Raw genomic sequence first — 56,489 nt, 5'->3', positions numbered from 1 at the left:
ATAACCGAACACAAAGAACAGCGGCGCGGCGATCACAACGGCGTACCAGGGCGACAGAAGCAGCGCGTGATAAAGGCCGAACGCGAGATAGGCGCCGAGCACGATGAAGGAGCCGTGGATCAAATTGATGACGTTGAGCACGCCCCAGACCAGCGAAAAGCCGATCGCGATGCAGGCATAGAGGCAACCGAGCACCAGCGCGTTGATCAGGATCTGGACGGCTTGCATGGGGGTTACCTGGATGCACTCATTGAACGTCGGCTATCGCATTCCGTCATTCCGCGCTGGTGCATCAGCACCAGAGCGGAATCTCGAAATTCGGGATTCACGTTCGCGCGCCCCGGAATAACCGCTTCACTAATTCACCCCCACCTTCAGCTCGCCCTGCTTGATGGCATCGGGGAACATGCACGATGGGCTTGCCGCCCTGGATCTGGAAGACCGGCGGATCGAGCGAGTTGATCTGGCCGGTGGGGCCGAATCTGACCGGGCCGAAGAAGGTGACGACGTCGAGCTTTGCGAGCTCGTCCCGCACCTTGTCGCGGTCGAGCGTGCCGGCCTTCTCGATTGCCATCTGGAACAGCGCACCGCACAGCGCGGCCGAAGCCTGGCCGTAATCTGGCTCGCTGCCGTATTTGGCCTTGAACAGCTTCACGAAATTCGCCGTCGAGCCGAAAATGTCCTCGCCCTCATAATGCTCGGCCGGATGCCACCAGGAGGCGCTGGTGATGTTCTCCGCGCTCTGGCCGCCGCCGTCGATGAACTCCTGATAGGCGGGACCTGCGATCATCGTCACCACCGGCGCCTTGATCTCCTGGTCCACCATCTGCTTGCGGGCCAGCAGCAGGTCGTTGATGTAGCCGGTGATGAAGATCCACTGCGGCGACAGCGACTTGATTGCCGACAGCGCCGCTGAATGGTCGATCGTGCCGATGGCGTATTTCTCGAAATAGACCACCTCGAGGCCGGCTGCCTTCGCCGACTTCTCCATCTCCTGCGCGATCGCCAGGGGAAACAGGTCATTGCGGGCGAGGATCGCGACCTTCTTCACCTCCGGGACCTTGACCTGGATGATCTTCGTCAGCGGCATGGTCAGCGTGTCGTTCGGGGTGAAGGTGCCGAACAGATATTTGTAGCCCTGATCATAGACCTGCACCGACGATGCGGTGGCCGCTAGCGTCGGCACCTTGTATTTCTCCGACACCGTGCTCGCGGCCTTCGCCGCGCCGGAGCCGAAGGCGCCGAAGAGAAAATTGACATTGTCCTGGGTGATCATCTGCTCGGTCGCCTGCACGGCGCGCGGCGTGCTCGACTGATAGTCGACATAGACGATCTCGACCTTGTACTTCTTACCGCCGACCGAGATGCCGCCGGCCTTGTTGGCCTCCTCGGCCCAGAGATTATAGCCCTGCTGCTGCTTGACCGCCTCCGGCGCGAGCGGACCGGTGATCGGCAGCGGCGCACCGAATCGGATGACGTCCTCGGCGGCAGCCCGTGACAGCGGGGCCGCGGCGGCTAGACTCATCGCCAAGACAGGCAGAAGACGGGTGCAACGGGCGAAGAAGGTTCTGTTCATTATCGACAAGATTTCCCCCGGAATAGCGGCAACACGGCAAATGATGGCAAATCAATCATTCGAATAAAAGCATTGAAATTAGAGTGCTGAGGTCGAAAAATTCGAATACTAGCCAGTCGCTGCCGCGACCTTGAGCAGACGCACCGTCGGGCGCAGAGATGATCGAATCCAACGCCATCCGCTATTTCCGCACCGTCACCGAACGCGGGTCGATCAAGAAGGCGGCCGCCTCCTTGCGGATCGCGCCGAGCGCGATCAGCCGGCAGATGCAGGCGATCGAGGAGGAACTCTCGGTCAAGCTGTTCGAGCGCGGCGCGCGTGGCATGGTGCTGACGGGCGCCGGCCACCTGCTCTATCGCTATGCGGTCGACAACCGTCATCAGCTCGACACCATCCGCGTCAAAGTGCAGGAATTCGACGCGCTGCGCCGCGGCCAGGTCAAGATCGCAACCGTCGAAGGCATGCTGGCGAATTTCCTGTCCAATTTCGTCATCGATCTCGCCTCCGATTATCCGGGCATCTCGGTCTCCATCACGATGCTGGGTTCGCGCGACGTGGCGGAGATGGTGGGGCGCAATGGGGTCGATTTCGGTCTCGTGTTCGGCCGCGCGCCGCGGCGCGACCTGATCGAGCTGGCGCGGATGCGGCAATCGCTGTGCCTGATCGTCTCGCCGCGCCATCCCTTCGCCTCGCGCGACCATTGCTCGGTCAAGGATCTCGCCGGCCTGCGCGTGGTGGTGCCCGACCCTTCCTTCGGCATCCGCCAGGAGATCGACCGCGCCTGCGCGCAAGGCAAGATCAAGCTCGAGATCTGCAACGAGACCAATTCGCTGGCGTTCGCGCAGACGCTCGCCGCGCGCACCGATCTTGCCACCTTTTTGCCGCGCGACACCGCCATGCCCGGCATCGAGGCGGGACTTCTGGTCGCCATCCCGCTGCGCGACAAGCGGCTGGAGGCAACGCAAGTGACGCTGGTGCAATTGGCGATGCGCAACAGCTCGCCGTCCTGCCGGCTGGTCGCCGATCTGCTGGTCGGGCGGATGAAGGCGGTCAGGGAATGAGCGGAGTCCGGCGAGTAGGACGAATGCTTAGATTGTTGGCCGATGATTTGACCGGCGCGCTCGATTCTGCCGCGGAATTCACCGGGCTGTTCGGCCCGATCGAGGTCGTCTGGCCGGAGGCCTCCGTGCCGAACGGCCGCGGTAGCCTGTCGATCGACAGCGGCACGCGCGAATGGGACGACGCGCAGGCCTTTGCCAAGGTGGCGAGACTTGCGCCGCTTCTGCAGGACGCGGACATCGCGTTCAAGATAAGTGGCCGGCCAGAATGTCGGCCTCACTGACCCGGTCGTTGGAGAAAAAACGATAGGCAGCCTTGGTGTTGGCCCAGTCCTGGCACACCAGCGGAATGCTTTCGTCCATGGCGCTCCCGATCTGCGCCACTAGTTTGTGGAGCCGCTTGTTCAGGCGCTCGTCGGCAAGGCTACAGCCTGCGAGCTCGCGATCAAACCATGCGCCTGCTTCTCCGTCCATTGGCACCGCCCCCTGCGAATCGGTGCCAGATAAGGAATCACGGTCGATTCCTGCGATGCAACGGTTAATGCGTCCCTCAGCCTACTCGCTGCAGCGCCCGGGCGAAGCCGATCTGTTGCCCGTGCCGTACTATCACGTGGTGTTCACGCTGCCTGCGGCCATCGCCGACATCGCCTACCAGAACAAGTCTGTCCTCTACGATCTGTTGTTCAAGTTCGGCCGAGACCATGCTGACGATCGCCGCCGATCCCAAGCATCTGGGGGCCCGTTTCGGCATCACCGCCGTGCTGCACACCTGGGGCTCGGCCATGACCCATCACCCGCACGTGCACATGATCGTGCCGGGCGGCGGCATCTCGCCCGACGAACAAGCGTCGGGTGTCATGCCGGCCGGGTTCTTCCTGTCGGTGCGCGTGCTCTCGCGCCTGTTCCGGCGGCTGTTCCTCGAGACGCTCTCGGCTGCCTACGCGGCCGGTCGTCTCAGCTTCTTCGGCGACCACGCCCATCTCGCCGAGGCGCCATACTTCGCAGCCTTCCTAGCGCCGGTGTAAGACCGAGTGGGTCGTCTATGCAAAGCGGCCGTTCGGCGGCCCTGAGGCAGTGCTGGCCTACTGTCGCGCTACACCCACCGCGTCGCCATCGCCAACAGCCGATTGATCGCCTGCAACGAGCAGGGCGGCACACCAGCGCTGCGGTCGATCAGGACAAGCCACCCTGTCCATGCTGCGGCGGCCGCATGATCATCATCGAGGTCTTCGCGCGCGGTGCGACCCCATGGCACCGTCCGACAGGTCCGACGAGCGTCATCAGGATCGAGACCTCATGACCGCATCGCAAGCCTGCAAATCCGTCCGTCGCACCCGCTGGCTCTCGACCGGCCACGGCAGAGCGCGCCCAGCTATCCAGATATCGTCGCAAATCGTCGGACAACTTATGGAGTTCGACGCCATCCGCCGTGCATTCGTCAACCGCTTCACCGTCGTATAACTCGTTGCAGCGGCTCGATCCAAATCAGCCCTGCGGCTCTCAAATCCCCATAGCGCCTGCCGCACCGCCTCCCGTTCCCTTAACCGCGGTTTCCTCCCTTAGAGGCTTTCGGACGCCGGCCGCCGAATGCGTGGCGCCGCTCGCCCCATAGCATCTCACACTACACTTTCGGACCCATGCCCCGCAGCAACGGCCGCCGGCCCTTCCCATCAACGACTAGAATAACTCTAGTTTAGAACGAGTCTTTTTGCGGGTCCGGCGGTGAGCAATTACGAAGCCGTTAGAGTCCCCATCATTGGCGGAGGAGCATCGATGCGAGCGCGAATTGCCTCTGGGTGGCGTCCCGCCGCCGTCTTCGGTGCATTCGCATTACTCTGCCTCGGCGGCGCTGCGCGCGCCGAGGACGCCGAGTCCTGGAAGGAAATCGAGACCAAATACATTTTCGGCTTCACCACCGGCTCCGGCATCGGCATCGAGGGCGAGAAGGAGTTTACCGTCGATAGCATCGGCCGGTTTGGCAAACGTGATGGCCACTATGCCGCGACCGAGACCAAATACGAGTACGAGTTCACGCCCTCCCAGTTCGTCAAGATCGAGTTTGGCGCGCTCGGCTTGACACACAACATCGGTGGCGTAACCGATCTCGATAACCGCAACGCCGCGGCGTTTGCCGGCGGTTTCGCTGAGTTTCGCTATCTCGCGCTCGAGCGCACGTCGAACAATCCGTTTTCCGTCACGCTCGCTTTCGAGCCGAATGTGCGGCTGATCGACGAGACCAGCGGCGAGCATGTGCACAATTACAAGTTCGAAACGACCGTCAACGCCGACGTCGAGCTCCTGCGCAACCGCCTCTATGCGGGGTTCGATTTGCTGTACGAGCCGGAGGTCACCTTGACAGCGACGGGTGATACCATCCGCGAAGCGACCCTTGACTTGGGCGTATGAGCGGCACCACGCCCGGCTCTTGACGGCGGCTTCGAAGTTGCGTGCCAGCTTGTCGTATCTGGTAGCGATACGGCGCCAATCCTTGAGCGTGCAGAACATGCGCTCGATCAGGTTCCGCAGCTTATAAGCCTCGGTGTCGAACGGATGCGTTCGCTTTCGCGTTGGATTGTTCGGGATGACCGGGATGGTCCCACGTTGGCGTAGGAAGAGCCGAAAGCCGTCGCTGTCGTAGGCGGCATCGGTGACGCATAAGCGCGCGGCTGGCAGGCCGGAAAGAAGAGGCAGAACGAGGCTAAGATCGCCGCGTTGTCCGGGCGTTATCTCGACGGCGAGCGGCCGGCACAGGCTGTCGACAACGGCGTGGATTTTGGTCGTGCGCCCGCCGCGCGAGCGCCCGATCGCCTGTTCCTGCGCCCCCCTTTCCCGCCCGAAGCCGAGCGATGAGCCTTTGCCGTGGTGCTGTCGATCATGTGAACGTCATTGGGGCTTGCCGTGACCAAGGCGCGAAACAGCTTCTGCCAGATGCCGCGCGCGGACCATCGATGAAAGCGGTTATAGATGGTCGTCGGCGGGCCGTAGCAGGACGGGCAATCCTGCCAGCGGCAGCCGGCCCTCAGCACATCTATGATCCAGCTGATGACGCGGCGATCAGTCGCGTTCGCGAGACGGTGGCCTTCGGCGAGATATTTCTCCGCGCTGATGATGCGGAAAACTCCAGCCACGGATCTTGCAGACATGCCGAGCCAGTCAGAGTTTGAACGCGTAATAGCGATCGCGCTTGGCTTCATTTTCCTTCTTCTTGATCTCGACGATCTCGATAGTGTTGTCGGCGAGGATGCGCTCGACGTCCGGGAAGTAGATGAGGACGGCGCCGTCGCTCATTTGGAATTCCATCCGCATGGGTTGCGTCATGAACGTGCGGACGTCCCAGCCGACCTCGCAGACCCACAGGAAGTGGCGCTCGGGGATGCCCGCCCAAGGCAGCGGAATGCCGGCCTTGAGCGAAGGGAAGTCGCCGGTCGGAATTCTTCAGCACCGCCTGGATGACGGTCCTGACGGGGCCGCCGCCTTTGGCGCGCACGATCCGGACGAACTCGAGCTTCGGCCTCTTCTTGCTCACCGACGAAGTTTGTATTCCATGAGCAAGAGGTCGCCGACGTCACCTTTCGTGCGATGATCGAAACCGGGCGCGTCGTTCTGCATATGGAGAGTTCTAGCGGACGCGAGTCCAGTGTGGACCTGATTGGGCAGACATTCGCTCTGCCTTGTCTCTACTATTCCGAAGCAGGGTGGCAGCGCCGCAGAAACCATTCAGGCCCGCCGGGCTGGGCCGTTTGCCACGATACAGCGCGTGAGCCCCGGATGTTTATCGGACACCTTCACGGCGATGACGTGCGGCTTCTGGCGCACGAGTTCGGACGGCACCGCGGAGATTTCCTAGGCCATCAGGTTGCGTTCAAGGATTCGGTCGCTGGCCAGACTCTGAAGCAGATAATGCTCCACGATCCGATCCGCGCGGCGCTCTTCCGGGAGGCCGACGCATCGCTGGACAATTGGGCCGAGCAGGTCGTTTCCGAGGAGCCGGCGCGACCCTGCCGACTGGCGATATGAGGTTATTTACTGCACGATCGCCTGACGAGGCAGCGTGAGTACGGTCAGGATCTCCTCGTCCGGCAACAGGAACGACTGCTCCTCCACCTTGTGCCGATCGCATCCCCTGAAGTCGAACCAGGCGTCTGCCGGGTTCTTACGAGGAAACCTCTGCTCGGCAGCGCCCCGGAGCAGCATGTCGGCCGCGAAGGTTTGATCGTCCAATTGCCGGACAGGTCGCCACCACGGTGCAATCATCGGCGCACGGCGCACCAGACGCTGACCAGCGCCCACGAATTTTATGCCGACATCAAGCGGCAAGCCGGCGCCTTCGGTCGCAGCCCCGATGAGATCAGGATCCTACCCGGCATCAGCCCGTTCATCGGCAGCACGCAAGCCGAGGCCGATCGGCTGCAGGAGGAATTCAACGATCTCATCCAGCCGGAATATTCACTGACCCAGCTCCGGCAGATGATCGGTCTCGATCTTAGCGGCTTCGACCTGACGGCCCTTTTCCGCGGCATCTCATCGACACCAGCGGCGGACGTGGTGTAGCCAGCCGGTTCAAGCTCGTCGTCGACATCGTCGACCGGGAGAAGCCCACGATCCGTCAACTGGTGCAGCGCCTGGCAGGTGCGCGCGGTCATTGGGTCATTGCTGGAACTCCTGAGAAGATCGCCGACAACATCCAGACCTGGTTCGAGAACGGCGCGGCCGACGGTTTTAACGTGATGCCGCCATGGTTGCCGGGCGGCTTCGACATCTTCGCCGAGCAAGTCGTTCCGATCCTGCGCAAGCGTGGCCTGTTCCGAGACGACTACACCGGTAAGACGCTGCGCGAGCATTACGGGCTGAAGCGGCCCGCCAGCGTCTTCGCTCATCCGGCTCAGGCGATTGCATAAGCGCCATCGGCGCCCCACGACAATGACAGAGAAAATGATGAAGAAATTCTGGCTGCTGCTATCCTGCCTTATCCTTACCATTTCCGTCGCTGGCAGCGCCTTGGCCCAGCAACCCACCAAGGCTGAACTCAAAGTCGGTTTGGTTTCGGGCCCTTATATCAACGAGTTCAAGGCCGGCGTCGAACCGGAGCTCAAGAAGAAGGGCTCTGCCATCCGGTATTTCGAATTCTCGACCGGACTGGAAGCCACCAACGCCGTGTTCAAGGGCGACATCGACGCAAGCGTCATGCAGCACACGATATTCCTCGATTCCTACAACGAACGGCAGAAGACTGATCTGACCGGTATCGTCCACGTGCCAATCCCGCCCATGGGACTCTATTCGAAGAAACATGCGCTGGGGACGCCCATCAAGCCCGGCGCGACGCTTGCCGTGCCGAACGACCCCGTCAACCTGCAACGCGCGCTGTGGATCCTGCGCGATCTCGGGCTGGTCGAAATCCGTGACAGCAAGCCAGTCGACGTAACCGAACTCGACGTCATCAAGAGCAACCGTCTGCGGCCGGGCGACTCGATCCTGCCGGCGCGCTGCACGGCCCCGAAAAGCTCATCAATTTGCCGATGACCTATCTGTCGATCATCATCTATCCGCGGGTCTGATCCGTCATCCGCGCGCAGGCGTCGCGTCCGCGATCTTGCGCGCGAGCGCGAGCAGCATCTCGTCTCGGCCGCGCGGAGCGATCACGGACAGGCCCAGCGGGCAGCCGTTCAGCGCGGCTAACGGCACCGAGATCTGGGGCAATCCGGCGTGACCGGCGGCACAGAGCAGTTCGAGTGCGCGGGCACGGAAGGCCTCGAGCTCGGCGAACGGCGTGTTCAGCAATGGCGCAATGCCTGGCGCGGTGGGCAGCACGAGAAGATTGCTGGCCCCGAGAATCTCGTCCATGCGGCGACGCACGGCACCACGCAGATCGCGGGCGGCCGAGACCTCGGCGCGGTCCAGCTCGGCCGCAGCCGCGAAGCGTTCCTTCACGCCGGGGCCGAAGCTCGGATTGGTTGTCCGGATCCAGTCGCCATGCGCGGCCCACGCCTCGTCGGACTGGATCAGGCGGAACGCATTGCGCCAGGACGGCAGCGCGGCCCCGACGACCTCGATCTCGTCGAGCGGACCGTAGATGCCGGCGACCTTCGCGACCGCCGATTCCAACGCCTCGGTCACCTCCGCACCGGCCGCCCCGAACAGATCGCGGGCCAGCAGGACCTTGCCCGGCGCGCTGTCGTCCGCCTGCGTACCGAACAGAACGAGTCCCACCTGCTCGAACAGCACCGGATTCCGCGCGAACCAGCCGACCGTGTCGTAGGACGGAGCGAGCGGCACGGCTCCGCTGAGCGGAATGCGACCATGCGTGGTGCGAAGGCCGATGACGCCGCAATAGCTCGCCGGAAGCCGCACCGAGCCGCCGGTATCCGAGCCGATGGCGAAGTCGACGAGTCCGCCCGCCGCGGCGGCCGCGGAGCCCGACGACGAGCCGCCCGGGATGCGGCCCGGCGAGGCCGGATTGGTGGGCGTGCCGTAATGATGGTTCTCGCCGTTCAGGCTTCAGGCGAGCTCGTCGGTGTGGGTCTTGCCGACGAGACGCGCACCCGCCGCGAGCAGCCTGTCCAAGACCGGCGTGCTCTCGCGCGGAACGGGATGCGAGGCCAACCAGTCCGGGCTGCCGGCCGCCGTGGGAACGTCGGCAACGTCGAAGAAATCCTTGATCGCGAAGGTGGTTCCGCTCAAGGGCCCGTCACCGGTTGGGGCGCGCTCGAAATGACCGTGAGATACGAAGGCGTTGAGCGTGTCGTTCGCCGGCATCGCGACTTCTCCTGATATCGACAAGCGACAGATCGCCACCATCCCGGCATCGGGCTGGTGGCGAACCGCCCGCTGTTCTCAAGCTGGCCCGTGAAGCATCGGCGCGGGTCGCGTCACCGTGCGACGGCCGGCCTTCACCGCGAACATGGGCTGTGCCAGCTCCGCGACGGCCTGAGCCCTGCTTTCGCAATCCAGTACGACGAGGTCCGCGCTGTTGCCAACAGCAATTCCGTAGTCCCTGAGATTCATCAGCTTGGCCGATGACGCGCTCACCATGTCGAGACAGGCGGCCATGCCCGACGGCGAGCCCACCTGCGCGATGTTGGCGTAGAGATTGGCGATGCGGATGGTCGAGCAGTCGCCGAACGGCGTGAACGGATTGAGCACGTTGTTGGTGGAGAGCGACGTGGTCACGCCGGCGTGCATCAGTTTGTGCGCCGGCGTCACGCCGCGGGGCACGTTGTGATCGACGTCGCGGCCGATCAGGAACAGGTCGGTGGACGGCAACACCGTGAGCGCCACGCCTGCGCCGGCCAGGCGCGCGCCGAGCTCCATCAGGCGGCTTTCCGGAACGGCGGACAGTTTGGTGACGTGCCCGATCGCCACGCGCCCTTCCCATCCCGTCGCGTCCGCCTGCCGGCAGACCTCCAGGAGATCGAGGTGCGAGGCGTCGAGGCCGAAGTCGAGATGGAAGTCGATGTCGACGTCGAAGCGTTGCGCGAGCGCGAAGATTCGCGCGATCTGGCCGTGGCTGTCCTTGTCCATATAGGGCGCGCCACCCACCACGTCGGCTCCCTTCTCGAGGGCCGCCACCATGACTTCCTCACATCCCGGATCGTCGAGTAGGCCTTCCTGCGGAAACACGCACAATCTGAGATCGATCGCCCAGGCGTATTTTCGCTTCACGTCGAGCAGCGCTTCCAGCGAGGTGAGACCGATGCGCGGATCCACCTCGACATGCGTACGCATGCGTTGCGTGCCCTGCAGGATCGCCTTCTCGATGGTACGCGAGGCACGTGCATGGACGTCCTCGACGGTAAAACCCTTTTTCGCCACGGCCACCGCCGCAATGGCTTCGTCGAGCGTTCCTTTCTCGCATTTGCAGCGGCCGAGCAGGCACGACTTGTCGAGATGGATATGGGTCTCGCACAGGCCCGACAGCGCGAGGCGGCCACCAAGATCCTCGGACGGGCCATCCGCGTCCAGCTTCACCTCGATCGCAGCAAAGCGGCCCTTGCTGATGCCGATATCCACAAGCTCCGTCTCGCGCCCTGCGATGCGGGCGTTGCGGAAGATCTGATCGAAACTCATTGCCTTCTCCTTAAGGGATTACCGGGCGGCTTTGGCGCCCAGATAAGCGGCTTCAAGGTCGGCATCGCCGCTGAGCTCGGCGGCGGTGCCGTGCTTCACGACGCGACCGGATTCGAGCACATAGCCGCGATCGGCCACGGTCAGCGCGAGCGTTGCCAGCTGATCCACCAGCAGAATGGTGACGCCCGCATCGCGCAATTCGACGAGCACGTCGAACGTCTCGGCGATCATTGCCGGCGCAAGACCAAGCGAGGGCTCATCCAGCAGCAGGATGTCCGGCTTTGCCATCAGGCCGCGGGCGATCGCGAGCATCTGCTGCTCGCCTCCGGACAGCAGGCCGGCGCGGCTCGCGATGCGATCGATCAGGCGCGGAAAGCGCGCCAGAAGCGCATCGAGCTCCTTCTGCAGCGTCTCGGCACTGGGCCGGTCCGGCCGCGCCGTGGCGCCGAGCAGGATGTTGTCGCGCACCGTCAGCTCGGGAAAGACCTGGCGCCCTTCCGGCACCAGCGCGAGTCCCAGATGCGCAATGCGATGCGTCGGCAGATGCGCGACCTGCACGTTCTTCAGGACGATGTCACCGGACACCGGCCGCAGCAGGCCGGACAGCGCCTTCATCGCTGTCGACTTGCCGGCACCGTTGGCGCCGAGCAGCGCCACCAGTTCGCCGGGGCACACCTCCAGCTCAACGTCGGTGAGCACCGGCGCAGCGCCGTAGCCGGCGGTCAGGCGCAAGGCCGATAGCACGGCATCGCGGGGACCTTTCAAGGGAGCCGACCGGCCACGCGCGCGGCTCTGCGCGCCACCGAGATAGGCGGCGATCACGGCCGGATTGTCGCGGACCTGCGATGGCGTTCCTGCGGCGATCGGCTTGCCGGCATCGAGCACGACGATATGGTCCGAGATGCCCATGACCATCGTCATGTCGTGCTCGACCAGGATCACCGCGATGCCGAGATCCGCGATACGTCGCAGGAGACGCCCGAGCGCGTCCTTGTCCGCGCGCATCAGGCCAGCCGCCGGCTCGTCCAGCAGCAGCACGCGGGGCCGGGTGGCGAGCGCGCGCGCGATTTCGACCAAGCGACGATCGACATGCGGCAGATCGTTGGCCCGGACGGTCCAACCGCCTGCATAGCCGACAAAGGCCAGCAGCGCCTCGGCGCTGTCGGCGTCGGCTCCGCCAAGCCGCACGTTGTCCATCACCGACAGCGAACCGAACAGTTGGGTCGTCTGGTAGGTGCGGGCGACGCCGGATCGTGCCACGCGGTAGGCCGCGGCGCCCGCGAGATCGTCGCCCTCCCCGAGCCGGATCGTCCCCGTATCGGGCGCGTAGAAGCCGCTGATTATGTTGAGCACGGTGCTCTTACCGGCGCCGTTCGGGCCGATCAGCGAGGTGACCGCGCCGGGGATCGCCTGGAACGTCACGTTCGCGGCGGCTATCACGCCACCGAAAGCGATGCCGATATTGTCGACCCGCAGCGGCAGGGCCCGCGACGGACGCAGCTGGGTATCCAGCTGCGCCTGCTGGTCCGTCTCAGGCACGCGCACCGGCCGTGCAACGGGCCGGCGAAACCGCGCGAACAGACCGACCACACCGTCAGGCGCCAGCCAGAGCACCCCGAGCAGCAGCAGGCCGAAAATCAGCAGCCGATACTCCGCGAAATCCGACAGCATCTCCGGCAGCCAGACCACCACGGCGGCGCCGAGCACCGGACCGAATAGCGATCCGGCGCCTCCGAGCACGACACCGAACAGAAACAGGATCGATTGGAAGAAAGGAAACGAGCCGGGGCTTATGAACGACAGCAGTGGCGCGAAGATCGCACCGGCCATGCCTGTGAGCGCCGCGGAAAACGCAAAGGCGAGAGCCTTCACGCTCACCGGGTTGAGCCCGATCGACTGGGCGGCCACCTCGCTGTCGCGGACGGCCCGCATCGATGCACCCAGGCTGCTGCGCGACAGCAGCCAGAAGCCGAGGAGAGACAGGGCGGCGGCCGCCGTCGACAGCAGCGCCATCTCCCGCTCGGCGAAACTGAAACCGCCGAGGCTCGGCGCCAGAATGCCTATCAGGCCGTTGGCGCCGCCGGTGACATCGCGCCATTCGATCAGGCCATGCTCGACGATGAAGGCGAAGGCGATCGTCACCATCGCGAGATAGGGACCGCTGACTCGCAAGGCCGGGAGCGCCAGCAGAGCTCCGAGCGCGCCGGTGACCAGGATCGCCAGCGGCAGCGCAGCGAAGAAGTTGACGCCCTTCAACGCCAGGACGCCCGAGACATAGGCGCCGATGGCATAGAAGCCGACATGTCCGAGCGACACCTGCCCGGTCAACCCGAACAGGATGTTGAGCCCCACCATCACGACCACGTTGAGGCCGATCAGGGCGATCACGAACAGGGTGTAGCTTTCGGCGCGGAAGGCAAACGCAGCGACCAGTGCCGCACCGATCGCAATGCCAGCGGGTATGCGCGCCATCTTACACCTTCTTCACGGCAGCACGGCCAAACAGACCATTGGGCAGCAGTGCGAGCGCGACAATGACCGCAGAGAACACCAGGATCTGGGTATATGACGAGCCCAGCAGCGACGTGACCAGCGCCTCGACAAGTCCGTAGACAAAGCCGGCGGCCATGACGCCGAGCGCAGATCCGATGCCGCCGAGAATGGCAACGGCGAACGCCTTGATGCCGAACACCAGCCCCATGTCCGACGACACCGAGAACAGCGGGGCAATCAGCATGCCGGCCACTGCGGCCAACACCGCCGATGCCGCGAAGGACACCGCGATCGTGCGCGTGACGTCGATGCCCATGAGCCGGGCCGCGGTGGGATTTTGCACCACGGCCAGCAGCCGCTTGCCGCGCGTGGTGCGGTTGAGCAGGATCTGCAGCCCCACGGCCATGGCAACGCCGACCACCGGAATGATCAGCTGTAGTGGATAGATGCCAGCGCCGAAGACATGGATGGGCGACGTCGCAAGCGAGGACGGCAGCGAGCGCGGCTCCTTGCCGAACAGGAACATCGCGGCATTGTCCAGGATGATGCCGCCCGCCACCGTGGCCATCAGCCAGGCATTGGAGCCGCGCACCGCGAAGGGACGCACAAGCAGCCGCTCGACCACCAAGCCGAACAGGGCCGCCAGGACGAGCGTCGCCGCCACCGCCGGACCCAGCGGCCATCCAAGCGTGATCCACAACGTGTAGAGCAGCACTGCGCCCAGCATCACCGCCGAACCCTGCGAGAAGTTCACGGTGCTGGAGACGGCATAGGTGACATGATAGCCAAGCGCGATCAGGCCGTACATGGCGCCAAGCGACAGGCCTGAAACGATGGCTGAGACGATCAGCATGATCTATCCTGCTTGTTCGAAGAGAGCGGCGCCGGTCACGCTCGCCATCGGCGCCGGCGCCAACTCTCGCTCGAGGAGGCCGCATTGCTCCGAATGACGAGGGGCGCGGACGGGACAAGCGCCCTGCCCGCCGATCAGTTCACAGGCACGATCTCGGCGCCCTGGAAGTGCGTGAAGATGTAGTCGTCCTTGCCGAGCGCGTCCTGATTCTCGGGCGAGAACGGCTTGTTGTAGCGCTTGATCAGACCGTCATAGCTGCCGATGTCGTAGAAGCCCTTGCGGACGGCCGGACCGTCCGTCGTGCCGGCCTTGGCGATGGCCAGCGCTACCATGTGCATGGCATCGTAGGCGTTGGCGATACCGACCGCCGGCGTGACGTCGGCGAGCGACGATATCTGCGGGTATTTGGACTTCAGCGCCGCCAGCACCGCTTCGCCCTTCGGCGACAGCTTCCCGGAGAACGAGAAGGTCTGCACCATATCCACCTTCTCGGCGCTCGGGCCGCCGAGCTCTGTGAAGCGACCACCCGCCGGCCCCCAATGCGACACCACCGGGACGTTCCAGCCCATGCGATCCAACGACTTCACGACCTGGGCGGCGGGCTGCACGTTGGCGACGAGAAAGATCGTGTCCGCGCCAGCGTCCTTGAGGCGGGTGAGCTGGGGCACCATGTCGACGTCAGCATTATCGAATTTCTCGGCGCCGGCCAACGTGAGCTTGTGGGCCTCCGATGCGTCCTTGAGGCCCTTCTCGTTGGACTCGCCCCAGGGATTGTTGATGAGCATCAGCCCCGGCTTGGCCGTCTTATATTTCTTGATGGCATAATCGAGCATGGCCCCGTCGACCAGCTGGTCGACCGCGGAGACGCGGAAGACGTAGTTCTCCGCCGCGCCGTTGCGGGTAATGCCGGTGCCGGCCGCCCAGACACTGATGAAGGGCACCTTGGCCTGGTTGGCGAACGGCACGATCGCAAGCGAGACGGGGGTGTCGATGCCGCCGAAGAAGGCCACGACCTTCTCCTTTTGCACCAGCTCGCGGGCGGCGAGCACGCCCTTGGCCGGATTGCTCTCGTCGTCGCGGCGCACGAGCTCGATCTTCTTGCCGAGCACGCCGCCCGCCGCATTGATTTCGCCAATGGCCACTTCCAGCCCGCGCGTGACTGCCTCGCCCGACTTGGCCGACTGGCCGGACAGCGCAGCGACCAGTCCGACCTTGATGGTGTCCTCCGCTCGCAACGGTGCGGCCATCAGCAGCGCGGCGCCGAGCGTGGCGGCCGCAACACGCCGCGCAAACGATCGGACAGGCGCGGTCGCGCCCACCTGATTGCGGGCCTGGGGGATCGACGTGGGCTTAGCCATCTGCGTAACTCCTGTTGCCGATGTTGGATGTCCGTCGATTCCCTTTCAGCAATTGGTGTGCCAGCGCGGCATCACGGTGAGTCCAGCCGAAACCCTCACCGGGCACGGGTTCTAGACGGCTAGGACGCAGGTCGCGGGATGCCGAGAGCCCAAAGCTTAGGCAGAATGTGTGCGAAACCTCATCATTTTTGTATACACTTTGTCCATGAAGTTAGACTGCCCGGACCGCAGCTCGCCAACGCTCCGGGCCCGGTCGGCGTCGATCCAGTAGGCCACGGTTTCACGTGTCCGGCATGGAAGGTGCATGGTCGATCAAATCCACTGTCGAGGTCTATCGGATACAATCAAACGTCCGCTTCTGACTGCGCTCTTACGGCCGGACCAGCGTGGATGGAGAGACGGATGAAGCAACGCGGCGGGCGAGTCGAAGCCATCTATGCGGGCCTGCGCCTTGCGATCCTGGAGCAGGTGCTCGAGCCCGGCACCAAGCTGCCGGAGGATACGATCGGTGAACAGTTCGGCGCCAGTCGAACTGTGGTCCGCCGCGCCCTGGAACTGCTCGCGAGCGAAGAGCTGATCGAATTCCGCCTCAACCGGGGGGCAGCCGTCTGCAAGCCGACGCTCGAAGAGGCCCGCGATCTGTTCAGCGTCCGGCAAGAGATCGAACAGCTGGTGGTCCGGCGGCTGTGCGGCCGCCTGACCCGCGCACAGCTCAAGCGACTTCATGCGCAGATCGACCTGGAGGACGCCGCACACAAGAACGGCCACAACGCCTACATCAGGCACGCTGCGGAGTTTCACCTCGCGCTGGCCGAGATGACCGGCTCCCAGCTGCTTGCGCGCTACATGCGCCAATTGGTGGGACGCAGCGCGCTCGTTCTCGGACTGTACGGACGACCGCGCTGGACCGACTGCTCGGTGCAGGAACATCGCGATCTCGTCGCCAGCCTCGCCGACGGAAATATCGCGCTGGTCGAGAAGCTGATGCACCACCATCTCGAGGCGGTGTTGACGCGGGCAATCGAGACCGCCGGCAAGGACAAGACTGGCGGCTTACGGGATCTGTTGGCGCCCTATGCCGAAGCAGCCAAGGCCACTTGACTCCCTCTCCAGCTGCGGGCCATGGGAGCTGATGCACGTGGATTCTGTGGATGCGTCGAAGCTGCGACGGGCTATCGCGCTTATTAGTCCGCGATGGCATGCGTAAGCAGCTCCGAAGACACGCGCCCGTATGCCCGCGCCTTCAGCCAAGCAGTTTCGCGAATACTTCGACTTTTGGCGTTTCCTTCAAGAGAAGCTGGTTTCGTTGCTTGACGCGTTCAGTAAAAGTCGGCGTGATTTTCTAACGTTTCCGGACAACATCAACCCCATAGAACTTGTTTTCGACCCGATGTCTGACGTGGCTGCAAAGCTGTACAAAAGGTACATCACGGCCGAAACTCAACTCGATCCAGAAAAGTAGGCTGGCTGGTCAAAGAGCTAAGCCCGCGATCTCATGACGGACCGGCCCAGCTTCTCCCATACTCAAAGCGCCTGCTGCCCCGAAAGATCACGAGACAATCGAGATCGGCTGCCATTTCATGCGCGATACTTACTCGCATCAAGAAGATAACGGTGAACTACGGCTCTAAAGGACTAACCAGCTCTACATCGTTGTAGGTATCGACGCCGACCACTCTGACAACGACACCTTTGGTCGAGAACACTAGATCACCGTACACGACGGATAAGCTATCAGCCGTGATATCGATCGTCTGATTATTACGCCGCGTCACTTTCCACGTGTGTTGAAGCACGCGTTTCATCGTTTTGGTTGCCTTTGTTGCCTTAGCCACGCCTACCGCTCTCCATGTGCCATTAACGTCATATGACGTTCTCCATCGAACAGCAACAGCACGCCCGCAAGTTATTCATCGAGGAATGCCGCCAGAAAGCCCTGGGTGCCGCTCGCTAAAAAAGACGCGGATCTAGAAGCTCACATCAACGCGATCGATGCGTCCTCCGACTACCAGACGAAACACAATCGAGAGAAACGTAAAGAGCTGCAAGCGGCAAAGGCGATGAGCGCAATCGGCGTCCAACGCAAGACGAACTCGATCGGATCATCTTGGCATTAGAATCGAACACCCGGCAGCAAATCCCGGTTGGCCGTGTCATCCGATTTGCGATCGCAACGGCTATGCGATAAGATGAAATTGCGAGAGTTGAATGGTGCGATTTCGACGCTCGCGGGCGGATGCTACTGATTCGCAATCGGAAGGATCCTAGAAAAAAGAAAGGTAACGACCAGCGAATTCCTCTGCTGGATGTGTCAGGCTATGACGCATGCAAGATCATCGAGGAGCAAGGACGGTTCTCGAATATTCGCGAAGGCAGGATTTTTCCCTACAGCGGACGATCCGTAGGAACAGCATTTCGTCGCCAGTGCCAGAAATTGAAGATCGATGATCTGCATTTTCACAATTTGCGTCACGAAGCGACGAGCCGCCTTTTTGAGACAGGCCTCTCCATCGAACAGGTCGCGCTCGTCACCGGGCACAAGGATTGGAAAATGCTGCGCCGCTATACGCACCTAAGGCCGGAAACACTCCATTCAATCCGTGCCGTGCGGAGTGCCTGACAGGCAGCATCGAACCGGGATACGGCGGAATCAAAAGCTGCGTCGTCCGCTATACAAATCAACGCGCATTCTGAAAAACAGCGAAAAATCGACCCTAAAGACTCCAACAGGTTACACTCCGATTCAGAATACGAAACCGTCAAACGGGGCCTCTCGGACCGTCAGGAGATGTCCGGTCCGCCTCCAACAGCAGCGGTCGCTATCGGTCAACCCGCCGGTCCGAAATGGGCCCAACGCACAAAGTCGCTGCGCTCCAGCCCGCTGCGTGGGAGCAGGAGCCGAGAGGCTCGTAACCGGTCGAGAGAGAGCAGCGACAGCACGGTGGAGAAGCTCGTCACTTGAATCGAAGAGTCGTCAATCTGCCTTGGGACCGAGCGCGCTGTGAGCGAGACAATCGCCGTCGTTCCGCTGCAATGAGGACCTGATCGAGGACTGGCGTGCGGCAGATGGCATTCTTCGGCGAACTGAAAAGATTGCCGCACGGCAATCAGGGTGACAATGCTTCCCAGCCAGATTGTCGCGCTATAAAAGATGTCCTCTCGCAGTCGGGGCTTGATTGGTCACCGGCCGTTGCCGGCGTCCAAAAACCTACGCAGGACCAGACATGTGACCAGTCAGGGGCCAGCCCAAGTTGGGACGTTTAACCAACCCAACCCTTTGCTGCCATGCACCGGTTTACAAGCCCTACTCTGTTGGAAACGAAGGGGTCTGACTCGGAAAGTCATCTCCGTTCCTGAGATCATCGACGCGTGAGGGGTCGTTCGCCGCTACAGATTCAATCAAGGAGGGTCGGAGGGATTTCAGGGCGAGGAACGGGCGGCTGTGACATAGGGCCGTCGGGTGCTCCCGGCGTCCAGCGTGCTACCCATAATCGACCGCATGCGCTTAGGCCAGGAGCAACGTGATGGAGAGCAGGAGCATGATTCGAATTTTTTGCATCGCGCTCCGGGACTCCTACATGTCGCAATATTGATCCTAAACCTACTATAACCCTCGCCAGCGCAAACCGATCGGCCTGAAGGCTCTATGAGGGCGTAAGCTAGCTGGAACTCGGCATGGAGCCAAAAGCCTCGAAGTACGGCGATCAGCATCACTGATGAAACAGACTTGGCGCTCGATTGGCGGGCACGACAGGGGAGAAAGTCAAGAACAAGATCAATGACTTATGCGTCCTTACCGGCTATTCAGGCGCACTGATCGCAAACGGGAATTTCCAGCGGCGCCCGCCCCCATCCGAGAGTTACGCACGCTAGGAACGAAGGTCGATCATGGACCCTCGCACTAGGCTTGCCGCGGTTGGCCAATTCCGATCTAATCGTTTGCGGCGCACGACGAGCGCCCTTTGACACGGTCCGAGGCCGCAGCGTGTTTCCAGGCAAAGGCTGCCATCCCGCATTCGCGAAGGGACGGTCGTGCTTGGCCTATTCAAGCGTCGCTCCTTCAACCCTATGGAGGACCTGATGCTGCTGGACGCCTACCGGATCACCTCTGAGCCCTACTATCAGCCGCAGGGCGCCGAAATCAGCACCTTCACGGCCGCCTATCACGAGCGTCTGCCTGTGATGCTGAAGGGACCGACCGGCTGCGGAAAGACCCGTTTCGTCGAGCACATGGCCTGGCGGCTCGGCAAGCCCTTGATCACGGTCGCGGCGCATGAGGATATGACCGCCGCCGACCTTGCCGGACGCTATCTGCTGGAGCCGGTCGGGACGATCTGGCACGATGGCCCGCTGACGCAGGCGGTGCGCCATGGCGCGATCTGCTATCTCGACGAGATCGTCGAAGCGCGGCAGGACACCACCGTCGTGATCCATCCGCTGACCGATGCGCGCCGCATCCTGCCGTTGGAAAAGCATAACGAAATCGTGCCCGCCCATGCCGATTTCCAGCTCACGATCTCCTACAATCCCGGCTACCAGAGCGCGGTGAAGGATCTGAAGGAGTCCACCAAGCAGCGCTTCGTCGCGATCGATTTCGGCTATCCGCAACCGGCGACCGAAAGCGCCATCATCATCAGGGAAAGTGGTGCGGACAGCGATCTGGCGGCCGTCCTGGTCGCGATCGCCCAGCGCTCGCGCAATCTGCAGGGACACGGGCTCGACGAAGGCGCATCGACCCGGATGCTGATCCACACTGGACGCATGGTGCGCGCAGGGCTTCCGCTTGAGACCGCCGTGCAGTCAGCCATCGTGCTGCCGATTACGGACAATCCCGACATCCGCGCAGCGCTGTCCGACGCTATCGCGGCCTGTCTGCCGTGAGCGCGGCGAAACCACCGGTCGCGTTTCGGGGGCTGTCCGAGCCGGAGGGCGATACGCGCCGGTTGCACCTTCTGATGCGTCAGCGGGACAATCTATGGCCACTGTTTGTGAACACGTGGGATACGCTGTCGCGCCACTTCGATGCAGCGGAGTGCGAGGCCTGGGCCGGCGCGGTGCTCGCGCTTGCCAATGTCAATGCCGGTCCCTCCTGCCTGATCGCCTATTGGGAGGCCTGCAGCAACGCAGCGTCGACGAGTGAGATCGCACCGCTTCTCGGAGCGGCGCAAGCGACCACGGAAATCTGCCGCCAGGCCGGCGCACAGGCCGCCAGCGCGTCGTTGAAGGCGCTCGGTCCGGCGCGCCGCTTCCTCGGCCATGGCGCAGCATTGTCGCGCTGGTGGCGTGCGATGGAGACCCTGGCGCGGCAGGCGCCGGAATCGGTCGCGCCGACCGCGGGCAGCATGGGCGACATTCTCGCTCCCGGAACCGTCCAGGACTTTGAGAATTTCATCGCCGCCGGCCTGCGCGCAGGCGCGGGCGACCACAAGCGGCGGCTCGCATTCTTCTCGCTGCAGGATGAGCTCGCGCGACGCACGATCGCGCGCAATCCCGCTGACATCTGCTTCCCCGATGTGGAGGCCGGGCTGAAGGCGTTCACGACGGCGCTATGGGGCAAGGCACCGCGGTTGCGCAGAATGGCGGGCGGCGGCAACGACAAGCCGCAGCGGCGCAGTTCGATCGCCGGTCCGCTGATCCGGCTGCCGGAGGTCTATCGCGGCGTACAAGGCGATGCGGGCCGCGCGCTGTTTCGGGCCGCAGCCGCCCATGCGCAGGCGCATCTCGTGCTGGGACACGCCCGCTTCACGATCGGGACGCTTAAGCCGCTGCAGGTCGCCCTGGTCAACCTGATCGAAGATGCACGGGTCGAGACGCTGGCGATGCGCGGCCTGCCCGGCCTGCGCCGGCTCTGGGCGCCCTACCATATCGCCGCGCCGGGCGGCGTTGCGACCGCGCCGGTTCTGTTGGCGCGACTGGCGCGTGCCCTGTTCGATCCAACCTGCAACGATGATGATGGCTTCGTCGCCAAGGGCCGCGCGTTGTTCGCAGCCGCCCTGCCGCGCATTGAAGACAGCGCGATCAGCCGTGAGATCGGCATGCTGCTCGGCAACGACCTAGGCCAGATGCGGGTGCAGTTCAACGCCAAGACCTATGTTGTCGAGCCGATGTATCGCGATGACGGGCTGGGCCTGTGGGATTTCGGCGACAATGCGCCACCCTCAGACGAGGTGCTGGAGCTGTTCGTCGATGCCATGCGCATCGATCGACAGGAAAACGCCGACAGCGACAGGCAGCAAGGTGATCCTGACACGGCCGAACCCGAGCCTGGCCGCGGCAGGCCGGCCGCCCCAGACGAACGCGGTACCATCATCGCACGCTATCCAGAGTGGGATCGCACACATGGCGTCGAGCGGCCGGACTGGACGGTCGTGCGCGAGGTCGCAGCCCCGCCTGCCGATGCGAGGGCTGTCGACGAGGCGCTCGATCGTTCCAGCGCCCTGCGGCATCGCGTGCAGCAGCTGGTGCGTGGCGTCCGCATCGGCCGTGCGGTGAGACTGAAGCGGCAGCATGATGGCTATGATCTCGACGTCGACGCGATGCTGGATGCCGGCATCGCGCTGCGCAGCGGCCAGGAGCCCGATCCGCGCGTGTTTCGCTCGTCGAAACCAGTGCATCGCGACTTGTCCGCCTTGCTGCTGATCGACACCTCGGAGTCCACTCGCGACCGCCTGCCGTCGGGCGCGACGATCCTCGACGTCGAGCGGCTGGCGGTCGCGCTGCTCTCCGAGGCCATGGATCAGCTCGGCGATCCCTTCGGCCTGCTCGCCTTCGCCTCCGACGGCCGCGACGACGTGCGGATCACAACCGTCAAGCATTTCGACGAGCCCTACGACCGTGATTGCCGGGCGCGGCTGGCCGGGCTCGTCTCCGGCCTCTCTACCCGCCTCGGTACCGCACTCCGTCACGCCGGCCACGTGATGGCAACAACCACGACCAGCCGCAAGCTGCTGATCGTGCTCACTGACGGCGAGCCGTCCGACATCGATGTCGCCGATCCGCTCGATCTGGTCGAAGACGCCAGGCGCGCGGCGATCAATCTGCACATGAACGGCATCGACGCCTATGGCGTGGTGCTCGGCAATGCCGGAGCAGCGGCCGCAGCCCGCATCTTCGGACGCGGCAACACCATGCTGGTGCACCAGATCAATGATCTGCCGACGCGCTTGTCGGAGCTGTATTTCAGGCTGGCACGGCGCTGAGCCGTTCGTGCCGCAACCAGTTAGTTGTCATCGCCAGGCTTGACCGGGCGATCCGGTAAACGCCGGCATGTCGATTTTCACGACTTCCGCGGCGTACCGGATGCCCCGCTTGAAGCGGGGCATGACAGCGGTGAGCTGGCACGAGCGTGGGCTGGCGCGGCGCTGATTATTTCCGGCGACGCGCCAGCGCGACACCGAGCGCGGCGGCGGCCGCGACGTGAAAGGCGGCATCCATCGCGCGCGCCAAGGTCCCGCCATCGGGCGCGAGAATGCGCAAGATCAGCCCGGCGCCGTTCGGCGCCACCGAGCAACCGCCGAGCGCACCGTTGCGATCGGCCGCCTGCTCCAGCTCCTGACGTGCCGGCCATCTCGCCTGCGGCGCGATCAGCAGCAGGTTCGCGGCCGCGGCCCAGGGACCAAGCGCGCCATTGTGCAGCTCATTGCCGTCGATCGCGCCGAGATCCTTCAGCAGCAGACGGCCGTCCGGCCGCGACACGGCGAGCCGTCCCTCGAACCGCTCGAATGGACGTGCCTTGAATGGTCGCACCCCGGCCTCTCGATCAGATTTTCGGGGATCATGGACCGCAAAGCCATCGGCCAAGCACAGCACAGCGTCGTCAGCGACGACGGCGTCCGTTTCCAAGGTGAGATCAGCATCGGGAAACAGCACGTAGGCATCGCTCGTGAGGGCACAAAAGCCGCCAGGCTCGACGTACACGCGCTGCCGCTGCGTCGCACCGCTGTTGCGGCCAGCATGCACGACGGTCGCGGCCTGTGTCGTCAGATGAAATGCTGCGCCCCGACCAACATCGACATTGAGACGAATGCGATCGCCGGCATAGAGCCCGCCCGAGGCGGACTGGAGATAGAGCGTCAGCAGGTCCGGCCTGGTCGCGTCGAGATAAAAGCCTCGCGTGATATGCAAGGGATAGCGAATCTGCTGGCGACGCAGGACGCTGCGGCCGCCGGCCCGTTCAACCACGAGCGCGGCGTCGACCGATCGTCCGGTATCAGACCCGGAACAGGACTGCAGCAGAGATCGCATCGGCGACCGCCTCCACGCCAACGCCGTTCTTCAGGTTGGTCGGGACCACAGCCTTTGCGCCGCGCACCTGCCGCGCCTCCGCCAGCATGCGATCGAGATCGACGCCGACGTGGGGCGCGAGATCGATCTTGTTCACGATCAGAAGGTCACAGCGCAACATGCCCGGTCCCCTCTTGCGCGGAATGTCGTCGCCGCCGGCGACGTCGATGACGAAAATCCACCAGTCCACCAGATCGAGCGAGAAGGTGGAGGCGAGATTGTCGCCGCCAGATTCGAACAGGATCAGCTCAAGTCCGGGAAAGCGCGCCTCGAGCTCGTCACCGGCGGCGATGTTGAGGGTCGGATCCTCGCGGATTACGGTATGCGGACAGGCACCCGCCTCAACCGCCGACACCCGCGCCGGATCGATCAGGCCCGAGCGCCGCAGCCGCTCCGCGTCCTCCCTGGTGACGAGATCATTGGTGACGACGGCGAAGTCGATGCCGCGTCGCTGCAGTACGGGGATCAGCGCCTCGATCAGCGCGGTCTTGCCGGAGCCGACGGGGCCGCCGATGCCGACGCGGGCCGCGCCGGCGCCGCTGCGGATCTCATGGTCAGATGTGCGCAGACTGTGGAGCATCGCTCACCTCAACATGTAACGGCGTGCCAAAGGCAGCTCGCGCGCCGGTTCGCAGGTCGCGAGCGCACCATCGACAAACACATCGAAGGTTTCTGGATCGACATTGATGCGCGGACAAGCGTTGTTCCACAGCATGTCGCGCTTGCTCAAGTCGCGGGTCCCCTTCACCGGCAACAGCGTTTTCGACAGGCCGAGCCCGCTCGCCAGATTGCGTTCCAGCGCAAGCGGATGCACGAAGCATGCCGACAGCGCCGAGGCGGCGCGGCCGAATGCGCCCCATTGCGGCCGCATCAGGATCGGCTGGCATGTCATCAGCGAAGCCGCGCTGTCCCCCATGGCGCCCCAGGCGATGAAGCCGCCCTTGATCACGAGCTCCGGCTTGATGCCGAAGAACGCCGGGCGCCAGACCACGATGTCGGCGATCTTGCCGGCCTCCAGCGAGCCGACGTGGTCGGCGATGCCGAAAGTCCTAGCCGCGTTGATGGTGTATTTCGCGATATAGCGGCGGATACGCGCATTGTCGCCGACGCCCGGCCTGTCCTCGGGCAATGGGCCGCGCTGATCCTTCATCTTGGAGGCAAGCTGCCAGGTCCGGCAGATCACCTCGTGGATGCGGCCCATACCCTGGCTGTCGGAGCCCAGCATCGAGATCGCGCCGATGTCATGCAGCACATCCTCGGCCGCGATGGTCTGGGCGCGGATACGGCTTTCCGCAAAGGCGACGTCTTCGGGGATCGCCGGATTGAGATGATGGCACACCATCGTCATGTCGAGATGTTCGTCGAACGTGTTGACGGTGTAGGGATTGGTCGGATTGGTCGACGATGGCAGGCAATGCATCTCGCCGGCGACGCGGATGATGTCGGGCGCGTGGCCGCCGCCCGCGCCTTCGGTGTGATACATGTGGATGGTGCGGCCGCCGATCGCCTCCAGCGTATTCTCGACAAAGCCAGACTCGTTCAGCGTGTCGGTGTGGATCTGCACCTGGAAATCATGGTCGTCGGCAACCTTAAGGCAGGTGTCGATCGCCGCCGGCATCGAGCCCCAGTCCTCGTGCAGCTTCAGCCCCATCACGCCGGTCCCGAGCTGCTCGATCAGCGGCGCGGTGCGATGCGCATTGCCACGACCGAGGAAGCCGAAATTCATCGGCCAGGCCTCGGCGGCCTGCAGCATCTTGCCTGTGTTGAACGGACCGCTGGAGTCGATGCCGACCGTGATCGGTCCGAGCGAGCCGCCGATCATGGTGGTGATGCCGCTCGAGATCGCATGCTCGACTAGGCCCGCGCTGTCGAAATGCACGTGCACGTCGATCGCCCCAGGCGTCGCGATCAGGCCTTCGCAATCCCGCACCGTGGTGCCGGTGGAGACGATCAGGTTCGGATCGACGCCGTCCATGATCGCCGGATTGCCGGCCTTGCCGATGCCGACAATGCGCCCGTCGCGGATGCCGAGATCGCCCTTGACGATGCCGATGACGGGATCGATCACCAGCACGTTGCAGAGCAGGAAGTCGAGTGCGCCTTCGCGGCTCGTGATCCCGGCCATGCCGATGCCGTCGCGCAGCGTCTTGCCGCCGCCATGCAGGCACTCCTCGCCATAGATGACATGATCCTGCTCGACGACAGCATAAAGAGAGGTATCGCCGAGCCTGACGGCATCGCCCGTGGTCGGGCCGTAAAGGGCGGCGTAGTCACGCCGATCGATCATCGCCACGCAAATCCCCTTTCAAATCAGGCGCCATTGAAACCGCGCGCCCGGGCCCGTGCCAGCGCCGCGGCGCGAACGCTCGCATCGGATGCCGGGCCGTCGGTGAGATTGTTCAGGCCGGTCAGGTGCTGCCTGCCGCCGAACTCGACCAGCGTCACCTCCTTGGAGGCGCCTGGCTCAAAGCGGACGGCTGTACCGGCGGGGATGTCGAGCCGCATGTTGAAGGCGCTGGCACGATCGAAATCGAGCGCCTTGTTGACCTCGAAGAAATGGAAATGCGAGCCAATCTGGATCGGCCGGTCGCCAGTGTTGACCGCCGTCATCGTCACCGTGCGGCGGCCGGCATTCAGCGCAATCTGGCCGTCGCCGGCGATGATGACACCCGGCCGCTCGTGATCCGCATCCGTGCCCGGCGCCGGCCGAATCGGCTCATGCACCGTGACGAGCTTGGTGCCGTCGGGAAAGACGCATTCGACCTGGATGATGTCCATCATCGCGGCGATGCCCGGCAGCACATCCGCTGATGACAAAATGGTCGAGCCGAAGCCGATCAGGTCGGCGACCGACCGGCCGTCGCGTGCGCCCTCCAGGATCTCGTCGGTGATGATGGCAACCGCTTCCGGATAGTTCAGCTTCAATCCGCGGCCGCGGCGGCGGCGCGCCAGTTCGGCGGCGTTGAAGATGGTCAGGCGCTCCAGCTCCGTTGGCGTCAGCAGCATGCGAAGTGACCCTCAATTGGCGAACAGCCGCAGATCGGCCCGGGCATGCCGGGCGGCGGCGATATCGAGGAAGGGAATGAAGCTCATCAGCTCGACCTCGTCGGCCGTGTCCTGGGCCGTGAGTTGCTCGATCAGCGGCAGGCAGCGCTGCAGCACACCCTGCCCCTGCAGCGCGCCGACGATACCGAGCCTGACGGCGGCGGTGATCACGCCGGATGCCGCCACGTAGCCCGAACACAGCTGCGAGAGCGGTTCGCCGAGCCCGAGCGCAGACCAGACCGCGCCCTGCATGACCGCGATATGGCCGCAACAATCCCCTGCCTTCACGGCATCGCGCAAAGCGACCGCGAGCGGCTCACCGAGACGCGCATGCGCGGCGAGATACGACGCGCCGTTGCGACGGGAGCCGGTGCGTAGCGCCTCGATCAAGGTGGAGGCCTCGACCTCGCGATCGACCATCGCGATTGCGGCCAGATCGCCGTGAGCGCGATATGATAGCAGCATCGCAACCCGGTCGTAACCGGCCCAACGCTGTTTCAGCATGGCCTCGATCAAGGCCTCGAAGTCGCGTAGACTCATGTCGCGGCGCAACGCGATCGCGCCCTCGATGCCGTAGGAGAAGGCGAACGATCCGTTCGGGAACGCTCCGTCCGTCTGCCAGATCGCGCGCAAGGTCGATAGCATGGCAGCTCAGTGATCGTGGTGATGGTGGCCGGCATGGCCGCCATCGGCCAACGCCGGCTCGGCGGCCTCAGTCGCGTCCGCCGTGTCCTCATCGAGTACCGTGACGCCGACCCGGCGGGAGCTGATCAGGTTTTCCAATCGCTCTGTGTAATCTTCCGGACGCCCCTCCAGCGCTACCAGCAGCACCTCGCCACCGAAGCGCGCCCGCCAATGCAGATTGCCGACGTGGTAGCCAAGCTCGATCGCATCGGAGATCGACCGCGGCTCAAGCCTCAGCCAGCGCTCGGTCGCAGCGCGAACGACGATGGCGCGGTCATTTTCCAGCAACAGTACGGCGCCATCGAACAGCTTTTCATGACGGGGCAACGCGATCGCAAGCTCCTCGCCATCGCGGGTGGTGATCAGCAGGCGCCGTCGCGCCAGATCGGGCGCCGGCACATTGACGACATCGACCGCACCCTGATGTTCGAGGCGGTGAAGCTCCTCGGACAACGCGGGCTCCATCCGGCTCCCCAGCACGTGGTCAATGCGCAGCATCGCTGATACCTCCAGAGATTGTCGAAACAGGCAAAGCTTACGGCGGCAGACGCACGGTCCGCCGCCGCAATACGCTAGGCTTCAGCGATGCGCGACCTTCTTGTTCGGAATGCCTTCGATCGGGCATTCCTCGGTGCCAACCGTGGACCGCGTGAAGGACTCGACCATCTCGCGCGTCCCTTCGGGATCGGCGATCCATTTCGAATAGAAGTCATATGGACAGGCGGCGACGCCGCGGTCGCCTTCGCCGGAATTGATCATGCCGGTGTAGCCGCGGTGCACCAGCTTGAAGAGATGGTTCTGCGACTGGCCGTTCTTGCGCGCATCGCGGATCAGCGACTTCGACAGCTGCGCATATTGCACGCCATAATCCTCCTCGCCGCATTCGCCGAGCGTGCGGCCGTCGAAGCCGATGATCGCCGAGTGACCGAAATAGGAATAGACGCCGTCGAAGCCTGACGCGTTGGCGACCGCGACATACACATTATTGGCCCAGGCCATCGCCTTGGCCATGATCACCTGCTGATCCTTGGCGGGATACATGTAGCCCTGGCAGCGCACGATCAACTCGGCGCCCTTCATCGCGCAATCACGCCAGATCTCAGGATAATTGCCGTCGTCGCAGATGATGAGCGAGACCTTCAGTCCCTTGGGCCCTTCCGACACGTATGTGCAGTTGCCGGGATACCAGCCCTCGATCGGCACCCAGGGCATGATCTTGCGATACTTCTGCACGATCTCGCCCTTGTCGTTCATCAGGATGAGCGTGTTATACGGCGCCTTGTTCGGATGCTCCTCATGGCGTTCGCCGGTCAGCGAGAACACGCCCCACACCTTGGCCTTGCGGCAGGCCTCGGCAAAGATTTCCGTTTCGTCGCCGGGAACGGTCGATGCGGTCTCGCACATCTCCTTGGAGTCGTACATGATGCCGTGGGTCGAGTATTCCGGAAAGATCACCAGGTCCATGCCCGGCAGGCCGGTCTTCATGCCGACGATCATGTCGGCGATCTTGCGCGCATTGTCGAGCACCTCGGCCTTGGTATGAAGGCGCGGCATCTTGTAGTTCACGACGGCAACGCCGACCGTGTCCTGGCTTGAAGAAATATCACCGTGCAGCATAGTGCTCTCCTTGCAGCGTGCTTGGGTTCGTTGTCCTGAGTTTCAACCGCTTGAAATCCGCTCGCTTCTCCTCGCGCATCCGTGGCGCGTCTCGTTTGCTCTCCCAAAATCTCGCGTCACACCGCCATGTGACGATGAACCATCTCGTCGGTGAGCTCGCCGATCTCGCCGGCCGCGACGACCCGTCCCTTCTCCATCATGACGAAGCGATGCGCCGCGTTGCGCACGAATGACACGTTCTGCTCGACGAGGATCACCGTCAGCCCGACCTCGCGATTGAGGCGGATGATGATCTTCTCGATCTCCTCGACGATCGACGGCTGGATGCCTTCGTTGGGCTCGTCGAGCAGGATGATCTTCGGATCGGCGGCGAGCGCGCGCGCGATCGCGAGCTGTTGCTGCTGGCCGCCGGAAAGCACGCCGCCATTGCGATCGAGATTGTTCATCAGGTAGGGAAACAGCTCGGCGACCAGCCTTGGGATTTCGCGCTTGCCGTCCGCCCGCGCAAACGAGCCCATCAGGATGTTTTCGCGAATGGTGAAGTCGGGAATGATCTCCCGCCCTTGCGGCACATAGGCGATCCCGGCTCTCGCCCGCCTGAAGGTCGGCGCTTTGCCGATGTCGGTCGCATCGAGGCTGATCTCGCCGTCCATCCGGTCGGTGAGGCCCATCAAGGTTTTCAGCAGCGTGGTCTTTCCGGTGCCGTTGCGGCCGAGCACGGCCGTGACCTTGCCGTCGGGCACGTCGAGGCAGACATCGTGAAGGATGTGGCTGCGATCGTAGAAGCTGTCGACATGAGAGAACGTCAGCATCAGGAGATCCCCTTCGAACCGAGATAGGCTTCCCGTACCTTCGGATTGGTCTCGATGTCCGAGACACTGCCTTCGGCCAACACCTGGCCGAGATGCAGCACCGTGATGCGCTCGGCGATCTCGCGCACGAAGGCCATGTCGTGCTCGACCACGATGATGGTGTGCCGCCCCTTGAGATTGTTGACGATCAGCGAGGTCTTGTGCGTTTCCGCCTGGGTCATGCCGGCAGTCGGCTCATCGAGCAGGATGATCTTCGGGTCCTGCGTGATCAAAAGGCCGAGCTCGAGCCATTGAGTCTGGCCGTGGCTCAGATAGGCCGCGACACGACTGGCCTCGTCGGTCAGGCCGATCAACTCCAGCACCTCGTCGATCTTCGCTTTGGCTGGAAAACCGAAGCCGAGATTGGCGAATACGCCCGGATTCCGGCAGCTCGCCACTTCGAGATTGCGGCGGACCGTGAGCTCTTTGAATACGCTCGGGATCTGGAATTTCCGGCCGATTCCGGCGCGCGCGATCCGGTGCTCCTCCCAATTGGTTATGTCGGTGTCGTGCAGGAACACCCGACCTTCGGTCGACTTGGTCTTGCCCGAAATCAGGTCCATCAACGTGGTCTTGCCGGCCCCATTGGCGCCGAGCAGAACGCGCAGCTCGCCATCCTCGACGATCAACGAGACGCCGTTGACCGCCTTAAAGCCTTCGAAGTCGACACCAAGCCCGTCGATGGTCAACGCCGCCTGCGCCATCGCCCTACTCCGCCAGCTGTGATGATGGATCATTGACGCGCAACATCGGCGCGGCGCCCGGCGCCTTGCGCGCCACACGATCGACCAGATCATGCGCAAGGCCGGCGACGCCGCGCGGCAGATAGAGCACGACCAGCACGAAGATGAGACCGATGATCGCCTTCCAGGCCTCGGCGAACCCCTCGGTTTCGCTGACGGTTGCCGAAATCATGTTGATGGCAATCGCGCCGATGCAGGCGCCGAGGATCGACGCGCGCCCGCCGACCGCGGCCCACACCACCATCGTAATCGAGAAGCTCAGATCCATGAAGGTGGGCGAGGCGAATTCGGACACGATGACATAGAGCATGCCGGCAAAGCCTGCTATCAGCGCCGACACCGAAAAGAAGAAGGTCTGGTAGGCCGGCACGTCGAACCCGAGATAGCGCGCGCGGTTCTGGTCGTCGCGGACCGCCTGCAGGATCACGCCCGCGCGGGTCTCGACCAGAAGCCGCGCCGCGACCAGCACCACGCCGAGCGAGATCGCAATGAGGTAATAAGTGGCCGTGATGTAGGGATCGAATTCGAACTCGCCGATCTTGAACCACCCCAGGTCGGTCAGGCCGTTGAATCCGTTGGTCACCGGCTGGGCATCAATCATAACCAGGCGCACCAGCAGCACCAATGCCAGCGTAATGATCGATACGAACACGCCCGAGATCCGCTTGCGGAACACCACCGCGCCTAGCACCGTCGCGATCACGATCGGCAAGAGCAGACCCATAGCGACGCCGAACCATTGGCTCTGGAACGGCAACCAGAGGAACGACGCCTTGTTGATGCAGCAGAGCTCCGTCGGCGCGCCCGGTTCGGCGTTCCACAGCATGAAATCCGGCACCGGCTTGTCGGAGCCCTGCTGCAGGCTGGTCTGGCTGGCGAGCTTCAGCGACATCGCCAGCATGTAGGCGCCGGCGCCGAAGAACAGTCCCTGCCCGAGATTGAGAATGCCGGCATAGCCCCAGGACAACGCGACGGCGATGCCGAGCATGCCGAACACCAGATACTTGGCGAGCCGGTTGATCCAGAATGAGTCCATCAGCAGCGGCACGAGCATGATCAGGAAGATGAAAGCGGCGTAGATCGCCCAGTCGATGCGGCGCTTCGACGACATGGTCAACGTCCCCTGAGGGCGAACAGGCCCTTCGGCTTGAGCACGATGATCGCGATCACCACGCCGAACACCACGGCGCGTGCCAGGATGTCGTTGGTAGCGGCCGCGACGAGGCCGTTGATCTCACCGAGAATGCCCGCTGACAGCAGCGAGCCCAGCAGGCTGCCGACGCCACCCATCACGACGACCATGAAGCCGTCGACCACCATCGGCGTGCCCATGTCGGGAAACACTGTCTTGAAGCCCGACATCATCACGCCGGCGACACCGGCAAGGCCGGAGCCGAACGCGAAGGTCAGCGCATTGACGCGCGCGACATCGATGCCGCAGGCCGCGGCCATTTTGGGATTGCGGATGATGGCACGCACCTGGGTGCCCGCGATAGTGCGATAGATCACGAACCAGGTCACAAAGGCGAGGACCGCGGTCACAACAATGATGAAGGCCCGGTAGCGGTTGATGTCGGCGCCCGCCAGACGGAACGTGCCCTGCAGAACCTCCGGCACGCTGACGTTCTGCAATCCCGGACCGAGCCCCTGGACGTGGATGCCGAAGAACGACAAGCCGAATTCGAGCCGGACCGCCTGCTGGATCAGGATCGCGATGCCCCAGGTCGCGAGGAGCGTGTCGAGCAGCCGTCCATAGAGCTTGCGCACCACCACGCGCTCGATCAAGAGCCCGAGCAGCGCGGTGACGATGAAGGCGAGCGGGATGGCGACAAAGATGTTGGTGCCCAGCCAGAGGCCCGATAATACCGTTGCATAAGCGCCGACCATGACCATCTCGCCATGGGCCATGTTGATGACGCCCATGGCGCCATAGGTGATGGCGAGACCCAGGGCGACCAGCAGCAGGATCGAGCCCAGGCTGAGACCGATGAACAGAACTTCGAGCATGACACCACCTCATCGTCCACCGCGCGGGGAGACTAGCGCGCGGTGGACGAAATTGCCCTACGTCAGGTTTTCAGCTTTACCGCGTCGAGGCCCTTCGAAGTGCAGAATAGGTTCGTCGGGGTCTCGCCGTAGGCGACGTAGGGAAGCGGCATGACCGGCTCCTTGTAGGCGTCGATGATCTTGCCCTGGCCATCCGGCAGCCACTGGGCGATCCGCGGCGTCAGGTACGTATGCAGGTTCTCGGCCTCGATCTTGACGTGGCCGTTCGGCGCGTCGAACTCCTGGCTCTTGACCGCCTCGCGGATCGCGACCGGCGTGATCTCGGCCGCCTTCTCGACCGCCTGCTTCCAAAGGAACACCTGGAAGTACGACGATTCCAGCGCGTGATGCGTCACGGCCTTCGGATCCTTGACGAAGGCGCGGTAACGGTCGACGAACGCCTTGTTGCGATCGGTGTCGATCGCCTGGAAGTACGGGAAAGAGGTATAGGAGCCGACGGCATATTCGGCGCCCATCGCCGCGATCTCGATCTCCGACGTCACCGTGGCGCAGATCGGCAGCTTATCGTGGGGCAGACCCTGGTTCTTGTACTCGCGATAGAACGCGATCACGGAGTCGCCGACCACGTTGGACAACACGACGTCACAGCCCGAGTTCTTGATCTTGTTGACCATCGAGCCCCACTCGGAATGTCCGAGCTCGAGATATTCGTCGGCAATCCATTCACCGCCGTTCTTCTCGATCAGGATCTTGGATACCTTGGCCATCTCGCGCGGATAGATGTAGTTTGATCCGACGATGAAAAACTTCTTCTTGCCGAGCGTCTTGATGATCCAGGGAATGAAGTTCGACAGCTGCTGGTTCGGAACGGCGCCGGTGTAGACGACGTTCTTCGAGCACTCGAAGCCTTCATAATAGGTCGGATAGAAATACAGATTGTTGCGCTTCTCGAACACCGGCAACACCGCCTTGCGGCTGGCCGACGTATAGGAGCCGAACACGGTCGGCACCTTGTCCTGGATGACGAGCTTGGACGCCTTCTCGTTGTAGGTCTTCGGATCGGACGCGCCGTCCTCCGCGATGGCCGCTATCTGCATGCCCTTCACGCCGCCGGCGGCATTGATCTCGCTGATCGCCATCATGGTCGCGTCGTGCAGCGACTTCTCGACGATCGACAACCCGCCTGTCAGCGAGAACAGAACGCCGACTTTGATATCGCCCGCTGCACGGGCGCCCGTCGAAAATACCCAGGGCGAAGTAATCAGCGCGCCGCCGGCGAGCGCACCACGTTTGAGAAATTTACGCCTATCCACTGCCATTCCGCACTCCCCGTTAGCTCCAAGAAGACACACGTCTCCGATCGCGCCGAAGCACGTTGTTTCCGCCAAGAAATCGCAAAGGTAGGACCGAGCTCCGCCAGCGCGAACGCGCAGGTAGCTAAACGCGGCCCAAAATAAAAAAGCCCGACAGACCCTCGCGGGTCTTTCGGGCTTACCTAGCCAAAGCCGAACCAGCATCATCGATGGAGCGGCGACGTCGCGAAAGATTTTCTCTCCACGACATCTGCGAGCTAATCACCTTTCACACGGTATTGCAACAGCTCGTTTGCGTGAATGATGGCCGACGCCATATCGTCCATCGACAAGCGTTTCGACATCACCTGCCGTCTGATGCTCTCGTAAGCATCAGCCTCGCTCAATCCCTGACCATCCATCAGGATCGATTTCGCCTTCTGGATCCGCTGCATACCGGCGAGCTTGCGCTCGAGCTTGCGGACCCGCTTCTCCGCCTCACGGCGCTCCATCCAGAGGCTACGCGCGATGGTGATGTTGGTCAGCAATCCGAACGGGCGGATGGGTCGCTCGATGACAGCAACCGCGCCGACCTCGAGCACAAGTTGCAACGTCGATGGATCTTCGTAGGAAACGACGGCGATCAGGGTCGGCCGGCGATTGACGTCCGACTTCAGCAGGCGCTGGATCTCGGCGCGGATATCGTGCTCGATGGCGAGCAGTACGATGTCTGCGCCCTCCTCCCAGCACTCCGGCACTGGCCATTGCATCTCGACCATGCAGCCGATACGGCGGAGATGCTCGACCAGCTTGGTCCGCTCGGCATCGGGGGGATGCACGACATGCACCCGTAGACCGCGTAGATCACGAAGAATTTGGATGGCCACGCCCAGTTCTCCGTCCGGCTACGCACCCACACTGATCATGGACGAATGAGCTGTTGTTCATCAACCGACCAATCGTCGAGGCTTTGCACGACGCAGTACGGATCGGGCTTCACGCGCACGCCTGGATTCCAGACGATCTGGAATCGGCCTTGCCGGTCGAGCCGCGCGATCCGCGGCCAGAGATAGGTGTGATTGTTCTCCGGATCGACGCGTACCCGCCCCTGCGGCGCGTCGAATTCGAAGTCGCGCAGGTTGGCAAGCACCTGCTCCGGATCATCGGAGCCGCACTTGCCCACCGACCGCATCGCCAGATGCACCTGGAAGTAAGCGGCTTCGGCGCCGGCCGTCACAGGGGCGCTGTCGCCGTATTTCTGCTTGAAGCGGGAGACGAAATGGCGCGCAGCCGGCGACGACAGCGTCTCGAAAAACGGTGCCGCCGTGACATGGCCCTCGGCAACCTCCGCGCCCATTTCGGCGACCTCCGCCTCGCTGGTCGTCAGGCTCGCGATCGGCATTCGCGTTGGATCAAAACCTGCAGCGCGATAGGCGCGGTAAAGCGCGGCGGTGCCGGTCCCGACCACCGTGGAGAAGATCACGTCCGGCGAGGTCTTCTTGATCCGCGCGATGACCTTGTCGAAATCTTTCTCCGCTGCCTGCAGCGGCACATAGACCTCGTCGAGCACCTTGCCTTTGCTCTGGACGACGAAATCAGCCATCAGCCGGTTGGATTCGTAAGGGTAGACGTAGTTGGAGCCGACGAACAGGAAGCGGTTGCCATAGCCTGAAAGCAAGAATCGCGCGAGCTGGATCGAGTTCTGGTTCGGCGCCGCGCCGGTATAGATGCAATTGCGGGAGTACTCGAAACCTTCGTAGAGCGTCGGATAGAACAGCAGGCCGCGATGACCTTCGACCACGGGAAGCACGGCCTTGCGGGTGCTCGACATGTAGCAGCCGAACAGCAGCCTGATGCGGTCCACCTGGAATAGCTGCTCGGCAAAGGCACGAAATTTCTTCGGATCGGAGGCCGGATCGTAGATGACAGGCTCGACAGGCCGGCCGAGGACGCCGCCGCCGGCATTGATCTCTTCAATCGCGAGCAGATTGGCGTTGAGCTGCGTGCGTTCGATGGTCGAGGTCACGCCCGTCTGCGAATAGAGTACGCCGACCCGCCAGCTCGCCTGCCTCTCTTCCAACGCCATGGTGTTTCGGTGTCGCTCTCATCGGCACACGCCTGACGCCCCTGTTGGCGGCAGGCCCAAAAAATCTTATCGCTGAATCTGCCGAACAGGAAAAGTCGCCGCAGTGCTACAAATTTGAGCATCATCAGCACGCATAAGCATCACATGACGACGCTCGGCCGCTCCAAGGGCGTTGCGGTCGTGATCGGCGCGCAGGACACGGCCCAGATCCGTGCCGTCTACGGCCAGGACCAGGCCAAGTCCTGGTTCGGCATGACCGGCACCAAGATCATCACTCGGATCAACGCCAGCGAAGCGGCCCGAGGATATCAGCCGGCTCATCGGCGAGCAGGAGGTCGAACGACGCACGAGGAGCTCCACCCACACCGGCGGCAAGACCAGCATCACTGAGAGCACTCACCGCGAGACGCGTCAGCCGTAGGGATCGTTGACGGCCTCAGACGGCACCTCGCGCAGAGACTCCGACGCACTACATGACGATGGGATTTGATGAGGATCTCGACGACGCAGTCAGACAGGCGCTTCGCGACATGATCCGCTGGATCGGTGAACTGCGCGGCCTTTCCGACACGGATGCATACACGCTGTGCAGTCTAGCGGCTGATTTCCATGTCACGCAGATGGTCAACATGGCAAAGGGCGCACATTGCATGCTTCCCAACTCCATCCTCAAATAGCCGGCAGAGAACAACAGGGAGCGCGTGCATCGGTCAAGACGTGTACGCGGAGAAGTGGTTAGAAACTTGGCGGGGTATTGACCCAAAGCACGCGCGCGACGCGCCGCTCCGAGCGGAAGTAGAAGCTGTCCCCCTCTTTTAACTGATAGCGGCGATTATCGACGGTCAATTCGATCCCGCCGTGGAGCACATAGGCGAATTCCTCGCCTTCATGCTGAAGCGTGCCTTCGCTGCCGCCTCCGGGTTCAATATCGTTGATATAGCCGGAAAGCAGATTGCCGCGGCCGCTCGGTATCAGCGCCTCCAGCCTCGTCCCCCGGCCACGACGCACCTGATCCGTCTCGATGGTCGGCCGCCCGCCCCAGCGGAGAACCACGTCGTCATCCGCATCTGTCTCCTGGAAGAGTCCGGAGACCGGCATGCCCAGTGCCAAGGCGACGCGATGCATGGTCTTGATGGATGGGTTGGCATTGCCGTTCCCGACCCGGGACAGGAGCGACTCGGAGCATCCGGCAAGCTCGGCGAGTCCCTTCAAGGTCAACCCTTTGAGCAGCCGCCTGTGTTTCATCTTCAAGCCGATCCGCGTCTCGGGGTTGTCGAGCGGCACCCTCTTCTTGGCCACCGCACCCATGTCTACCGATCCATTCGCTGCCCGGGATCCGCAGCCATCGCGGACCACTACCGTGAATCGCTTTTGTCGTGCCCGATATACGCCGCCGGGCATCCCAACTCACCTGCAAACCGCAGCACGCTTTGAGGTTTGCAAGGATTTTTACAGATCTCGGGGCGCACGGGCTGGCAGTCGCCGAGCCGCCCTTATGGCAAGGCATGCTTCGGCCCGCGCATGAAACGAGAGATCCACCACGTAAAGAACACGTAACGGACCACGTCTGCATCGGTGTCGCCGTATTTCCCGCTCGCCCTGAGCTGGGCTACCCAGGCCATCTCGGTCGGCGACGCTCGACCTCGAGCTCGGATATCGTCAGCGGAACGTTGACGAACTCCGGTCGATAGGACGGATCGCGGTAGAGCTCGCGGTCCGGCTTGATGTTTTTGACCTCGAAGGGGCTGCGCTGGTTCTTCAACTCGGGGAATTCGGCAATGCCGCGCCAATCCTCGTCCGTTCCCTCAAAGACCGTCAGTGTCAGCGGCTTCAGCTCGAAGTCGCTGGTCTTCATCATGTCCGCGCCGCACACATTCGGAACAGCGAGCACGTCCATCAAGGCCAGCAGCTCGACGCAATCGCCCGCTCGCGCCATGTTTTCCGCGATGAAGGGATGGCTTCGACGAGGCTGGCCCTCCGAGCGTCAGGCAAACTGAGGGGCGGCCCGAGGCGAAAGGTACCCGAGCACGATGCCGCTCAGGCACGCGTCTTGGTCGTGGTCCAGTCTGGCCGGATATCCGCGCCGCGCTGGCCACATGCCGTGCAGACGAATTTGTCTTCGATGTCGGAGACGCGCAGCTCATCCGGCCAGCGATCGGCATCGTCAGGCACCATGATGCAATGGCCACACATGTAGTCGGTGCAATAGATCAGCACATTACGCACGCCAGCAGCGCGCATCTCGCCGAAGGCGATCTTTTGTGGGCGGGTCATAGGAAACGACGGCTCTATTCGTTGAGGGGCGTCGGGTCACCAATCAGTTCGTCAATGAACTTTTGCGCTAGTCGGATTGCACCCTCCCGCTCGGGAAATGTGCCTGTCTTCTCCCGATCGCCGAGGTTCACTGACCACTTCCAACCATTCGGAGACAGCGTTCTGCGTACCCTAAACTCAATGCCACGGTATTCCATTTCCAAACCTTAAAAGAATGCATTGATAGTCGGTGCAAGTAGATCAACACATAGCGAAAGCCGCCAACGCCCAGCGAAGGTGATCTTTTGCTGTCGGGCCCTGGCCTCTTCGGCTGTCGCTACCGATTAGCTCCTAGTCTTCCGTCGTGTATTGGAGACCTTCTCTGGCGCAAATGCCGGAGAATGCGGACCGCGCATCAGTGGTTTCAAAGCAAAACGCTGTTCCTAGGTCCCTTCGTTCGGCATACCAATCCACTTTGGCATCGCGAGAAACGCGACATGCCTCCGCTCGCAGGCGATCTGCTTGCTGACCAACTGCTCGTACCACTACACATCGATAATTCATTTTCAAATTCGTCCTCATCATAAATCGGGTCGGGGCAGCGACTTTATCTCAGCTAAGTTAGCGGCATGCGCGGATCGGGAATGCTCGGTTGCAGACATTTGTCAGCGGAAAATGGCCGCCCGTGGCAAAATGGCAACACGCCTCGCGCCGCACGGATGTCACCCGAACGGGTCCGTCACCCGCCCCGTCGCCGGATGCCTGCGGTTCGTCACCTTGATCCAGTCTCGCGATTGCCCGGCGCGATACGGCCGATCCCGCCGCTTCGATACGAGTCCCAAAGTCCCCATGTTGCAGACAGCACGGAATAGGTTGGGGCCCGATCTCACCCTGCTCGAACGGCACAACGAAGATGCCATCCGGCGCGAGCAGGCGCACAAGGTTGGTCTTGCGCATGGTCGTTCGCAAGCCGCGCAGATCACCGCCATCGATGGCGAGAACGTCGAAGGCATAGAGCTGCACCTCGTGGTCGTGCTTACGCGAATGCAGCGCGTTGAAATCGGCGACACCGTCCACGCCCAGCACCACGGCCTCGCCCGTCAATCACGAACTGCTTGCGCCGGTTCTTTGCTCTCGACGATCCATCGATAGCGGCGGGTCCAGTTCAGTTTAGTCGTGCCGTTGTGCTGTCGTGTTGGACAGTGAAAGGGCTCGCTGTACCACGCGCGCCGGCAGCGCCATTGCCAAGTTCAAGGACAACGATTGCTGCCGTACATTGCAAGGAGGAGCGGATATCCTTCGCCGTTGCAGGCGTCGCATATGACCTCGTCCGAGTCCGGCAGCTTCTTAGTGCAAAGCACGGAGCATGCAACCCGAGCTATCCAGCCTGCAAGCCTCTGATTCCGCATGCTTTTAATTTATCGTCAACCCTCATTCATAACGCCTCCTTGTCTGATTTGCCGTAACCAGTGCTTCGTGAAGGCAGGGGCGGCCCATGAAGAAATTGCTTGCACGGGTGGCGCAGGGGAAATGGTCAACGGGCTCGACGAGTTCGTATCGGCTGCGCCACGGACCGATGGCTTGGCTGCTCTTTTGCGGGCTTGCGCTGATGGGCGCGATCGCCGCCGGCACTGCTGTCACCATCGAGAGATTCAGGGATAACGCGATCGAAAATGGGAAACGCGAGCTGCAAAGCGCGGTGCTGCTGTTGGCGCGCCACTTCGATCGGCAATTCGACGATTTTGCTGTTGTGCAAAACCAGATCGTGGAGGAGCTGAATTCTTACGGCATCGAGTCGCCCGACACCTTCCAGGGCGAAATGGCCACGCTTGCAATTCACCAGCTGCTGAGAGCGAAGACGAACGGCTGGACCGATTTTGCGGGAGCCCACGTGTACGATTCCAGAGGCACGCTCATCAACTCATCCCAAAGCTGGCCCGTTCCAGACGTCCGGATCGCGGACCGCGCCTATTTCAGCAAGTTGAGAGAGAATCCGGCGCGTTCTCTCGAGATCGAAGTCGTGCCCACCAGCCATTTTTCTGGCGGCTCGGCCATCGTCTTCGCGAGACGGGTGTCCGGCCCGCACGGAGAATTCTTGGGTGTCGTAACCCGCGCAATGACGCCGAAATCGCTAGAGAGCTACTTTGCCTCGGCGGATCTGGGCCCTGAAGCCTCGATCGCGTTGCATCATGTGGATGGCGCCTTGCTGGCGCGGTTCCCACACGTGCAGTCGCTATTAGGCCAGAACTTCAGGAAAGGCTCCGCAGCGCAAAGGGCCGTGTTCGAGCGGGCGGATTTTGCGGGTCGGCTGACCAGCCCGATGGATAGCAAAGACCGGCTCATCGCATCCCGGATATTGACCGGCTATCCCCTCGTGATCGTAGCGACGAAGAGCGTGGACTCCGCATTGGCGGCTTGGCGTTCGGAAACGAAGTTCTTCGTCGCCCTGGCAGGGTCCGCGATTCTGGTGATCGCGTTGACGCTCTACCTGATCTTCCGGCAAATCGCGCACGAACTTCTGACTGACAAGCGGCGGCTGGACACGGCGATCAACAACATGAGCCAGGGACTGCTCTTGTTCGATTCCTCGCAGCGGCTGATCGTGTGCAACAAGAAATATCTGGATATGTACGCGCTCTCTCCGGATGTCGTTAAACCGGGCTGCGACTTTCGTGACGTGGTGCGCCATCGCAAGGCAACGGGATCTCTGCGCGAGGACGCGGACAGATATTGCGACGACATATTGCGTAACAGATACAGCGCCAGCACAGCCGTCGTCGAGACCTCCGACGGGCGGCTCGTTCAGATCAGCAGCGAACCCGTGCCCGACGGCGGCTGGGTGGCCACGCACGAGGACGTCACGGAACGCGTGCGGTCACAGGAGCGAATTGCCCACCTGGCTCATTATGACGTTTTGACCGACCTGCCTAACCGAATCCTGTTCCGCGCACAGGTCGAACGCAAGCTTGCCGATCTCGGGCCGGGAAAGCAGTTCGCGATCCTCTATGTCGATGTGGACGAGTTCAAATCGGTCAACGACACGTTGGGACATCTCGTAGGCGACGAACTCCTGAAGTCAATCGCCGCGCGCCTGCAAGCTTGCGTCGATCCGAGCGATCTGGTCGCGCGACTTGGTGGCGACGAATTCGCCGTCGTCAAGTCCGGTTTCGAAGACGTCGCGGAGCTTGCGACACTCGCCGAAGACATTCATCGAGCCATACGAAATCCGTCGGACTGCTTGGGCCAGGAAATCTGCGCAGACGCGAGCATCGGGATCGCCATCGCGCCCGACCACGGCACGGAGCTGGAAGCGCTGCTCAAGCACGCCGATTTGGCGATGTACGCCGCAAAGGCGGGCGGACGTCGCACATACCGGTTCTTCGCGCCGGAAATGGACGCCCGCATGAAGGCCAGGCTGAGGCTCGAAACGGACCTAAGGCATGCGCTGCGCCACGGCAATTTCGAGATCCATTACCAGCCACTCGTCGATCTCGCCACGAACGCGGTGACCGGCTGCGAAGCGCTGCTGCGCTGGCGGCACGCCGAGCGCGGCATGATCTCACCCGCCGAGTTCATCCCGGTGGCTGAGGAGACGGGCCTCATCAACGAACTGGGCGAGTGGGCGCTGAGGCGCGCCTGCGTGGATGCCGCCGCCTGGCCGCCTGGAATAAGGCTCGCGGTCAACGTCTCGCCCGTTCAGTTCAAGTCCGAAACCTTGGCCTTGAAGGTAGCGTCCGCGCTAGCGGATTCGGGACTGTCTCCGGAGCGTCTCGAACTCGAGATCACGGAGGCGGTGCTCATCCGCGATGATGACGAGGCGCTCGCAATCCTCAGGCAGTTGCGAGAACTCGGCGTCCGCATCGCGCTCGACGATTTCGGGACCGGCTACTCGTCACTGAGCTACTTGCAGCGCTTCCCCTTCGACAAGATCAAGATCGACCGCAGCTTCATCACCAATATTGCGGAAGTGGACGGCTCATCGCCGATCGTCCAAGCTGTCGTCAGCATGGCTTCCGCGCGCAGGATGACCACCACGGCCGAGGGCGTCGAAACCGAGCGGCAGCGCGAAATCCTATGCCAATTGGGTTGCAGCCAGATGCAGGGATATCTGTTCAGCCCGGCCGTTCCGGCCCACAAGCTCCAGAGTCTGCTGGCAGCGGGTGCATCCTCAGCCGCAGCATAACGCGCGATAAGTGCTGGCAATCACGGATCCTGGATAAATTCGGCGAGGCGTCGATTCGCGCGCCAGAGCCGGAATTCGTTCCTAGCGCCGTGCTTCGCCTAGAAGCTTGCCGGTCTCCGCGCTGACAAAGTGGAGCCGAGCGCATGCAGGGCACACCAACTGCCGATACGAGCCCTTTGGCTCGTCCGGCGCTTCGGCAAGCCAGTGCTGGACTTGCATACCGGTATTGGGACACTTGATGAGGACGGGTCGACCCATGCCCCACAAGATGAGAGGGCGCGGCCCGAAAGAAAACTCCGGATCATTCCGTAGTCACTGATCGGCAGAGGCCGCAGCGATGTCAGAATCCCCGGTCAGTCGTGCGTCGCCGGCCCCGTGATTTTCCGGTCCTGCAAATTTGTCCGAGTTCAACTAAGATTGTTCCCGTTTCTCAGCTCGAGTATTTCAATCGATGATTGCCTCCAAGCCAGTCTGCACAGGCTGTGACGTCGAGCGCCGTCCGACCATCAGCGTTCCGATCACCCAAGAGTACGTCATCACCACCTACGAATGCCCGCAGTGCAAAGGGGTGCTGCGGCTCGTTGAAGATCGTCCCACGATAGCGGTCGGAAACGCGGATGGACACGCGGACACCCGCCCCTTGCCGCCGCACTCCTTGCAGGGCTCCGGATAGATACTTCGGCCGGGAGCGATCACCTGCACGGAGGGTATCCCTTTCCGTCGCACGCGTCGCACTTGATCTCGGTGGTCGCCACCTGTCGGTGGTCAGCTTCTCAACGTGTACCGACGCGAACCTGCCCGCAAACGCCTTGAGCAGATCGGCAAGGCTCGAACCCGTATGTGGCGTTGCCAAAAAGAATACTCCGACGCAGCTTTCGTCAATGCTCGTCCAAGAGGCGTCCCTCGATTCTGCTGCTGTTCTCATCATTTGCTTGACGAGAAGGCCGCCCAAGCTATGACAGATGAAAACGATCGGACGCGCACCGAACGAATAACCGGCAAGCAGTTCGAGGGTGCTTTTCGCACGCTCGTGCAGGCTCATTTCCTTTTTGGCCCACTGTGCGGACACGCTGGCGGGATAGCCTAGCGTGTAGAAGCTGAGTGAGGGCAGGTCCGCCGCGAGCCACTGTGGCCAATACCCGCCCTCCGGCTCGCTCGCGACAGAGGAAGTCTAGGTGTCTACCGGGTCGCCCGTGAGACCGTGAACAAAGATAACAAGCACAGCAATCTCGTTCAGAGACAGCCGCAAAATGAAATGCGCCCGACAATACAGCCCCACTTAGCTCCCTCGCCACATCTTTAGACGCAATCCCCTAGGATTGCAAAGTGTCGGAACATGGTCGAGAAGCGGGTCGGCCGGGTCCAAATTGTCGGCCTTGATAGGCTGAGACCCGGGACGGCGGCAGATTGGACCGGCGCATACAATGCTGCGGTCGGCGAGGCTAAATTGTGCACGGCGATCTATGCGCTCGTCTCCGCGCGAAGCCTTTGGATTGTCCGGTGTCCCTCAGTGTGCTTAGCCCCGCCCTATCCACAGCTCACGTAGAAGTCCTCTCGCAATTTTGCGACGATCTGCGGCAGCATTTCGCGATACATCGTAGCGTTCTTGAATGAACTCGAACCTGGCGCGAAGGTGATCATCGCGTTCCAAGGATGAAGGCCATACACCGTGATCGACACGCCGTTCTTTGGGAATCCTTCGATCTGCCGAAACGCGGCAAGGATAAGGTTTTGAAGATGCTCTGGACTGGTCCCGCGCTTTTGGGCGGTTGAAGTGGTCCGATCAGGTGGCTTGAATCGGACTACTTCCGACGCTTTCGGCGCATCTGGAGGCTCAGCTGCATTAGCTGCGGGGACGGGGGCCCTTCCGCCGAGAACTTGGCCCAGGACTGCAAGAAGCCCATTCTCTTTCTTTCCAAGCTCAGTCACGTCCTGCGCCCGCTGAGGTCTTTCATGTCCCGCCTCTTTCAAGGTTCGGGTTATGATGGCTTCAAATAACGCAATGCGGCAATCAAGTTGCCATAGTTCGACGTCGTTGTTGTCAACAAATTGCTCGGCACGTTCTCTTGCTTCCTGCTCGTCGGCACATTGCACGCTTATGACGCGGCGGTATTGAGCCAAAAGGTAAGCTCGGTAATGCGGCATCCCGACGCCGCTGGTGAGAATAATTCAGCACGGGGCGTGGCACCACGGGAATTTGGTTGGGGAGGTCTCTTTCGACAGCATGGCGTGCTGGTGATCGCGGTTTGCGCCTCCTACTTCCCACGCCCGGTCGCTCTCGTAGAGCGAGCACCATCAGCTCGTCGCAGTTTCGCGCAGCAACAGGGGAATGTTGAACATTGCACGCAGTGTCGGTCCTCAGTTGATGTTGCACGGCTGCTTTGGCGAGGAGCCTGACCGCCGCCCGAATACCGCTATGGGCCGATCCTGCTGCCAGAGCTCCGCATCGCGATCCCCCGCCATTCGCTGGCGGCTTCTTTCACGGCACCGTCATCGCAGGATTCCAGATCAATGCTCAAAATTTGCCCCTGCTCGTCCAGAAGGTAGACGCGACAATGCTGCATTTCGAATGTTAAGGCCGCAGTTGCATGAAGATGCGTGGGAGGAGCGCGCCGAAGTATCCGTCGCTGAACAACAGGTCAGCAACGTAAAGGGTTGTGACGGCAACGCGCTGCTACGGGATTTTCATCGCAGCCTCCGCTTAGAGCGACGACCCCATGTAGATAGCAACCGAGTCGCTTCGTCGGGCGCCCTTACGATCACACCCCACAGCTCTTAGGCCGCATCTTCACCGACAGCATGGCCGGGTGGTGGTTAGGATCTGACCTGATTGCACGGCCTCGAATCTTCTACGGCTTCCGAAATACTTCGGCATCCTTGCTAACTGGCCATTGCATTCCTTAGGTCATCTCTGTTGATGCCGCTTGTCAACGTCAAAATCATTGCTGCCACCTCAGTGGCGGGGACTGGACGGCTGAGCAAGAAACCTTGCGCCTCGTTGCAGCCTTCCGCGCGCATCTGGTTCAGCTGTTCAATCGTCTCGACGCCCTCCGCTGTTGTCGTCATACCAAGGCTCTTGCCGAGACTGATCACGGCTCGGACGATCAATTTCGATCCGCTGGTCGCCGTTGCGTCGCGGACGAACGATTGATCGATCTTGAGCTTGTCAAAAGGAAAACTGCGCAGATAGCTTAGGGAGGAATAGCCAGTACCAAAGTCGTCCAACGCGATACGCAGCCCCTGCGCCTTCAGCTTATGCAGTGTTGCAAGCGTCTCGGCGCTATTCGAAAGGAGAACAGACTCGGTGATCTCGAGTTCAAGTCGGTGTGGGGATAGTTGTGATGCAGCGAGTGCGTTTTCTATGATCTTAACAAAGTCCGAATCACGAAACTGAACCGCAGAGACATTGACTGCAAGCTTGATCTCGTTCGGCCAGCTGGCTGCTTGCTCGCAGGCATGGTTGAGGACCCATTCACCAAGTCGCGTGATGAGACCGATTTCTTCTGCGATCGGGATGAACTGGTCCGGTGACACCAGCCCTCTTATTGGATGGCGCCAGCGCAACAATGCCTCGAAGCCGCTGATCCGGTCCAGGCGCAGGTCGTAAAGCGGCTGGTAGAACAAAACGAATTCGTCTTTGCTCATTGCCTCGCGAAGATCGAGTTCTAGAGCCCGGCGTCGCTGCAGGCTCGCGTCCATCGCCGGCTCGAAAAACCGCCAGGTTCCCCGACCATCCATCTTGGCCCGGTACAATGCCATGTCCGCATTCTTCAGAAGCTTTTCACCGGTCGTGCCGTCGCCCGGCGCCAGCGAGATTCCGATGCTGCACCCAGTCACAAAGCGATGGCCGCTCAATTCATAGGGTGCCCCGACACACTCCACAATACGGCGAGCGAGATGTTCGGCATCAGCGGCATTTTCGACGTCAGCCTGTATGATCGCAAATTCGTCGCCGCCCAGACGAGCAACCGTGTCAATTTCTCGGACGCAGGCGCCCAGTCGGTCGGCGACCTCGCAGAGCAGCTCATCACCTAACGGGTGGCCCAGGGTGTCATTGACCTGTTTGAAGTTATCGAGATCCAGACAGAGCACCGCAAAGCCAGAACCCCGGCCAGCTTCTGCGATCGCCTGTACAAGGCGCTCCGCCAACAATGACCGATTGGGCAGCCTAGTCAGAGCATCATGGCGAGCCATGAATGCGATTCGAGATTCGGCTCTCTGTTGTTCGGTCACATCCTCAGTAGTCACAAGCCTACCACCGTCAGATGTCGCTCGGTAAGCAACGGAGATGATACGTCCGTCGCTGAGGTGCTGCAAATAATTGCCACCCCCGTTATCGGTTAGCAGCCTTTCGTGCTCCGCCAGCAAATCGGCTAGCGTCTGGTTGCCATGATTTCCGGCGGCAACGCTTAGGCTGAGAATGTCTTCGAACGCCATGCCAGTCACAACAAGCTCAGGCGAAATATTGAAGATCTCACAGAACCGACGATTGACCACCTGCAGCCGTGCCGCACTGTCGTAAAGGCACAGACCTTGTGACATATGCGTGAGCGCGGCATCGAGCTTCAGATTCGTAGCATGCAATTCTGATTCCTGCCGCTTTAGAGCGCTGATGTCGCTATAGACAACGATGACGCCGCCTTCCTGCGTCGGACTTCGGCTGACGCGCAGCCAGCGCCCATCTGGGAGCTGGGCTTCGCTCGCTGATCCATCGACGTTGCTATCGAAAGTTTGATTCATCATTCCTGCGGCCGTCGAGCCTGCGCCGATGGGCTCGGACTGGAGACTCGAATCCAAGAGCTGCGGGGAGCTGCGGATGAACTCGCTGGCCCGCGAGTTAGCGAGGGCGATCCGACCGTCCGCATCCAGCAGCACGACGCCTTCGCGAGAATTTTCGAGAGCATCGGAAAGCCTCGCTTGCGCTGAACGCCGTTGCGACACCTCTCGATCAACCATCGTCCTGATGTTGTCCCGCATCATTCCCATTGCGGTGAGGAGGGTGCCGAGCTCATCGCTGCCGCCCTCGGGAATATCGGCGTTCAAATCACCATCAGCGATACTTCTTGCCGCCTTCGACGCGATCGCGACAGGCCCAATGATGCGACGCGCCAATAACCACGAGAAAAGGCAGGACAGCGAGAGGGCAACAGTCAGCCCTGTCACGTTGAGCTGCAGGTCCCTTCTGATCGTTGCGAGCGCGTGCTGCCGGAATAGAAAGCCATCGCCAGCCGTATAGTTGACCAGCAACTCGATCTGCTGGTTCACGATCTTGGAATACCGATCAACGTCGGCGGTCGGCGAATCCGGAACGTTCGTTTCCCCCTTCGCGGTGTTCTCCTTGTACGCTTCAAGCGCTTGGTGATGAAGCGCCATCCAGGCGTTCGCCGCTTGCTGAACTTTGATGGCAGCCTTTGCTGCGCGTGCAGATTGCGACCGCTCCGCTGCAACTGTCAGATCTTCCGAAAGCGTTTTTGCCCACCGATCAACTTCATCATCGAGCCTTGCACGGGCCACTGGATCACTTGTAGTGAGGCGTTGTGCCGACGCGACGCGCATTGCGGCGAAATCCGCGCCAGCCGCGCGTGCGTAGTTGATCGACATCAGCGATTCATCGAAGGTCCTGGCGACCAAGTCCCCAGCGTGGCGGATTCCCAGCGTGGCGTAGCCGCCGAGGGCCGCCGCAATGGCGGTCATCAAAAGACAAAAGACTAGGATTTGCGCTCGTATGGAACGCTTTGCTAGGGCAACGCGGGAAAAGCGACCGCTCACGTCTCGAAACGTCGCGAGGCCCCCTGTCTTCCGATTGACAAAGCAATTGACGAAAAAGCTCATGTCCGCGCTTTTCGCTCTAATTAAGAAATTGGAAACTGTGCTCTGCGCCGCCCGGCAGACTGCCAGCGCAAGGGTATCGGCTACCTGAAATTGCTTTTCATAATGACTGGAACCGATGCTGAAATCGTTAAGACCAGCTTGCAATAATCGTCATGCCAGGTAATCCCGGCATCACGCTTTCGGATCACCCGAAGCGTAATGCTCATCTTTCAAGTGGAGCTGAAATGCAATCATGGCTGTTGCGCGGTGTGCGTGTTGGCAAATCAGTTGGTGCCCTAATGACCGCAGCAATTGTTGCGGGCGTGCTCACAGGAGCCGCTTTAGGCGCAGGCCCGTATCTCATCTCGCAAAAGGACCGAGAATTTAGCCCCGGGGACATTGCGATCAAGCGCGGCGAGACTTTACGATTCTTTAACGATGACGGCGAGCTCTTGCATCACGCGTACTTGAGCTCCGACACCTTCAATTTTGATTCCGGCGATCAACAACCGGGCAGCAAGTTCGACGTCATCTTTCCCGTGCTCGGCGATTACATGGTACTGTGCGGCATTCATCCGAAGATGAAGCTAATTGTGCACGTTACCAACTAGCGACCTTAGAGGATCGATGTGCCGAAAATTGCGGCATGACCGACATAATAGGCAAGGAGAGTGACTGTCAGCGCTGCGGAGAGCCCGACGGGAGCGAGCCAAGGGCGACGGCGGTCGCTCTCAACGGGCCGGTTGTCACAGACGATCGCGAACAAGAGGGCGATGATCATCGAGTGTCCGATGGTGTCAAGCTTCCCGAATTCGAAACAGGCGCTGATGAACATTCCCGCAAGCACGGCCGCCGCGCAGCGCCGGACAAGGGGCGTCCAAATCAAAGCGAAAGCGAGTGTGAATTCCACCATTCCTGCGGCGCGCATATAGAATTCACTATCGAATCCAAGGCTGAGACCCGGGTGCCCGATAAAAAGCGGGAAGCTCCATTCCGGATAGGCCCACTTTTCGACCGAGGCCCACATCAACGTCACCGCGGTCGCGTATCGTGCGATGTCGAGCGGCGGAATACCGAACAGTTCCTTCTCCCGCAGCCCGACGAGAGCAAGGTAGGCGGCTATGCCCAGAAATATCGGATAGTCGGCAAGATGGAAGGCGCCGTAATCCCGTACGGCAATCCCGAACAAAACGACTATCCCCGCCGCCGAGAGAGGCAGTGCGCGTCGCGATAGCATGCCCGCAGCGATTGCGAACTGCAAAAGTCCTGCGAGAGGTGACGTCGTTTTCAATTCGGGGGTCAGCAAGATGCCCCCCGCAGCCCAAATCGAGATGAAGAAAAAACCGCAGGCAGCACGGATCATTCCCTCGGTGCGCAACCGCAATCCGCAGGTCGCGCGGTTGAGGGCGCGCGTCATCGCTTCGCCCACGGCGGTGCGCTCAACCAGGCAGCCCGCAAAGAACCACAGCAGGGCAGTGCCAAGAAGCAGCTCGAAATCCTGACACAGGACATTTTCAAGCCCTCTGGGTTGCCCGGCAACGTCATAAGCACAGAACCACTTCACGTGGGCGCTGGCATCCCGCGTCCCTACAACGCAAAAAGCAAACGCCACAAAGTATTTGAAAGCATGGGAGAATCTGCCGGATGTCGAGACAACATCCCGTCCCCAACCACTGAACATTCCAATAACTGCCCGCCCATTAACGACTTGTTCAACTTATCTTAGATTTTAGCATTTTGCGCTGCGCCGGCAGCTAGAGGCTGTTTCGTGGTTAACGGCGCCCACGCTGCGGCGTCTTTTCATGACCCTTGTTACAAGCCATTCAGATTTTACCGATTTTCGCCACGGCGCCTCAATTCGATCTGTCGTAGTCGAGGCCAGACAAAACTCGAATTGGAGCCAGGCGTATGTTCGGAGTTCTAAGTGCTGTAACGGTTGCGATGGGCTCCGCACTTACGTTCGGAGCAAAATTGTATCCATCACGCACCGAGACCTTGGAGACCTGCGCTGGCGCGCTTCTTCTCCTCGGGTTCGGCTTGCTGGGATCGGCATTGCCGCACCTGTCGTGACCGGCTTCCGACTGCAATCCGATCAGGCCCTCACCGCGGTAACATTGGCACGGCCGAAACCGATGAGGACGCGGTAAGCGTTTGAAGGAAGGCGACCAGGTCGCTCTTCTCGCTCGCGGTAAGAGACAAAGGTTTTATCGATAGCGAGCGGCTTGGGCGGTCGATCCCGCCTTTATCGTACAGGTCTATGACATCGGCCAAGGTCGCGACCGATCCGTTGTGCATATAGGGCGCGCGGCGCGCGACATCGCGCAGCGTTGGCGTCTTGAACGCGTACCGCAGCTTTTGTGATGTTGGAAACAACCGCCCGCGTCCGATATCGTCGCCCTTGGCGATGCCGATATCCTGAAATGATCCATCCGTGAAAGACGGTCCACTGTGACAAGCGGAGCAGTGCGCCTTGCCATTGAAGATGTCAAAGCCGCGTTTTGCCGCCGCGCTGATGGCGGTTTCGTCCCCCATAATCCAGCGGTCGAATGGTGACTCGCCGGCGACGATGGTGCGCTCAAATGTCGCCAGCGCCGCTTCGATCCGGGGCCGTGTTATCGCGCCGTCTCCAAATGCATGGGCGAATGCTTCGACATAAGCCGGGATAGCGGAGAGACGTGCAGTCAATTCTAATTCGGTAAGATTCATGTTGGCCGAATTCGTGATCGGACCAAACGCAACCGATTCGAGGTTCTTGAACTTCCCGTCCCAGCCCAACGGCTCCGTGAAGGCCACATCGATCAGTGTCGGCGCGCGAAGCGGCAGCCCTTTCGGATCCTCGCCGACTGCATGTGAAAGGCCATCCCCCCATGAAAGGGATGGATTGTGGCATGTCGCGCATGAACGAGTTTTGGACCTCGACAGCAACGGATCAAAAAAAAGCATTTGTCCAAGCGCGGATTTCGCATCGGAGTACGGATTGCTGCTCGGAAATGGGATAGCCGCTGGCCGACGATAATTGGCGCGGATGTGCCCGAGCTCGCCTGGCTCTCCCGCCGCGGCCAAGGCAAATGACAGCCCCAGAGGCAAGCATACCGCGAGCAATGTCAGGCTGACCCAATGTCTCATGGGGGTCCTCGGACCAGATGCTGGCTCCGTATATGCACACCCATGTTCAAGGAAGCCTTAACAAACCGACCCACACGACGGTGCCCGATCAAGGGTCTCGCTCCGCTGCCAAGCGCTCGTCTCGTCGGCATGCGCGGGAAATGCTGCCCATCGTCTGTCTCGACGGAGCAGTGCCGGGGGCCTATCTTCGTCGGCAAAAGTTGGTCCCCTATGAGTTTGTCCCCTAATGGGGGCAAAGTAGGTACTAGCCTGAGACAAACAAAACTCCGCCGACAACGGCGGGTTTTTCGATTAGGGGCCAATGGGCCGCCTAGTCGACGTGCTGGCCCGACGCCTCGGCACGCGATTTCAACTACGCTGCATCCCGTTGTTCGGTTCGGCTTCATTTTTTGGGATCAGATTCCGAATCTCCGCGAGAGCTTCCAGTGCAACATCGCAGGATTTGTAGATGAATTCCTCGCCCCGCGAAATTGAGTTAATCAGCTTTCTCATTTCCGATTGATACTGGCGCTTCGCAAGATTCAACCTGTTCAGAGCGGACGACACGACGTGATCGGTGACTGCCGGACATTGTGCAATCTCCCGTAGAGCCGAACGATCATACAAGTAGATCGAGGCAAGATCGAAGGTGTCGCGCGCCGTGTATGTCGATGCTCGATAGACTAAAATTTTGGTCGCGATTTCTGCAGACCGCTCCGCAGCAATGGAGCGGTCGCCAAACTTCATTTGATACGTTGGATTATCGATGTACGATGGGGCGTTCAGAAAATCGATCTCACCAACGTCGCGCAGAATGAGTTTCAGATACTTGCCTGGCCATTGCCACGTATCGCAAAGCGAGTTCGTCACCGGGTTGATATTGGGCGCGAGATTCTTCAAGACAGTGCTTGAATCCGAGAAAATATCAATGTCGTAGCTGATCCGATGACCCAGGATCTGCGCCAAGGCAGTGCCGCCACCGAACGTCCAGGATCCGGGCCCGCCCTCCACACTATCAAGTGCGATCAGCGCTTTCTGCATGAGATCTTCCCACCTCGAAGGAAGCCATCTCCCTGATCCATCTTTCATTCTCGGAGTCCGTGACCTCCCAGGTGTCGATTGCCTTCAATAGATCGTCGAACGACACGAAATGATCGACGACGAGATTGTGAATCACGGAAACATCGACCTCATCAAACAACGCTTGCACGTACACGCGCCATTTTTGTTCGAAATTTTGGCCTTTCAGACATGCCAGCAAAGTGTCTTCGTCGATGCGGAAGGGCATCGGCGTGTTGATCGTGGTCACGGCTGCAGTCAGGTTCTCGAACGCACTCTTCGACATCCTCGCAATATGGTGCCATTCGGAGAAAGCCTCAACCGGCGCCCCGTTTCGTCGTTAACTCGCGGCACGCGGGTCTAAGTCATTGATAACGGGAACTTTTATTTGCCCGCCAAGATGACGGCGGCGCTTGACCCTAGAGCGAACGGTCCTTTCCGAGTCGTTCGGAAGAGCTTGAATTAGGGGACGCACTTTGCCCGGCAATCCTCCGATTTCGCCAGTCCCATGGAATTCAGATTTTGAGAATCCAACGGCTTACAGGGCACTCGGGGACTTACTTTGGTCGGTGCTGCAGCCGTGTGCAGCGACGGGCAAAGTACGTCCCCTACAGGTATGTCCGGTTTTGGGGGCAAAGTTGGTCCATTAACCTGGAACAAACAAAACCCCGCCGGCGACGGCAGGGTTTTCAGTTCAGGAAGTGTGCTGCGCCGGGTCAGCCGGCTCCAGGCCGGCGTCGAAGCCTTTCTTGAGCACTTGCGCGATACCTACCCCTATTCGCGGTCAGGCAACGAAGGGCCGCAGCCCTGGTGGGGCGCATCTACCAGGTGCTGGAGTTCGGACGGGAGGATAAGGCCTACGATCCGCTGCGGGACCTGGTCGGCAGCTTCATCCGGACGCGCCTGGCGGTCGGCCCCGGCGACGTCGTGTTCGGCAAACTGGTCGATCAGCGAGACCAAGCTCCACCCGAAGCGTCTCCGATCACCCAATTGGTGTCCCACGGAAAAACGGGCCTCACTTTCCGCGCTATCTTCTTTGAGATCAGGCCGATGAACCTCCAGCCATAGACGCCTGTGACATTGGCGATACACCAGCATTTTCGATTTCGAAAGAAGCCTCATCTTCGATCTCTCAGCGTATAAATTAACAAACTCCCCGCGGCGGAGCTCGACAATCAAGCACGCCCACAAGCTCGCGCCAGACCTTCGAATTCATCCGCCGCTTCCTCATCCACGTCCTGCCAAAAGGCTTGCATCGCATCCGCCACTACGGCCTGTTCGCCAAAGGCTCTTGCGCTGGCAACATCGCCCGCGCGCGGGAGCTGCTCGCCGTTGCAAAACCTGACGGCCAGCCTACGAGTGCCGCCGTCGATCCCGGCAAGCCGAGTTGTCCCTGCTGCGGCGGTCGCATGATCATCATCGAGGTGTTCGCGCGCGGTGCAACGCCACGGCATCAGCCGACAGCCCCAACGAAACCGCATCAGGGTCGACACCTCATGACGGCGTCACAGTCCCCTAAATCCGTTCGCCGTGCTCGCTGCCTCTCGACCAGCCACGACAAGGCACGCTCTGATATCCGCCGCCCGCCGCAAATCGTCCGACGACCTATCGAGATCGACGCCGTCGGTCGCTCATTCGGCAGCCGCTTCACCGTTGCACAACTCGTTGCCTCGGCTCGATCCAAATCAGCCAGCTCGCCCGCGGCGCTCAAATCCCCATAGCCGCCTGCGGCACGGCCTTACGTCCCTTGAGCGCGGTTTCCTCCCTTGGAGGCTTTCGGACGCCGGCCGCCGAGCACGCGGCGCCGTTCCTCAAGCGGCCGGCATCCGAAACCCTTGTATGGGGCCTATTGGTGTCAAGGAGAGAGTGTCGGTGCTGTTGAGTCATTTTGTCACGTCACCAGATTGCATTTGCGGCATGGACAGCCCCTTGCTCGGCAGCGCTGAGCGGTCAAGCCCCAAAGCCGCTTGCGGCGCGCCGAAGGCGCGGGGCTTGACGGCGAATGCGCGGTCCGAGCTATCATAATTGTTGCCGCGACGTAGCAAGGTCATTCGGCGCTGTTCGCGGCACTGTGGATCGCTATTGCGGGGGCCTCTCTCCTTTCACCGATGTAAGTAGTCTTGCAGCCTGAAGATCGGCACGACTGATCCGAGCGGAGCTTGCCATCGGGGCGCGGAAGTCGCGCCACAACCTTGTATTCGGTCGATCCGTGTGTGGATCGCACCATGATGCAGTTATGCGCATCGTCGGCGAAGCTCCGGGGCGGCAGACCCAATCTTCACAGCGGCATTTGAAGCCATGGGTTTTACGTCGGGACACCGCCACCTCGGATTTTGTCGGCAGCCCTCCTTGCATGAGGCTGCCAAACCGTTTGTCCTATGGTTGCTCTCCTTCCATGCTGTCGTTCATGACGCTGGACGTAACACGACGCCCTGCGGAACTTCGCCCCTTGTAACGAGACGCCAGAGGGCGATGAGCAGCTTGCGCGCCAGTGCCACAATCATCGTCTTGCGTGTGCTGGCGCGTCCGTCGGCGGTTCGCGCCGCGAACCATCGGGCCAGGGCGCTGTTCTTTTGGAGCCTGACAAAACGCCAAGCCAGCTGGATCATGCCGCTGCGGACGCGGACATTGCCAGCGCGCGCAAGACCCCGTTCGCGTCGACGGCTGCCGCTCTCGTCGGGCGAGGAGGCCGGCGTAGCGAGCGACGGCTTTGCGATCGCGCCAGTGACGCGAGAAGATCTCGTTGACCAGCATGTCTGCCGTTTCGACACCAGCGCCAAGGACGCGAGCAATCAGGCAGACCATCGCGTCCGCGCTTTTAGGAGCCACCGCGAGCTTGCGCTGGCGTTCCTGTTCGACTGCGCGGATCTGGTCGCGTACGAAGCGTAGCGGCGCGAGATGGCGGCGCAGCTCCAAAAGTGTGTTCTGTGGCAATGGCGTGCCTTCCGCCGTGCGCCAATCTTCAAGCCCTTCGGTAAGCTTGCGCATGGTCGGCCGTAAAGAGCGAATGCCGAAGCGGGAAAATATCGCCTTGATCTGGTTGATAATCCGCGTTTGCTCAGTGACCAGATTCTGGCGCTCGCGGTTCGGTCGCCTCGCGTCCTCCTCCTCGATCGTCGGGATGGCCACCATGCTGCAATGGCGCTTCTCGCTGCGCAGCCAGCCGAGAAAAACGCGCATCAGAAGTTCCGTATCGATCGGTCTTTGCGCGCCGGTGTTCGCGCGACACCGCGATGCTGGTAGGATGGATGACGTAAGCCTCAACATCGCGCGCCCGCAGCCAACGCGCCAGCCAGAACCCGTCGCGACCAGCCTCAAAGGCAACGACGATACGCTTGATATTGCGCCCAGCCTGGTCGGCTTCCTGGCGCCAACGATGCAAGAGCTTCAGCAGCGTTTCCTCGTGGGCATCGAACTTCTTAACGGGTTGGCGTTCGATGCCGGGAACAAGCGCCGCAACCAGCCACTTCGTTTGACTCATCTCAATCACGGCGACGATTGTGCTATCTTGCTCGAGAGCGGTGAGCGATCTGCTCGCGTCAAAACGAAAATGTTGCGACATGGGTGAGCTCCATCGGTAGCCGTTGAACAGCGACCACGGTGCCATGTCCTCGCCACTCGCCCCATAGCATCTTCACAGAAACAGACGTGGCTTGAGCACCGAAAGCGCTTTCCAGAGATACCGCACAACGCCCGAGAGAGCTAATGACGTTAGTTTCAAAGTCAGATTGCAGCCCCGGCCAGCAAGAAAGCGACGCCAAGCGCGACCAGCGCAAGTCCAGGCCAATTCGATCTGATTCCAAAGCCGCTCGCCGGTCTTTCAGGTTCCAGGGTGTCANCGGGTGGCCCAGGGCGCAGTCGTCTTCTACCACTTAGTCGGCCTCGCCAGATCGGCTGATACGCCATCTGGAGCACGCCGCCGATAACTAGGAGCACACCAAGCAAAATGAGTGTCATGCTCGTCTCCCGCACAATGAATGGCCGGGAGAGTGTCTTTCGCAGACGGGCACCGGCCATTCTGGTTGACCGTCTCTTACATCCGGCCGGTGCTCTCGGCCATATCGT

Annotated in this window: 50 protein-coding genes and 8 pseudogenes (1 of these 58 running past the window's edge); 19 read left to right on the top strand and 39 right to left on the bottom strand. The window is 61.6% G+C overall.

Features of this window, described 5'->3' with window-relative positions; translation table 11 throughout:
• Together F758_RS0133070 and F758_RS45090 are read right to left on the bottom strand one after the other, a co-directional pair.
• Window positions 1–228: the beginning of a branched-chain amino acid ABC transporter permease gene (locus tag F758_RS0133070; protein WP_024511898.1), read on the bottom strand. It extends 639 nt beyond the left edge of the window; the window shows 228 of its 867 coding nt (coding positions 1–228); it begins with the start codon at window positions 226–228; its stop codon lies off the left edge, out of view.
• A 97-nt stretch (window positions 229–325) separates the two neighbouring features.
• Window positions 326–1,576, bottom strand: coding sequence for an amino acid ABC transporter substrate-binding protein (locus F758_RS45090; RefSeq protein WP_245286662.1), 1,251 nt, complete (start codon window positions 1,574–1,576; stop codon window positions 326–328).
• A gap of 158 nt (window positions 1,577–1,734) precedes the next feature.
• On the opposite strand from F758_RS45090, the gene F758_RS0133060 reads away from it, so the two are divergent.
• Together F758_RS0133060 and F758_RS0133055 are read left to right on the top strand one after the other, a co-directional pair.
• Complete coding sequence (locus F758_RS0133060) at window positions 1,735–2,637, top strand: LysR family transcriptional regulator (RefSeq protein WP_024511897.1); 903 nt, start codon at window positions 1,735–1,737, stop codon at window positions 2,635–2,637.
• A 23-nt stretch (window positions 2,638–2,660) separates the two neighbouring features.
• Window positions 2,661–2,918, top strand: a complete 258-nt coding sequence (locus tag F758_RS0133055; RefSeq protein WP_157450254.1) for a hypothetical protein — start codon at window positions 2,661–2,663, stop codon at window positions 2,916–2,918.
• Here the strand turns inward: F758_RS0133055 and F758_RS48360 are convergent.
• On the bottom strand, window positions 2,881–3,108 hold the full coding sequence (locus tag F758_RS48360; RefSeq protein ID WP_084305818.1) for an IS4/Tn5 family transposase DNA-binding protein: 228 nt from the start codon (window positions 3,106–3,108) through the stop codon (window positions 2,881–2,883). The genes F758_RS0133055 and F758_RS48360 overlap by 38 nt on opposite strands.
• A 227-nt stretch (window positions 3,109–3,335) precedes the next feature.
• Between F758_RS48360 and F758_RS52205 the strand changes: the two are divergent.
• From F758_RS52205 to F758_RS50025, 3 genes and pseudogenes are all read left to right on the top strand, one after another.
• Window positions 3,336–3,848 (top strand): annotated as a pseudogene (locus F758_RS52205) (transposase).
• A gap of 82 nt (window positions 3,849–3,930) precedes the next feature.
• A complete protein-coding gene (locus F758_RS50030) occupies window positions 3,931–4,095 on the top strand; it encodes a hypothetical protein (RefSeq protein WP_157450253.1) in 165 nt (54 codons plus the stop codon).
• A 312-nt stretch (window positions 4,096–4,407) separates the two neighbouring features.
• Window positions 4,408–5,040, top strand: coding sequence for a DUF6662 family protein (locus F758_RS50025; protein ID WP_024511894.1), 633 nt, complete (start codon window positions 4,408–4,410; stop codon window positions 5,038–5,040).
• Window positions 5,041–5,073: 33 nt separating this feature from the next.
• On the opposite strand, the pseudogene F758_RS53475 reads toward F758_RS50025, so the two are convergent.
• The 3 genes and pseudogenes from F758_RS53475 to F758_RS52855 all read right to left on the bottom strand — a co-directional run.
• Window positions 5,074–5,406: pseudogene (locus F758_RS53475) on the bottom strand (transposase); the annotation flags it as partial.
• Entirely contained in the window at window positions 5,358–5,777 is a 420-nt protein-coding gene (locus F758_RS45080; RefSeq protein ID WP_024511893.1) for a transposase, read from the bottom strand. The pseudogene F758_RS53475 and the gene F758_RS45080, both read right to left, overlap by 49 nt.
• A gap of 10 nt (window positions 5,778–5,787) precedes the next feature.
• The gene (locus tag F758_RS52855) at window positions 5,788–5,922 is read right to left on the bottom strand and encodes a hypothetical protein (protein WP_283805888.1); all 135 of its coding nucleotides are present in this window, start codon (window positions 5,920–5,922) and stop codon (window positions 5,788–5,790) included.
• 480 nt (window positions 5,923–6,402) lie between these two features.
• On the opposite strand from F758_RS52855, the gene F758_RS0133010 reads away from it, so the two are divergent.
• Window positions 6,403–6,651 carry a hypothetical protein gene (locus F758_RS0133010; protein ID WP_024511892.1) on the top strand — a complete coding sequence of 83 codons (249 nt, stop codon included), beginning with the start codon at window positions 6,403–6,405 and terminating at the stop codon, window positions 6,649–6,651.
• Window positions 6,652–6,657: 6 nt separating this feature from the next.
• On the opposite strand, the gene F758_RS0133005 is transcribed toward F758_RS0133010, so the two are convergent.
• Window positions 6,658–6,855, bottom strand: a complete 198-nt coding sequence (locus F758_RS0133005; protein WP_024511891.1) for a hypothetical protein — start codon at window positions 6,853–6,855, stop codon at window positions 6,658–6,660.
• 39 nt (window positions 6,856–6,894) lie between these two features.
• Here F758_RS0133005 and F758_RS47175 point away from each other — a divergent pair.
• Together F758_RS47175 and F758_RS0132990 are read left to right on the top strand one after the other, a co-directional pair.
• Window positions 6,895–7,532: pseudogene (locus F758_RS47175) on the top strand (LLM class oxidoreductase); the annotation flags it as partial.
• Window positions 7,533–7,569: 37 nt separating this feature from the next.
• Window positions 7,570–8,192 (top strand): annotated as a pseudogene (locus F758_RS0132990) (MetQ/NlpA family ABC transporter substrate-binding protein).
• Window positions 8,193–8,196: 4 nt separating this feature from the next.
• Here F758_RS0132990 and F758_RS45075 read toward each other — a convergent pair.
• The 5 genes and pseudogenes from F758_RS45075 to F758_RS0132965 form a co-directional block, all read right to left on the bottom strand.
• Window positions 8,197–9,390, bottom strand: a pseudogene (locus F758_RS45075) (amidase).
• A 78-nt stretch (window positions 9,391–9,468) separates the two neighbouring features.
• Window positions 9,469–10,701, bottom strand: a complete 1,233-nt coding sequence (locus tag F758_RS0132980) for an amidohydrolase family protein (RefSeq protein WP_024511887.1) — start codon at window positions 10,699–10,701, stop codon at window positions 9,469–9,471.
• An 18-nt stretch (window positions 10,702–10,719) separates the two neighbouring features.
• Entirely contained in the window at window positions 10,720–13,173 is a 2,454-nt protein-coding gene (locus F758_RS0132975) for a branched-chain amino acid ABC transporter ATP-binding protein/permease (protein ID WP_024511886.1), read from the bottom strand.
• 1 nt (window position 13,174) lies between these two features.
• A complete protein-coding gene (locus F758_RS0132970; RefSeq protein ID WP_502689197.1) occupies window positions 13,175–14,047 on the bottom strand; it encodes a branched-chain amino acid ABC transporter permease in 873 nt (290 codons plus the stop codon).
• 134 nt (window positions 14,048–14,181) lie between these two features.
• Window positions 14,182–15,294 carry an ABC transporter substrate-binding protein gene (locus F758_RS0132965; protein ID WP_084305826.1) on the bottom strand — a complete coding sequence of 371 codons (1,113 nt, stop codon included), beginning with the start codon at window positions 15,292–15,294 and terminating at the stop codon, window positions 14,182–14,184.
• Window positions 15,295–15,807: 513 nt separating this feature from the next.
• Here F758_RS0132965 and F758_RS0132960 point away from each other — a divergent pair.
• Window positions 15,808–16,506 carry a GntR family transcriptional regulator gene (locus F758_RS0132960; protein WP_024511883.1) on the top strand — a complete coding sequence of 233 codons (699 nt, stop codon included), beginning with the start codon at window positions 15,808–15,810 and terminating at the stop codon, window positions 16,504–16,506.
• A 130-nt stretch (window positions 16,507–16,636) separates the two neighbouring features.
• On the top strand, window positions 16,637–16,867 hold the full coding sequence (locus tag F758_RS0132955) for a hypothetical protein (RefSeq protein ID WP_024511882.1): 231 nt from the start codon (window positions 16,637–16,639) through the stop codon (window positions 16,865–16,867).
• A 157-nt stretch (window positions 16,868–17,024) separates the two neighbouring features.
• Here the strand turns inward: F758_RS0132955 and F758_RS50015 are convergent, their stop codons facing one another.
• Window positions 17,025–17,240 (bottom strand): hypothetical protein, encoded by a 216-nt coding sequence (locus F758_RS50015; RefSeq protein ID WP_157450252.1) that lies wholly within the window; start codon window positions 17,238–17,240, stop codon window positions 17,025–17,027.
• 359 nt (window positions 17,241–17,599) lie between these two features.
• Between F758_RS50015 and F758_RS45070 the strand changes: the two genes are divergently transcribed.
• The 3 genes from F758_RS45070 (at window position 17,600) to F758_RS0132935 (ending at window position 22,604) form a co-directional block, all read left to right on the top strand.
• Complete coding sequence (locus tag F758_RS45070; RefSeq protein ID WP_283805890.1) at window positions 17,600–18,025, top strand: tyrosine-type recombinase/integrase; 426 nt, start codon at window positions 17,600–17,602, stop codon at window positions 18,023–18,025.
• A gap of 1,460 nt (window positions 18,026–19,485) precedes the next feature.
• The gene (locus F758_RS0132940; RefSeq protein ID WP_024511881.1) at window positions 19,486–20,286 is read left to right on the top strand and encodes a CbbQ/NirQ/NorQ/GpvN family protein; all 801 of its coding nucleotides are present in this window, start codon (window positions 19,486–19,488) and stop codon (window positions 20,284–20,286) included.
• Entirely contained in the window at window positions 20,283–22,604 is a 2,322-nt protein-coding gene (locus F758_RS0132935; RefSeq protein ID WP_024511880.1) for a nitric oxide reductase activation protein NorD, read from the top strand. The genes F758_RS0132940 and F758_RS0132935 overlap by 4 nt, the downstream gene beginning before the upstream one ends.
• 166 nt (window positions 22,605–22,770) lie before the next feature.
• On the opposite strand, the gene F758_RS0132930 is transcribed toward F758_RS0132935, so the two are convergent.
• From F758_RS0132930 to F758_RS0132865, 14 genes are all read right to left on the bottom strand, one after another.
• Complete coding sequence (locus F758_RS0132930; RefSeq protein ID WP_024511879.1) at window positions 22,771–23,649, bottom strand: urease accessory protein UreD; 879 nt, start codon at window positions 23,647–23,649, stop codon at window positions 22,771–22,773.
• A complete protein-coding gene (gene ureG, locus F758_RS0132925; RefSeq protein WP_024511878.1) occupies window positions 23,615–24,268 on the bottom strand; it encodes an urease accessory protein UreG in 654 nt (217 codons plus the stop codon). Before ureG ends, F758_RS0132930 begins: the two co-directional genes overlap by 35 nt.
• 3 nt (window positions 24,269–24,271) lie before the next feature.
• The gene (gene ureC / locus F758_RS0132920) at window positions 24,272–25,981 is read right to left on the bottom strand and encodes an urease subunit alpha (protein ID WP_024511877.1); all 1,710 of its coding nucleotides are present in this window, start codon (window positions 25,979–25,981) and stop codon (window positions 24,272–24,274) included.
• A 17-nt stretch (window positions 25,982–25,998) separates the two neighbouring features.
• Window positions 25,999–26,694, bottom strand: a complete 696-nt coding sequence (locus tag F758_RS0132915) for an urease subunit gamma (RefSeq protein ID WP_024511876.1) — start codon at window positions 26,692–26,694, stop codon at window positions 25,999–26,001.
• A gap of 12 nt (window positions 26,695–26,706) precedes the next feature.
• A complete protein-coding gene (locus F758_RS0132910) occupies window positions 26,707–27,378 on the bottom strand; it encodes an urease accessory protein UreF (RefSeq protein WP_024511875.1) in 672 nt (223 codons plus the stop codon).
• A 6-nt stretch (window positions 27,379–27,384) separates the two neighbouring features.
• Window positions 27,385–27,915, bottom strand: a complete 531-nt coding sequence (ureE, locus tag F758_RS0132905; RefSeq protein ID WP_024511874.1) for an urease accessory protein UreE — start codon at window positions 27,913–27,915, stop codon at window positions 27,385–27,387.
• Window positions 27,916–27,996: 81 nt separating this feature from the next.
• On the bottom strand, window positions 27,997–29,034 hold the full coding sequence (locus F758_RS0132900) for an aliphatic amidase (protein ID WP_024511873.1): 1,038 nt from the start codon (window positions 29,032–29,034) through the stop codon (window positions 27,997–27,999).
• A 116-nt stretch (window positions 29,035–29,150) separates the two neighbouring features.
• Window positions 29,151–29,846, bottom strand: coding sequence for an urea ABC transporter ATP-binding subunit UrtE (urtE, locus tag F758_RS0132895; protein WP_024511872.1), 696 nt, complete (start codon window positions 29,844–29,846; stop codon window positions 29,151–29,153).
• Window positions 29,846–30,589 (bottom strand): urea ABC transporter ATP-binding protein UrtD, encoded by a 744-nt coding sequence (gene urtD, locus F758_RS0132890; protein WP_024511871.1) that lies wholly within the window; start codon window positions 30,587–30,589, stop codon window positions 29,846–29,848. Before urtD ends, urtE begins: the two co-directional genes overlap by 1 nt.
• Before the next feature lie 4 nt (window positions 30,590–30,593).
• Window positions 30,594–31,739, bottom strand: coding sequence for an urea ABC transporter permease subunit UrtC (gene urtC / locus F758_RS0132885; RefSeq protein WP_024511870.1), 1,146 nt, complete (start codon window positions 31,737–31,739; stop codon window positions 30,594–30,596).
• Between the two features lie 2 nt (window positions 31,740–31,741).
• A complete protein-coding gene (gene urtB / locus F758_RS0132880; protein WP_024511869.1) occupies window positions 31,742–32,635 on the bottom strand; it encodes an urea ABC transporter permease subunit UrtB in 894 nt (297 codons plus the stop codon).
• Between the two features lie 62 nt (window positions 32,636–32,697).
• Window positions 32,698–33,954 (bottom strand): ABC transporter substrate-binding protein, encoded by a 1,257-nt coding sequence (locus tag F758_RS0132875; RefSeq protein WP_024511868.1) that lies wholly within the window; start codon window positions 33,952–33,954, stop codon window positions 32,698–32,700.
• Window positions 33,955–34,205: 251 nt separating this feature from the next.
• Window positions 34,206–34,814 carry an ANTAR domain-containing response regulator gene (locus F758_RS0132870; RefSeq protein WP_024511867.1) on the bottom strand — a complete coding sequence of 203 codons (609 nt, stop codon included), beginning with the start codon at window positions 34,812–34,814 and terminating at the stop codon, window positions 34,206–34,208.
• A gap of 35 nt (window positions 34,815–34,849) precedes the next feature.
• Window positions 34,850–36,013: a transporter substrate-binding domain-containing protein gene (locus F758_RS0132865; protein WP_024511866.1), complete on the bottom strand. Its 1,164-nt coding sequence runs from the start codon at window positions 36,011–36,013 to the stop codon at window positions 34,850–34,852.
• Window positions 36,014–36,157: 144 nt separating this feature from the next.
• On the opposite strand from F758_RS0132865, the gene F758_RS0132860 reads away from it, so the two are divergent.
• Together F758_RS0132860 and F758_RS0132855 are read left to right on the top strand one after the other, a co-directional pair.
• Window positions 36,158–36,403 (top strand): type IV secretion system DNA-binding domain-containing protein, encoded by a 246-nt coding sequence (locus tag F758_RS0132860; RefSeq protein ID WP_024511865.1) that lies wholly within the window; start codon window positions 36,158–36,160, stop codon window positions 36,401–36,403.
• Window positions 36,404–36,459: 56 nt separating this feature from the next.
• Window positions 36,460–36,690, top strand: a pseudogene (locus F758_RS0132855) (acetamidase/formamidase family protein); the annotation flags it as partial.
• Between the two features lie 58 nt (window positions 36,691–36,748).
• Here F758_RS0132855 and F758_RS0132850 read toward each other — a convergent pair.
• From F758_RS0132850 to F758_RS45065, 4 genes are all read right to left on the bottom strand, one after another.
• Complete coding sequence (locus tag F758_RS0132850; protein ID WP_024511863.1) at window positions 36,749–37,321, bottom strand: cupin domain-containing protein; 573 nt, start codon at window positions 37,319–37,321, stop codon at window positions 36,749–36,751.
• 301 nt (window positions 37,322–37,622) lie between these two features.
• Window positions 37,623–37,949, bottom strand: coding sequence for a hypothetical protein (locus F758_RS0132840; RefSeq protein ID WP_024511862.1), 327 nt, complete (start codon window positions 37,947–37,949; stop codon window positions 37,623–37,625).
• A gap of 101 nt (window positions 37,950–38,050) precedes the next feature.
• Complete coding sequence (locus F758_RS0132835) at window positions 38,051–38,287, bottom strand: hypothetical protein (RefSeq protein ID WP_024511861.1); 237 nt, start codon at window positions 38,285–38,287, stop codon at window positions 38,051–38,053.
• A gap of 600 nt (window positions 38,288–38,887) precedes the next feature.
• Window positions 38,888–39,370: a DNA ligase-like domain-containing protein gene (locus F758_RS45065; protein WP_051387111.1), complete on the bottom strand. Its 483-nt coding sequence runs from the start codon at window positions 39,368–39,370 to the stop codon at window positions 38,888–38,890.
• A 472-nt stretch (window positions 39,371–39,842) separates the two neighbouring features.
• On the opposite strand from F758_RS45065, the gene F758_RS0132820 reads away from it, so the two are divergent.
• On the top strand, window positions 39,843–42,449 hold the full coding sequence (locus F758_RS0132820; RefSeq protein ID WP_283805889.1) for a bifunctional diguanylate cyclase/phosphodiesterase: 2,607 nt from the start codon (window positions 39,843–39,845) through the stop codon (window positions 42,447–42,449).
• Between the two features lie 430 nt (window positions 42,450–42,879).
• On the opposite strand, the gene F758_RS46745 is transcribed toward F758_RS0132820, so the two are convergent.
• From F758_RS46745 to F758_RS0132800, 3 genes are all read right to left on the bottom strand, one after another.
• A complete protein-coding gene (locus F758_RS46745) occupies window positions 42,880–43,491 on the bottom strand; it encodes a lipase family protein (protein ID WP_024511858.1) in 612 nt (203 codons plus the stop codon).
• Window positions 43,492–43,976: 485 nt separating this feature from the next.
• A complete protein-coding gene (locus F758_RS46740; RefSeq protein WP_024511857.1) occupies window positions 43,977–44,594 on the bottom strand; it encodes a hypothetical protein in 618 nt (205 codons plus the stop codon).
• A gap of 735 nt (window positions 44,595–45,329) precedes the next feature.
• On the bottom strand, window positions 45,330–48,281 hold the full coding sequence (locus F758_RS0132800; RefSeq protein WP_024511856.1) for an EAL domain-containing protein: 2,952 nt from the start codon (window positions 48,279–48,281) through the stop codon (window positions 45,330–45,332).
• 224 nt (window positions 48,282–48,505) lie between these two features.
• Between F758_RS0132800 and F758_RS0132795 the strand changes: the two genes are divergently transcribed.
• On the top strand, window positions 48,506–48,871 hold the full coding sequence (locus F758_RS0132795; RefSeq protein ID WP_024511855.1) for a methylamine utilization protein: 366 nt from the start codon (window positions 48,506–48,508) through the stop codon (window positions 48,869–48,871).
• 5 nt (window positions 48,872–48,876) lie between these two features.
• On the opposite strand, the gene F758_RS0132790 is transcribed toward F758_RS0132795, so the two are convergent.
• From F758_RS0132790 to F758_RS0132775, 4 genes are all read right to left on the bottom strand, one after another.
• Window positions 48,877–49,824 (bottom strand): hypothetical protein, encoded by a 948-nt coding sequence (locus tag F758_RS0132790; protein WP_502689196.1) that lies wholly within the window; start codon window positions 49,822–49,824, stop codon window positions 48,877–48,879.
• Between the two features lie 536 nt (window positions 49,825–50,360).
• Window positions 50,361–51,386, bottom strand: a complete 1,026-nt coding sequence (locus F758_RS0132785; protein ID WP_024511853.1) for a cytochrome-c peroxidase — start codon at window positions 51,384–51,386, stop codon at window positions 50,361–50,363.
• Between the two features lie 348 nt (window positions 51,387–51,734).
• Window positions 51,735–52,406, bottom strand: a complete 672-nt coding sequence (locus F758_RS46735; protein ID WP_024511852.1) for a nucleotidyl transferase AbiEii/AbiGii toxin family protein — start codon at window positions 52,404–52,406, stop codon at window positions 51,735–51,737.
• A complete protein-coding gene (locus F758_RS0132775; protein ID WP_157450249.1) occupies window positions 52,381–52,674 on the bottom strand; it encodes a hypothetical protein in 294 nt (97 codons plus the stop codon). The genes F758_RS46735 and F758_RS0132775 overlap by 26 nt, the downstream gene beginning before the upstream one ends.
• 560 nt (window positions 52,675–53,234) lie before the next feature.
• On the opposite strand from F758_RS0132775, the gene F758_RS51065 reads away from it, so the two are divergent.
• On the top strand, window positions 53,235–53,492 hold the full coding sequence (locus tag F758_RS51065) for a hypothetical protein (protein WP_024511850.1): 258 nt from the start codon (window positions 53,235–53,237) through the stop codon (window positions 53,490–53,492).
• Between the two features lie 140 nt (window positions 53,493–53,632).
• A pseudogene (locus tag F758_RS50005) lies at window positions 53,633–53,924 on the top strand (transposase); the annotation flags it as partial.
• Between the two features lie 905 nt (window positions 53,925–54,829).
• Here the strand turns inward: F758_RS50005 and F758_RS48345 are convergent.
• Window positions 54,830–55,986: pseudogene (locus F758_RS48345) on the bottom strand (IS110 family RNA-guided transposase).
• Window positions 55,987–56,489: the final 503 nt, after the last annotated feature.

It is taken from the genome of Bradyrhizobium sp. ARR65 (genome assembly GCF_000472385.1).
GTDB lineage: Bacteria > Pseudomonadota > Alphaproteobacteria > Rhizobiales > Xanthobacteraceae > Bradyrhizobium.
Note: the sequence above shows the minus strand (reverse complement) of the source record. Positions and strands in the feature narration are given on the sequence as shown.

What these genes read in the sequence shown, in the direction of transcription:
- F758_RS45090 (WP_245286662.1), bottom strand. Translation starts at nt 1,576, where the DNA reads ATGAACAGAACCTTCTTCGCCCGTTGCACCCGTCTTCTGCCTGTCTTG.
- F758_RS0133060 (WP_024511897.1), top strand. Translation starts at nt 1,735, where the DNA reads ATGATCGAATCCAACGCCATCCGCTATTTCCGCACCGTCACCGAACGC.
- F758_RS0133055 (WP_157450254.1), top strand. Translation starts at nt 2,661, where the DNA reads ATGCTTAGATTGTTGGCCGATGATTTGACCGGCGCGCTCGATTCTGCC.
- F758_RS48360 (WP_084305818.1), bottom strand. Translation starts at nt 3,108, where the DNA reads ATGGACGGAGAAGCAGGCGCATGGTTTGATCGCGAGCTCGCAGGCTGT.
- F758_RS50030 (WP_157450253.1), top strand. Translation starts at nt 3,931, where the DNA reads ATGACCGCATCGCAAGCCTGCAAATCCGTCCGTCGCACCCGCTGGCTC.
- F758_RS50025 (WP_024511894.1), top strand. Translation starts at nt 4,408, where the DNA reads ATGCGAGCGCGAATTGCCTCTGGGTGGCGTCCCGCCGCCGTCTTCGGT.
- F758_RS45080 (WP_024511893.1), bottom strand. Translation starts at nt 5,777, where the DNA reads ATGTCTGCAAGATCCGTGGCTGGAGTTTTCCGCATCATCAGCGCGGAG.
- F758_RS52855 (WP_283805888.1), bottom strand. Translation starts at nt 5,922, where the DNA reads ATGAGCGACGGCGCCGTCCTCATCTACTTCCCGGACGTCGAGCGCATC.
- F758_RS0133010 (WP_024511892.1), top strand. Translation starts at nt 6,403, where the DNA reads ATGTTTATCGGACACCTTCACGGCGATGACGTGCGGCTTCTGGCGCAC.
- F758_RS0132980 (WP_024511887.1), bottom strand. Translation starts at nt 10,701, where the DNA reads ATGAGTTTCGATCAGATCTTCCGCAACGCCCGCATCGCAGGGCGCGAG.
- F758_RS0132975 (WP_024511886.1), bottom strand. Translation starts at nt 13,173, where the DNA reads ATGGCGCGCATACCCGCTGGCATTGCGATCGGTGCGGCACTGGTCGCT.
- F758_RS0132970 (WP_502689197.1), bottom strand. Translation starts at nt 14,047, where the DNA reads ATGCTGATCGTCTCAGCCATCGTTTCAGGCCTGTCGCTTGGCGCCATG.
- F758_RS0132965 (WP_084305826.1), bottom strand. Translation starts at nt 15,294, where the DNA reads ATGGCCGCACCGTTGCGAGCGGAGGACACCATCAAGGTCGGACTGGTC.
- F758_RS0132960 (WP_024511883.1), top strand. Translation starts at nt 15,808, where the DNA reads ATGAAGCAACGCGGCGGGCGAGTCGAAGCCATCTATGCGGGCCTGCGC.
- F758_RS0132955 (WP_024511882.1), top strand. Translation starts at nt 16,637, where the DNA reads ATGCCCGCGCCTTCAGCCAAGCAGTTTCGCGAATACTTCGACTTTTGG.
- F758_RS0132940 (WP_024511881.1), top strand. Translation starts at nt 19,486, where the DNA reads ATGCTGCTGGACGCCTACCGGATCACCTCTGAGCCCTACTATCAGCCG.
- F758_RS0132930 (WP_024511879.1), bottom strand. Translation starts at nt 23,649, where the DNA reads ATGCGATCTCTGCTGCAGTCCTGTTCCGGGTCTGATACCGGACGATCG.
- ureG (WP_024511878.1), bottom strand. Translation starts at nt 24,268, where the DNA reads ATGCTCCACAGTCTGCGCACATCTGACCATGAGATCCGCAGCGGCGCC.
- F758_RS0132915 (WP_024511876.1), bottom strand. Translation starts at nt 26,694, where the DNA reads ATGCTGCTGACGCCAACGGAGCTGGAGCGCCTGACCATCTTCAACGCC.
- F758_RS0132910 (WP_024511875.1), bottom strand. Translation starts at nt 27,378, where the DNA reads ATGCTATCGACCTTGCGCGCGATCTGGCAGACGGACGGAGCGTTCCCG.
- ureE (WP_024511874.1), bottom strand. Translation starts at nt 27,915, where the DNA reads ATGCTGCGCATTGACCACGTGCTGGGGAGCCGGATGGAGCCCGCGTTG.
- F758_RS0132900 (WP_024511873.1), bottom strand. Translation starts at nt 29,034, where the DNA reads ATGCTGCACGGTGATATTTCTTCAAGCCAGGACACGGTCGGCGTTGCC.
- urtE (WP_024511872.1), bottom strand. Translation starts at nt 29,846, where the DNA reads ATGCTGACGTTCTCTCATGTCGACAGCTTCTACGATCGCAGCCACATC.
- urtD (WP_024511871.1), bottom strand. Translation starts at nt 30,589, where the DNA reads ATGGCGCAGGCGGCGTTGACCATCGACGGGCTTGGTGTCGACTTCGAA.
- urtC (WP_024511870.1), bottom strand. Translation starts at nt 31,739, where the DNA reads ATGTCGTCGAAGCGCCGCATCGACTGGGCGATCTACGCCGCTTTCATC.
- urtB (WP_024511869.1), bottom strand. Translation starts at nt 32,635, where the DNA reads ATGCTCGAAGTTCTGTTCATCGGTCTCAGCCTGGGCTCGATCCTGCTG.
- F758_RS0132875 (WP_024511868.1), bottom strand. Translation starts at nt 33,954, where the DNA reads ATGGCAGTGGATAGGCGTAAATTTCTCAAACGTGGTGCGCTCGCCGGC.
- F758_RS0132865 (WP_024511866.1), bottom strand. Translation starts at nt 36,013, where the DNA reads ATGGCGTTGGAAGAGAGGCAGGCGAGCTGGCGGGTCGGCGTACTCTAT.
- F758_RS0132860 (WP_024511865.1), top strand. Translation starts at nt 36,158, where the DNA reads ATGACGACGCTCGGCCGCTCCAAGGGCGTTGCGGTCGTGATCGGCGCG.
- F758_RS0132850 (WP_024511863.1), bottom strand. Translation starts at nt 37,321, where the DNA reads ATGGGTGCGGTGGCCAAGAAGAGGGTGCCGCTCGACAACCCCGAGACG.
- F758_RS0132840 (WP_024511862.1), bottom strand. Translation starts at nt 37,949, where the DNA reads ATGGCGCGAGCGGGCGATTGCGTCGAGCTGCTGGCCTTGATGGACGTG.
- F758_RS0132835 (WP_024511861.1), bottom strand. Translation starts at nt 38,287, where the DNA reads ATGACCCGCCCACAAAAGATCGCCTTCGGCGAGATGCGCGCTGCTGGC.
- F758_RS0132820 (WP_283805889.1), top strand. Translation starts at nt 39,843, where the DNA reads ATGGCTTGGCTGCTCTTTTGCGGGCTTGCGCTGATGGGCGCGATCGCC.
- F758_RS46745 (WP_024511858.1), bottom strand. Translation starts at nt 43,491, where the DNA reads ATGAGCCTGCACGAGCGTGCGAAAAGCACCCTCGAACTGCTTGCCGGT.
- F758_RS46740 (WP_024511857.1), bottom strand. Translation starts at nt 44,594, where the DNA reads ATGCCGCATTACCGAGCTTACCTTTTGGCTCAATACCGCCGCGTCATA.
- F758_RS0132800 (WP_024511856.1), bottom strand. Translation starts at nt 48,281, where the DNA reads ATGAGCTTTTTCGTCAATTGCTTTGTCAATCGGAAGACAGGGGGCCTC.
- F758_RS0132795 (WP_024511855.1), top strand. Translation starts at nt 48,506, where the DNA reads ATGCAATCATGGCTGTTGCGCGGTGTGCGTGTTGGCAAATCAGTTGGT.
- F758_RS0132785 (WP_024511853.1), bottom strand. Translation starts at nt 51,386, where the DNA reads ATGAGACATTGGGTCAGCCTGACATTGCTCGCGGTATGCTTGCCTCTG.
- F758_RS46735 (WP_024511852.1), bottom strand. Translation starts at nt 52,406, where the DNA reads ATGCAGAAAGCGCTGATCGCACTTGATAGTGTGGAGGGCGGGCCCGGA.